The sequence below is a fragment of the Blautia sp. An81 genome, from assembly GCF_002161285.1.
Lineage (GTDB): Bacteria > Bacillota > Clostridia > Lachnospirales > Lachnospiraceae > Blautia > Blautia ornithocaccae.
In genome coordinates this window covers 1-56,809 of the sequence record NZ_NFHH01000002.1, presented here as the reverse complement: position 1 = coordinate 56,809, position 56,809 = coordinate 1, and the positions used below count along the sequence as shown (strand labels likewise).

At 44.6% G+C, this 56,809-nt stretch carries 62 protein-coding genes and 5 pseudogenes (1 of these 67 cut by a window edge); 8 read left to right on the top strand and 59 right to left on the bottom strand.

Annotated elements, in window-relative coordinates:
- From B5G33_RS02195 to B5G33_RS02105, 21 genes and pseudogenes are all read right to left on the bottom strand, one after another.
- Positions 1-27 carry the 5' portion of an ATP-binding protein gene (locus tag B5G33_RS02195; protein WP_087416596.1) on the bottom strand. It extends 1,500 nt beyond the left edge of the window, so the window shows 27 of its 1,527 coding nt (coding positions 1-27); its start codon is at positions 25-27; its stop codon lies off the left edge, out of view.
- The gene (locus tag B5G33_RS02190; RefSeq protein ID WP_087416595.1) at positions 24-1,367 is read right to left on the bottom strand and encodes a vWA domain-containing protein; all 1,344 of its coding nucleotides are present in this window, start codon (positions 1,365-1,367) and stop codon (positions 24-26) included. The genes B5G33_RS02195 and B5G33_RS02190 overlap by 4 nt, the downstream gene beginning before the upstream one ends.
- A gap of 23 nt (positions 1,368-1,390) precedes the next feature.
- The gene (locus B5G33_RS02185) at positions 1,391-1,819 is read right to left on the bottom strand and encodes a hypothetical protein (RefSeq protein ID WP_087273402.1); all 429 of its coding nucleotides are present in this window, start codon (positions 1,817-1,819) and stop codon (positions 1,391-1,393) included.
- Between the two features lie 102 nt (positions 1,820-1,921).
- Positions 1,922-2,305, bottom strand: coding sequence for a Na+/H+ antiporter NhaC family protein (locus B5G33_RS21830; protein ID WP_242971355.1), 384 nt, complete (start codon positions 2,303-2,305; stop codon positions 1,922-1,924).
- Positions 2,306-2,491: 186 nt separating this feature from the next.
- The gene (locus tag B5G33_RS02175; RefSeq protein ID WP_087273404.1) at positions 2,492-3,688 is read right to left on the bottom strand and encodes an ATP-binding protein; all 1,197 of its coding nucleotides are present in this window, start codon (positions 3,686-3,688) and stop codon (positions 2,492-2,494) included.
- Positions 3,689-3,732: 44 nt separating this feature from the next.
- Complete coding sequence (locus B5G33_RS21550; protein ID WP_204247320.1) at positions 3,733-3,906, bottom strand: hypothetical protein; 174 nt, start codon at positions 3,904-3,906, stop codon at positions 3,733-3,735.
- A 214-nt stretch (positions 3,907-4,120) separates the two neighbouring features.
- On the bottom strand, positions 4,121-4,918 hold the full coding sequence (locus B5G33_RS02170; protein WP_087416594.1) for a Fic family protein: 798 nt from the start codon (positions 4,916-4,918) through the stop codon (positions 4,121-4,123).
- Positions 4,919-5,025: 107 nt separating this feature from the next.
- A complete protein-coding gene (locus B5G33_RS02165) occupies positions 5,026-5,244 on the bottom strand; it encodes a hypothetical protein (RefSeq protein WP_087273408.1) in 219 nt (72 codons plus the stop codon).
- Positions 5,220-5,435 (bottom strand): flavodoxin, encoded by a 216-nt coding sequence (locus tag B5G33_RS02160; RefSeq protein WP_330396630.1) that lies wholly within the window; start codon positions 5,433-5,435, stop codon positions 5,220-5,222. Before B5G33_RS02160 ends, B5G33_RS02165 begins: the two co-directional genes overlap by 25 nt.
- Before the next feature lie 158 nt (positions 5,436-5,593).
- Entirely contained in the window at positions 5,594-7,882 is a 2,289-nt protein-coding gene (locus B5G33_RS02155) for an AAA family ATPase (RefSeq protein ID WP_087416593.1), read from the bottom strand.
- Positions 7,883-7,886: 4 nt separating this feature from the next.
- Positions 7,887-8,603, bottom strand: coding sequence for an ABC-three component system middle component 1 (locus tag B5G33_RS02150; RefSeq protein WP_087416592.1), 717 nt, complete (start codon positions 8,601-8,603; stop codon positions 7,887-7,889).
- Positions 8,596-9,867 (bottom strand): ABC-three component system protein, encoded by a 1,272-nt coding sequence (locus B5G33_RS02145; protein WP_087416591.1) that lies wholly within the window; start codon positions 9,865-9,867, stop codon positions 8,596-8,598. Before B5G33_RS02145 ends, B5G33_RS02150 begins: the two co-directional genes overlap by 8 nt.
- Before the next feature lie 182 nt (positions 9,868-10,049).
- Positions 10,050-10,310: a DUF6262 family protein gene (locus B5G33_RS02140; RefSeq protein WP_087416590.1), complete on the bottom strand. Its 261-nt coding sequence runs from the start codon at positions 10,308-10,310 to the stop codon at positions 10,050-10,052.
- Positions 10,310-10,477 carry a hypothetical protein gene (locus B5G33_RS21305; RefSeq protein WP_158229565.1) on the bottom strand — a complete coding sequence of 56 codons (168 nt, stop codon included), beginning with the start codon at positions 10,475-10,477 and terminating at the stop codon, positions 10,310-10,312. Before B5G33_RS21305 ends, B5G33_RS02140 begins: the two co-directional genes overlap by 1 nt.
- A 163-nt stretch (positions 10,478-10,640) precedes the next feature.
- Positions 10,641-10,850, bottom strand: coding sequence for a flavodoxin (locus tag B5G33_RS02135; protein WP_204247319.1), 210 nt, complete (start codon positions 10,848-10,850; stop codon positions 10,641-10,643).
- Positions 10,851-11,228: a hypothetical protein gene (locus tag B5G33_RS02130; RefSeq protein ID WP_087416589.1), complete on the bottom strand. Its 378-nt coding sequence runs from the start codon at positions 11,226-11,228 to the stop codon at positions 10,851-10,853.
- 164 nt (positions 11,229-11,392) lie between these two features.
- On the bottom strand, positions 11,393-12,295 hold the full coding sequence (locus B5G33_RS02125) for a permease (RefSeq protein WP_087416588.1): 903 nt from the start codon (positions 12,293-12,295) through the stop codon (positions 11,393-11,395).
- A gap of 86 nt (positions 12,296-12,381) precedes the next feature.
- Complete coding sequence (locus tag B5G33_RS02120) at positions 12,382-13,224, bottom strand: DUF362 domain-containing protein (RefSeq protein WP_334293380.1); 843 nt, start codon at positions 13,222-13,224, stop codon at positions 12,382-12,384.
- A 209-nt stretch (positions 13,225-13,433) separates the two neighbouring features.
- A pseudogene (locus B5G33_RS02115) lies at positions 13,434-14,252 on the bottom strand (aldo/keto reductase).
- 77 nt (positions 14,253-14,329) lie between these two features.
- Positions 14,330-15,334 carry an aldo/keto reductase gene (locus tag B5G33_RS02110; protein WP_087416586.1) on the bottom strand — a complete coding sequence of 335 codons (1,005 nt, stop codon included), beginning with the start codon at positions 15,332-15,334 and terminating at the stop codon, positions 14,330-14,332.
- A gap of 7 nt (positions 15,335-15,341) precedes the next feature.
- The gene (locus B5G33_RS02105) at positions 15,342-16,109 is read right to left on the bottom strand and encodes a flavodoxin (protein ID WP_242974439.1); all 768 of its coding nucleotides are present in this window, start codon (positions 16,107-16,109) and stop codon (positions 15,342-15,344) included.
- 330 nt (positions 16,110-16,439) lie between these two features.
- On the opposite strand from B5G33_RS02105, the gene B5G33_RS02100 reads away from it, so the two are divergent.
- Entirely contained in the window at positions 16,440-17,810 is a 1,371-nt protein-coding gene (locus B5G33_RS02100; protein WP_330396619.1) for a putative ABC transporter permease, read from the top strand.
- A gap of 5 nt (positions 17,811-17,815) precedes the next feature.
- Here B5G33_RS02100 and B5G33_RS02095 read toward each other — a convergent pair whose 3' ends face one another.
- From B5G33_RS02095 to B5G33_RS02055, 12 genes and pseudogenes are all read right to left on the bottom strand, one after another.
- Complete coding sequence (locus tag B5G33_RS02095) at positions 17,816-18,421, bottom strand: cytidylate kinase-like family protein (RefSeq protein ID WP_087416585.1); 606 nt, start codon at positions 18,419-18,421, stop codon at positions 17,816-17,818.
- A gap of 2 nt (positions 18,422-18,423) precedes the next feature.
- Positions 18,424-19,761 (bottom strand): MATE family efflux transporter, encoded by a 1,338-nt coding sequence (locus B5G33_RS02090; protein WP_087416584.1) that lies wholly within the window; start codon positions 19,759-19,761, stop codon positions 18,424-18,426.
- Between the two features lie 287 nt (positions 19,762-20,048).
- Positions 20,049-20,240, bottom strand: coding sequence for a hypothetical protein (locus B5G33_RS02085; protein WP_087273431.1), 192 nt, complete (start codon positions 20,238-20,240; stop codon positions 20,049-20,051).
- A 167-nt stretch (positions 20,241-20,407) separates the two neighbouring features.
- The gene (locus B5G33_RS02080; RefSeq protein ID WP_087416583.1) at positions 20,408-21,574 is read right to left on the bottom strand and encodes an iron-containing alcohol dehydrogenase; all 1,167 of its coding nucleotides are present in this window, start codon (positions 21,572-21,574) and stop codon (positions 20,408-20,410) included.
- Between the two features lie 184 nt (positions 21,575-21,758).
- A complete protein-coding gene (locus B5G33_RS02075) occupies positions 21,759-22,646 on the bottom strand; it encodes a LysR family transcriptional regulator (protein WP_087273438.1) in 888 nt (295 codons plus the stop codon).
- A 103-nt stretch (positions 22,647-22,749) separates the two neighbouring features.
- Positions 22,750-22,953, bottom strand: a pseudogene (locus B5G33_RS22535) (flavodoxin family protein); the annotation flags it as partial.
- 20 nt (positions 22,954-22,973) lie between these two features.
- Positions 22,974-23,954, bottom strand: a complete 981-nt coding sequence (locus B5G33_RS02070; RefSeq protein WP_242974437.1) for a prolyl oligopeptidase family serine peptidase — start codon at positions 23,952-23,954, stop codon at positions 22,974-22,976.
- 12 nt (positions 23,955-23,966) lie between these two features.
- Complete coding sequence (locus tag B5G33_RS02065; protein WP_087273440.1) at positions 23,967-25,328, bottom strand: MATE family efflux transporter; 1,362 nt, start codon at positions 25,326-25,328, stop codon at positions 23,967-23,969.
- Positions 25,325-26,227: an alpha/beta hydrolase gene (locus tag B5G33_RS02060; RefSeq protein WP_242974435.1), complete on the bottom strand. Its 903-nt coding sequence runs from the start codon at positions 26,225-26,227 to the stop codon at positions 25,325-25,327. Before B5G33_RS02060 ends, B5G33_RS02065 begins: the two co-directional genes overlap by 4 nt.
- 21 nt (positions 26,228-26,248) lie before the next feature.
- Positions 26,249-26,407, bottom strand: a complete 159-nt coding sequence (locus tag B5G33_RS21545; protein ID WP_204247334.1) for a hypothetical protein — start codon at positions 26,405-26,407, stop codon at positions 26,249-26,251.
- Positions 26,404-26,538, bottom strand: coding sequence for a hypothetical protein (locus B5G33_RS22185; protein WP_275532780.1), 135 nt, complete (start codon positions 26,536-26,538; stop codon positions 26,404-26,406). Before B5G33_RS22185 ends, B5G33_RS21545 begins: the two co-directional genes overlap by 4 nt.
- Before the next feature lie 14 nt (positions 26,539-26,552).
- Entirely contained in the window at positions 26,553-27,698 is a 1,146-nt protein-coding gene (locus B5G33_RS02055) for an iron-containing alcohol dehydrogenase (protein WP_087273442.1), read from the bottom strand.
- Positions 27,699-27,962: 264 nt separating this feature from the next.
- Between B5G33_RS02055 and B5G33_RS02050 the strand changes: the two genes are divergently transcribed.
- Entirely contained in the window at positions 27,963-28,403 is a 441-nt protein-coding gene (locus tag B5G33_RS02050; RefSeq protein ID WP_087273444.1) for a DUF4869 domain-containing protein, read from the top strand.
- A gap of 8 nt (positions 28,404-28,411) precedes the next feature.
- Complete coding sequence (locus B5G33_RS02045) at positions 28,412-29,107, top strand: hypothetical protein (protein ID WP_330396367.1); 696 nt, start codon at positions 28,412-28,414, stop codon at positions 29,105-29,107.
- A gap of 355 nt (positions 29,108-29,462) precedes the next feature.
- On the opposite strand, the gene B5G33_RS02040 is transcribed toward B5G33_RS02045, so the two are convergent.
- From B5G33_RS02040 to B5G33_RS02005, 9 genes and pseudogenes are all read right to left on the bottom strand, one after another.
- Complete coding sequence (locus B5G33_RS02040; protein WP_242971360.1) at positions 29,463-29,942, bottom strand: hypothetical protein; 480 nt, start codon at positions 29,940-29,942, stop codon at positions 29,463-29,465.
- A gap of 54 nt (positions 29,943-29,996) precedes the next feature.
- Positions 29,997-30,853: pseudogene (locus B5G33_RS02035) on the bottom strand (KilA-N domain-containing protein).
- Between the two features lie 16 nt (positions 30,854-30,869).
- Positions 30,870-31,127, bottom strand: coding sequence for a hypothetical protein (locus B5G33_RS02030; RefSeq protein WP_087273447.1), 258 nt, complete (start codon positions 31,125-31,127; stop codon positions 30,870-30,872).
- On the bottom strand, positions 31,128-31,250 hold the full coding sequence (locus B5G33_RS22700) for a hypothetical protein (protein WP_275532779.1): 123 nt from the start codon (positions 31,248-31,250) through the stop codon (positions 31,128-31,130).
- Between the two features lie 8 nt (positions 31,251-31,258).
- On the bottom strand, positions 31,259-33,112 hold the full coding sequence (locus tag B5G33_RS02025) for a recombinase family protein (protein WP_242974433.1): 1,854 nt from the start codon (positions 33,110-33,112) through the stop codon (positions 31,259-31,261).
- Complete coding sequence (locus B5G33_RS02020; protein WP_055040422.1) at positions 33,099-33,344, bottom strand: helix-turn-helix domain-containing protein; 246 nt, start codon at positions 33,342-33,344, stop codon at positions 33,099-33,101. The genes B5G33_RS02025 and B5G33_RS02020 overlap by 14 nt, the downstream gene beginning before the upstream one ends.
- Before the next feature lie 88 nt (positions 33,345-33,432).
- Entirely contained in the window at positions 33,433-33,630 is a 198-nt protein-coding gene (locus B5G33_RS02015) for a hypothetical protein (RefSeq protein ID WP_087416582.1), read from the bottom strand.
- Entirely contained in the window at positions 33,614-34,600 is a 987-nt protein-coding gene (gene mobV, locus B5G33_RS02010) for a MobV family relaxase (RefSeq protein ID WP_087416581.1), read from the bottom strand. Before mobV ends, B5G33_RS02015 begins: the two co-directional genes overlap by 17 nt.
- A 2-nt stretch (positions 34,601-34,602) precedes the next feature.
- Positions 34,603-34,821: a hypothetical protein gene (locus tag B5G33_RS02005; RefSeq protein WP_015534241.1), complete on the bottom strand. Its 219-nt coding sequence runs from the start codon at positions 34,819-34,821 to the stop codon at positions 34,603-34,605.
- Between the two features lie 118 nt (positions 34,822-34,939).
- Here B5G33_RS02005 and B5G33_RS02000 point away from each other — a divergent pair, with 118 nt between their 5' ends.
- The gene (locus B5G33_RS02000) at positions 34,940-35,305 is read left to right on the top strand and encodes a hypothetical protein (RefSeq protein ID WP_087416580.1); all 366 of its coding nucleotides are present in this window, start codon (positions 34,940-34,942) and stop codon (positions 35,303-35,305) included.
- Positions 35,306-35,414: 109 nt separating this feature from the next.
- On the opposite strand, the gene B5G33_RS01995 is transcribed toward B5G33_RS02000, so the two are convergent.
- Positions 35,415-36,788, bottom strand: coding sequence for a DNA primase family protein (locus B5G33_RS01995; protein ID WP_087416579.1), 1,374 nt, complete (start codon positions 36,786-36,788; stop codon positions 35,415-35,417).
- The gene (locus tag B5G33_RS01990; protein ID WP_015534242.1) at positions 36,763-37,383 is read right to left on the bottom strand and encodes a CHC2 zinc finger domain-containing protein; all 621 of its coding nucleotides are present in this window, start codon (positions 37,381-37,383) and stop codon (positions 36,763-36,765) included. The genes B5G33_RS01995 and B5G33_RS01990 overlap by 26 nt, the downstream gene beginning before the upstream one ends.
- A gap of 233 nt (positions 37,384-37,616) precedes the next feature.
- On the opposite strand from B5G33_RS01990, the gene B5G33_RS01985 reads away from it, so the two are divergent.
- The gene (locus B5G33_RS01985; RefSeq protein ID WP_015534243.1) at positions 37,617-38,456 is read left to right on the top strand and encodes a helix-turn-helix domain-containing protein; all 840 of its coding nucleotides are present in this window, start codon (positions 37,617-37,619) and stop codon (positions 38,454-38,456) included.
- Positions 38,437-39,099 (top strand): sigma-70 family RNA polymerase sigma factor, encoded by a 663-nt coding sequence (locus B5G33_RS01980; RefSeq protein WP_054324425.1) that lies wholly within the window; start codon positions 38,437-38,439, stop codon positions 39,097-39,099. Before B5G33_RS01985 ends, B5G33_RS01980 begins: the two co-directional genes overlap by 20 nt.
- A 575-nt stretch (positions 39,100-39,674) precedes the next feature.
- Here the strand turns inward: B5G33_RS01980 and B5G33_RS01975 are convergent.
- The 6 genes and pseudogenes from B5G33_RS01975 to B5G33_RS22695 form a co-directional block, all read right to left on the bottom strand.
- Entirely contained in the window at positions 39,675-40,784 is a 1,110-nt protein-coding gene (locus B5G33_RS01975) for a hypothetical protein (protein WP_087416578.1), read from the bottom strand.
- Positions 40,777-42,228 carry a hypothetical protein gene (locus tag B5G33_RS01970; protein ID WP_087416577.1) on the bottom strand — a complete coding sequence of 484 codons (1,452 nt, stop codon included), beginning with the start codon at positions 42,226-42,228 and terminating at the stop codon, positions 40,777-40,779. The genes B5G33_RS01975 and B5G33_RS01970 overlap by 8 nt, the downstream gene beginning before the upstream one ends.
- Before the next feature lie 167 nt (positions 42,229-42,395).
- Positions 42,396-42,608, bottom strand: a pseudogene (locus tag B5G33_RS01965) (23S rRNA (uracil-5-)-methyltransferase RumA); the annotation flags it as partial.
- 128 nt (positions 42,609-42,736) lie between these two features.
- Complete coding sequence (locus B5G33_RS01960; protein ID WP_242974427.1) at positions 42,737-43,318, bottom strand: DUF2284 domain-containing protein; 582 nt, start codon at positions 43,316-43,318, stop codon at positions 42,737-42,739.
- A gap of 183 nt (positions 43,319-43,501) precedes the next feature.
- A complete protein-coding gene (locus B5G33_RS21825) occupies positions 43,502-43,936 on the bottom strand; it encodes a hypothetical protein (RefSeq protein ID WP_242974425.1) in 435 nt (144 codons plus the stop codon).
- Between the two features lie 31 nt (positions 43,937-43,967).
- Positions 43,968-44,405, bottom strand: a pseudogene (locus B5G33_RS22695) (MFS transporter); the annotation flags it as partial.
- 50 nt (positions 44,406-44,455) lie between these two features.
- Between B5G33_RS22695 and B5G33_RS01950 the strand changes: the two are divergent.
- Complete coding sequence (locus tag B5G33_RS01950) at positions 44,456-44,893, top strand: helix-turn-helix transcriptional regulator (protein ID WP_140403163.1); 438 nt, start codon at positions 44,456-44,458, stop codon at positions 44,891-44,893.
- On the opposite strand, the gene B5G33_RS01945 is transcribed toward B5G33_RS01950, so the two are convergent.
- Together B5G33_RS01945 and B5G33_RS01940 are read right to left on the bottom strand one after the other, a co-directional pair.
- Complete coding sequence (locus B5G33_RS01945; protein ID WP_087416574.1) at positions 44,877-46,385, bottom strand: WD40/YVTN/BNR-like repeat-containing protein; 1,509 nt, start codon at positions 46,383-46,385, stop codon at positions 44,877-44,879. The genes B5G33_RS01950 and B5G33_RS01945 overlap by 17 nt on opposite strands.
- A gap of 43 nt (positions 46,386-46,428) precedes the next feature.
- Positions 46,429-47,787, bottom strand: a complete 1,359-nt coding sequence (locus B5G33_RS01940; RefSeq protein ID WP_087416573.1) for an MATE family efflux transporter — start codon at positions 47,785-47,787, stop codon at positions 46,429-46,431.
- A 153-nt stretch (positions 47,788-47,940) separates the two neighbouring features.
- On the opposite strand from B5G33_RS01940, the gene B5G33_RS01935 reads away from it, so the two are divergent.
- Positions 47,941-48,822, top strand: a complete 882-nt coding sequence (locus B5G33_RS01935; RefSeq protein ID WP_087416572.1) for a LysR family transcriptional regulator — start codon at positions 47,941-47,943, stop codon at positions 48,820-48,822.
- 36 nt (positions 48,823-48,858) lie between these two features.
- Here the strand turns inward: B5G33_RS01935 and B5G33_RS01930 are convergent, their stop codons facing one another.
- The 7 genes from B5G33_RS01930 to B5G33_RS01900 form a co-directional block, all read right to left on the bottom strand.
- Positions 48,859-49,572 carry a saccharopine dehydrogenase C-terminal domain-containing protein gene (locus B5G33_RS01930; protein WP_204247318.1) on the bottom strand — a complete coding sequence of 238 codons (714 nt, stop codon included), beginning with the start codon at positions 49,570-49,572 and terminating at the stop codon, positions 48,859-48,861.
- Positions 49,491-49,895, bottom strand: a complete 405-nt coding sequence (locus tag B5G33_RS21540; protein WP_204247317.1) for a hypothetical protein — start codon at positions 49,893-49,895, stop codon at positions 49,491-49,493. Before B5G33_RS21540 ends, B5G33_RS01930 begins: the two co-directional genes overlap by 82 nt.
- 219 nt (positions 49,896-50,114) lie before the next feature.
- On the bottom strand, positions 50,115-50,732 hold the full coding sequence (locus B5G33_RS01920; protein ID WP_158229564.1) for a MurR/RpiR family transcriptional regulator: 618 nt from the start codon (positions 50,730-50,732) through the stop codon (positions 50,115-50,117).
- A 218-nt stretch (positions 50,733-50,950) separates the two neighbouring features.
- Complete coding sequence (locus B5G33_RS01915; protein ID WP_087416569.1) at positions 50,951-52,435, bottom strand: AAA family ATPase; 1,485 nt, start codon at positions 52,433-52,435, stop codon at positions 50,951-50,953.
- 97 nt (positions 52,436-52,532) lie between these two features.
- Positions 52,533-54,530, bottom strand: coding sequence for an oleate hydratase (locus tag B5G33_RS01910; protein WP_087416568.1), 1,998 nt, complete (start codon positions 54,528-54,530; stop codon positions 52,533-52,535).
- Positions 54,531-54,669: 139 nt separating this feature from the next.
- On the bottom strand, positions 54,670-55,233 hold the full coding sequence (locus B5G33_RS01905; protein WP_087416567.1) for a TetR/AcrR family transcriptional regulator: 564 nt from the start codon (positions 55,231-55,233) through the stop codon (positions 54,670-54,672).
- Between the two features lie 49 nt (positions 55,234-55,282).
- Entirely contained in the window at positions 55,283-56,482 is a 1,200-nt protein-coding gene (locus B5G33_RS01900) for an ATP-binding protein (protein WP_087273471.1), read from the bottom strand.
- Between the last annotated feature and the right edge of the window lie 327 nt (positions 56,483-56,809).

The following is a 56,809-nucleotide window of genomic DNA, read 5'->3' as shown; positions in this document are numbered from 1 at the left end:
CTCTGTTTTTGCCTCTTTTATGTTCATAGTGCTCCCTCTTGTTTCCCTGTCTTTGCCGGAACGACCAGTTTATAAGCCCAGTCCGGCACCATATCCATTTTGGCCGTCTTCTCCAGAAATACAAATGCAGTTTCATAATCCGGCTTACTCTGAGGATAAATCCCGTCTCCATCTGTAAAATAGATAAGGGCCTTCAGATTCCGGATTTCCTTCTTTTCCTGCTGCTCACGGACATATTGGAACACCGGACGAAAATCTGTACCGCCTCTGCCCCGGATCTTGATATTTCTACTGTAGGCCCTCCACTCTCCCTCAGAATGGATGACCTTCACATCCTGAATATAGCTGTCGCATTGGATTAGATAGACCTTCATCTTCCGAAAAAAGTTCTCCTTTTCCTCCAGTATCCCATAGGTCTCCCCCAGAAATCCCTGGACCCTTTCCGCTGAACAGGAACTGGACGTGTCAATGGCAATAACTAATTCTTCCAGCCGGTTCACCTCTTTATATTCTAAGGGCTCGATTAAAGGAGTATTCCCATACCGCTCCATACCCAGATTATAAAAAATATAATCAAAACTCTCTGTATCCAGCTCTACCTCTTCCCTTGGCACTGCAAATCGTTTCAGGAACTTTCGGTAGTCATACTTTCTCCGAAACCGTACTTCCACTTCCTCCTCATCAGATCCACTGTGGGTTCCTGCTCTTTTCTTTTTCTGCTGCTTTTTCTGTCCGGTAAGAGAACGGATCTCCTCCCATTTTTTTCTGGTCCCTGCTCCTTTTTTCTCCTGCTTTTTCTTCTCCCAGCATCGATGATCATCAAAAGAAAAAGCCCTGTGAAGTTCCTTAGCAGTATAAGGAAATCTTCCTGCTTCCAGCATATGATATATTTTCTCTGCTGACAGAGACTGTCCTCTCATAATCCCAAAACATTGTTCCCGTATAGGATCTCTCCCTGGCGAAAGGTCAGGTATCTGTTCTCTCTCTATGATTTCTTCCACCCACATATCCCAGGCCAGATTCCATCTCTCTCTGTCCTTCCATTCCCCTGGCGGAAAGGTTTCTCCGTAAAAAGGATGGAGATACAGACAGTGTAGAAGCATATGCAGATATCCCCGCCGGATGCTCCGGGGATTTTCCCTGTATTTCCAGATTAGGAAGTCCGGCGAAAAATAAAGATACTCACCATCTGTACCTATAGTCCTGTCCTTTTCCCGTGGCCGGTATGGCAGACCGGCAAATGCCCCGTCCAGATAAGGAAAATAAGAATACAGCTCATTCCGGCAGTTCTGCAGTATCCGGATTCCCAGGTCCTCCCGGCGCTTCCGAGCCTCCTCCTGCTGTCTTTCCTCAAATATCCCGTCCATTCCTCTCACCTGCCTTCATACTGCTAAAGGGAAAAATCCCTGTCTTTAAAGCCGTTCTTTTCTTTTTTCAAATGTAAGAACCATACCAGTGCAGCGTTTTTCTGCTTCTGTCTGGCAATCCGGATAAAACTGTCCAGATTCTTTCCATCCAACCAGCCCAGAGACTCCAGTTCTTCCAGCTTTTCTACATCATCGCCGTCAATCAGGGCTTCTACTGCCGGGCGGATCCTGCTTTTCAGATATATACCATAGGCCTCTTTCTCCTGGTCTTCTGCCTCAGGCAGAAAAAATCCACGAAGGGCCGCTGCCAGCCGCACAGGCTCTTGTTTTGTAGTAGTAAATTTCCTATAAAGTCCAATTGCTTCCTCTTCCGGCTCCCTGGTCTGGGCCTGGTCCCGGAGAGCCTTGGGAACCATTTCCACATCCGTCTGGAATTTTTCATTATTTTTCACGATTTTATGGCTCCTTCAGTAGGTTTCTCTAATTTATTTCTCTGTTAAAGATTTTAACATCTAGAGGGGGGGATGGCAAGAAGCAGGCCCATCCTTTCTTTTTCATAACGCAGGAAATGCCACAATCCAAGTGTCTTCAAGGATTGTGGCATATTCAAAGGAACTGACTCCCAGCGTTCCCAGGATAAAGATAGAGATATTGCTCCATGGAATAATAGGCGAAAAGACGGTTCCCGTATCTTCCAGCATGCGGGACAAGTTCTTCCTGTGAAGATTATACTTATCAAACAATGGTCCCAGAATCGGTCCCACAATTGAAAAGGTAACCAGATACACACCAGTAAGAGATATGCTTCCGCTGTCAGTAAGCTTTTTTAAATGATATCTAAGAGTTTCTTCTGTCATCCCTGGGATATCAATATCCCCGGTAAAAATAGGTTCTCCTGGAATATAATTTTCTTTGTCAATCACATCTGATTTATTCATATTGTTTCCATCTACATCACTGTTTAACAGGACATATTGTCCTATTAATGTCCTATAATTGTCCTATAAAATATAGATTTAAGCAGGAAAAAGGCAGGATACCCAATACCCTGCCCATATTTCCAAAATATTCTGTTCTCAGCAGTTACAGACCCAGTCCATTCTCCCATTCCCCACTCCATCAAACTATTCCTGCAGCAGCCAGTCAGCTATATCGTGAATGTTAACTCCTTCATAGCTGTATTTCGGATGTCTGGTCCGGGCGATAATCATCTTAGGATAAGCATCTCGTATTTGAAGCAGCGGTGAACACTCCCTCTCAAATGTTTCCTGTCCGGAAATATCATCACTTACCTGAATATATATTTTTTCGCTTCCTCTCTGTGCCACAAAGTCGATTTCTTTCTGATACAGTTTTCCGACATAAACATCATATCCACGGCGAAGAAGTTCGATACAGACTATATTCTCATATATTCTACCATAATCCATGTTTCTGCTTCCGAGAACTGCGTACCTGATACCAGTATCACATAAATAGAATTTTTCTGAACTTTCCAGATATTTTTTCCCCCGAATATCATAACGCTTAATGTCATAAAAAACAAAGGCATTACACAAATATTTAATATATTTTCCAACCGTCACATGATTCGTCGTAATCGTATTAGCTGTCAGCAGTTTGCTGATCTTATTCGGAGATGTCAGGTTACTGATATTATCCATAAGGAACTCACTCAACCGCTGCAGAACAAACGTATCAGGCAAGGCATATTTCTGCACCAGATCTCTTGTAACAATCGTTTCGTAAACCTCTTTGATATAGTTCGTTCTGTCTTTCTCTGTTCTATACAGATAGGAACCTGCAAGACCGCCCTGCATTGAATAACTATCAAAAAGCTTGTCTTTATCGCTGATTTCATCATAATACTGGCAATATTCCTGAAAACTGAAAGGGAACACATGAATTTCAATAAAACGTCCTGTAAAAAGAGTTGCCAGATCAGCACTCAGCAAAAAAGCATTTGAGCCAGTTACGTAAATATCGTATTTTCCCTTAGAATACAGACTATTGATCGCAAGTTCAAATTTAGGACACATCTGGACTTCGTCAACAAAAAGATAATTTATTTTTCCTGCCTGATAATTTTCTTCCACATAGGAATGCAATGCATGGTATTCCTTAATTTCTTCATATGCCAGGTCCATAAAATCAATGAAAATAATGTTAATATTTTCAAATTGACTTTTCAAATATTCAATATACGCCTGCATCAGCTTCGACTTGCCCGAGCGTCGAATACCAGTAATAATTTTAATATCAGGCGTTCCATTCAGTTCAATAATTCTATCAAGGTATTTTCTCCTCGTAATTATTTTCATATTGTCACCACTTTCAAAAATTATATTTTTTTATTTTTTCGAAATCATACTGTTGTGCTTATTATATCGTCTGCATAGAGTATATGCAAGATATCGCTTTCAAAAAAACAATATATTTTATTTTTTGAAAATGACCCTGTGACTGTTTCTTTTTCCCATGCAAAAAGGCAGGATGCCATACACCCTGCCCACATTTCTGCATATTCTATTTCTAACAATTACAGTCCCAGTCCATTCACCCATTCCTGAACATCCGCTTCATCCGCTCCTGACCGGATACTAAACCGGAGGTCGTTTCTCCTAGCCCTTGATTTTACTGGGCTTAACAGGATACAAAAGTGTGGCATCTTCTTTCAGACACACATCCAGTATAATGTCCACGATTGGGTTACATTTTGTCCGGATGGCCTTCTGTTACAGATCCTATCGATTCTATCTGTTTTGAATATGTTTCATTTCCTTTTTCTGTTTCTCCCGATCTTTGGAAAGTTTCAAAGCCAGGCTGCGGACTCTGTCAAAAGATTCCAGTTCGCTTCTCAACAAAACATAGACCATTTCTGAAAGATCTTCTCTTTTATCATATCTTCTGAATGCTTCTCTGTACTTTCCAGTCGGCTGGATTGAGACAGGCAGCAACCCGTTATTGATCAGTTGCTGATTAATGATCATCCTCCCGGTTCTTCCGTTTCCATCTGCAAAAGGATGGATCCGTTCAAACCGGACATGATTGGCTGCAATTTTTTCAAAAACCTCTTTCACTGTCACTGCTTCTATATTTGTTTCCCTGATCCAACTTTTCATAAGCTCCGGAATATCCTGCGGATCCGGCGGATAGTATACAGCTTCCGCCAGATTTCCAATATAAACCGTGGTATCTCTATACTCTCCCTGCATATGTCTGATATATCCATTTGCCTTCTGGATCCACTCTTCATCAATAACTGTCTTCGCAAAGGGAAGCAGCATTTTCCGAATTGCATAGTACGCATTTTTTGCATCTGTATATTCTGAATAGGTATGGTTCGATCTTACTTCATCGTAATCGATCACTGCGATTGTTTCTTCCAGTGACAGTGTATTTCCCTCGATTGCATTTGTACTCCATGAAAACCTCTTGGCAAAATCTTCGGTAAACGGCTGACTGATCAGCGGATTTTCCATAAACTTAAAAATTTCCTCTTTTTCTGTTTCGATCTGTAAGATTCTATTTTCATTGTCAAATAATGGCATGGTATCTGCCTCCCATATATAATCAAATGAATGGTTTCTGCTTTCCTGGTATTATCATGCCCCAAAAAAACACCCTTTGCCCTGTGATTCTTTTGCCACATAGTATATCATAGAATCACAGCGATATCTATCAGAATATCAGCGTAGCTGTTGTTCCTCCCAATAAGTAAATTATCTTTTTTCCTATTTTTAAGAAATTCAAAATGCCATTTAAAAATCTCTTTTGGCCCCTTAAATGGCACTAAAAAAGGCAGGATACCCAATACCCTGCCCCTATTTCTACCTATTCTGTTCTCAATGTTTACAACCCCAGTCCATTCACCCATTCCTGCACATCTGCTTCGTCTGGTCTGGAGCCGAATCTCATACCTTCCTGCCAGTTTCCAGTTCCTGCCATGTCCGCCAGAAGCTGTCCGCTTTCGCCAAGTCCTGATGATGCGGAGGTTGCAAATGGAATCACAGTCTTTCCTGTAAAATCATTGTTCTCTACAAAGGAGTCTACCGGCCAGGCGGCGATGCCCCACCAGATCGGATAGCAAAATGGAGCCCCTTCCTAGAATCCCTTAAAAACTCGGGATTTAACTGGATGTAGACTTGTGTACTGTGTTCCGATTTTTATAGGAAAAGCCAGCGATAAAGTCTGATTCCGTTTATCTCTGGCCTTCCACTCTCTTTCTATTCTTCTGTCACTGCTCTCATATAAAGTGCCTGCATATTCTGTTCTAAAACACTCATTCCTGCACGTTTAAATTTATATCGAAGCAAAGCTGCTTTCGTTTCTTCATGTGTTGACAATACAATTTGCCCAATCCCTTGCTGTGTCAATAAATCTGCAAGGGAAATTGCACTTATATCGTCAATAGTTTGAAGTGGGTCATCTATAAGTAAAATGTCCAACCCCTCTGTATTGCCATATACATTTTTTATTGATAGCAGCAATGCAATCGAAAGACCATTTAGTTGTCCTGTACTCAAAATATTATAGACATCATTTCCACTTTTGCAACCTGCTTCAAATACTAGTTGATTAGTTTTAACAACTGCTCTAATTCCTAAACCTAAAGGATAATTCTGTATAATTCTTCCACTATATACCATCAATGGAATTTTAATTGCATTGATAAGTTGTGTTTGATATTCTTTGTTTGCATCCTCGTACTTGTTAAGCAATATTTTTACCGAGTCTACCATGATATCTGCTTTCTTCTTATATTTCTCATAATCACTTTTAAGTTTTTTCATTTGTGTCTCTTCAGAAGAAAGTCTCATAGAGAGATTGTCATTAAATAGCTTTGCAACAAATTGTTCCTTACTTCGTAACGTTTCTACCGTATGCTGTGGTTTCTTATTATGGTAGTAAGTATTGTGAATTGATTTATACAGTTCAACCTGCTTTTCTTGAAAAATAATTTTGTTAGGAACTTCTTTTTCCTTAAGTTCCTTCAGTAGCGTTTCATATCTTTGAGAAAATTCTTCAATATCGAAATTTTCATTTTCCTTAGAATTGAATTCCGATATATTTGCTTTGTCCATTAATTGCTGTAATTTCTCCACTGAGAGCCCTTTACAACCTAGTAAACTATCGTTTATGTTTATTAATATTTTGTTTTCCTCAAGAAACTCTTTTAAGACAGGAATAATTTTTTCTTCGAACAAATTTACTATTTGAATTTCAAGATCTTCAATTATTTTTATACCATCCGTATGAATATTTTTTATAAATTGTTCCGTTTCTGTAATAGCTGAATCAATATCCTCAAAAATAGTTCCGCACAGTGGGCATTTATTTTTACTGAACTTTTCAGCCTCCACAGCAGTATTGAATTCTTTAATAAGCCCCCTTCTAGCCCTTGTCATTTGTGCCAAAACTTTATCTGCATCGTTCAACTGACTTTGTTCTTTTTTCTGCTTTAATAAAAGTGTTTCTATTTGTTTTATTACTTCTGGATCGATTTTGATTTTTTGAAAAATTGTTTTATCCACTGACCATATGCTATTTGTATAGTTTGTTAACAATTCTTTACTTTTAATTAACTCGTTTATTAGATCCTCTTTTTTCTTAAGTAATTCTATTTCTTTTTGATAGAATAATGCCATAAACAATTTTTTGGGAGTTCTCTGTAATTCCCGTATAATAGAATTGGTTTTGTATCGAACAAATTCATCATAATTCTCTAGAAATTCTTCAATTTGCTTAAGTTGTTGAATAACTGTCTCATAAGTAACTCCTTGATCTAATCTTATAACATCAAATCCATATTCTACATCGTCAAATAATCGTATATCTTCGCCTGGCAATTCTGTATTTATGACAATATGATCTGCCTGCTCTTTTATCTCTTTTACTTTTTTCTCGATTTCTTGTATTTGTTTCTCTTTCTCTTCAGTCTCTTTTTGCACTTTACTAAAAATACATTCTTGAACTGATTTCAATGCCTGAATTTTATCTGATATTTCAGAATCATCCAAAAGAGACGATACCGAGTTCTTTCTATCCCTATACTTATTTTGTAAAAAGTCCAAAGATTCACTTTGAGAAATGTATGTACCTATTTCAAACATACTCGAACTCAAATGAAGTTTATTATACAGTTCATCCTGACTAATATCTTGAGCGTTAAGCTTAAGACTACTTTTGAATTCATTTTTACATAAAAGTTTTCTCTCTATATGCATTTCTTCGCCGATATCGGATAATAAAATAGCTGTAATAACTATATCTTTTCCCATATCATTGGCCAGTGTTCCCAAAGTTTCCGTTTTTCGATTTTGTAAACTTGGATTAAAATGCTTTATTCTCCCCGTCAGTAGAATTTCAATGGCATCAAATAATGTAGTCTTGCCATATCCGTTCTGACCATCCAAAATTACAATATTGCTATTCATAAAATCAAATTCCAAAGGCTTATTATCTGTTATATATTTAAAGTTTCTAATACAGATACTTTTAAATGTATACCCCATCCAATTATTCCTCCATTATTTTTTGATATATCATGTCAGATAACACTTCTGTATCAAAAGTTTCTTCTTCAATCGACTTTATGAATATATCATTTATCATTTCAACAGTATTCTTTTGTTTCCTTATCCCATCTATTTTTTGTCTTACCATTTTACTAAAATCATTCATGACAGCTTTCGGAAATACCGGATTAAAAAATGGAACTTTGCTCAATAGCCGAGTCAAGAATTGCATCTGATCCGACTCATCGTTCAAAGACTGCAATGCCTCTAATACTGTATCAAGCACCGGTTTTTTATCAATATTCAATGTCCCATACCATTCCGAAAAACATTTCTGTTCCTTTTCTGTGTAGTAGAATACATATTTTTTATAAAAGAATTCGTTTTCTTCAATTTGTATGATGTATGGATATAGGCTTTCATCTATCTGCTCTACCTTCCATAATAATATCATATATGAATTACTTGGCTTAGGCTTTCCTATAACTGTATATACATCACTATTTAATACCACATCTTCAATCTGTGCTAAATTATCCTGTTCATCATCTATTGCAAATTCAGCAAAATAATAATACTTGTTTTCTTCTCCCGAACTATCCACAAATAATTGCACTTGGTCATTATATAAATCAATTTTTGTGTTTTGATCCTTTTGCATCGGAATAACATTTCCTTCATTTAATAAGCGAATGATATCCATTATTATGTCAATCATGATTACCTCCATTTTTTTCGAATTTTTCCTTCAATTCCTGTGCCGAGATCAGTTCTATATCTTTGTAATATCCATTTACTTTATCAGGAGAACTCTCTTTCCAACCAGATGTAATTTGTGCCTGAGACAACGAGCCTGAATAACTTCCTGGAATAACAGTAATGCTATTTCCTGCTAGTATATCTATAATGTCTGTATTATTAATAATATTTTGAAAAATACGCTGCAACGCCTGTTCTTTTTTAGCTCCACGTGTTAAATCTAAAAATGTAGGTATGATCTGTTGGTTTGGTGCCTGCGAATGTTTTGATTGTAAGTATAATCCATAATTATCCCCTGTAACCTTTTCAGGAGTATCACTTTGGTATAACAATTCATAAATTTCACTTTGTATTTTTTCAATCGGCAAGTTTTCTACCAAAGCTAATTCATTGTCCCAATCTTCTCGTTTACTTGGATTAAGCAATTTACAAAACTGACTATAATCAATAATTTCCATTATCTTTTCATATCCACATTTAGCTGCACATACTTTGTTACAATTTTCTAGAGAAGTTGCACATTCCTCTTCACATAAATTATTCAAAGCCTTTTCAATATTCTCCATGACATATTCGTAAACTCTTTCTTTTAAATAGAATTCTTTACGAACTTCCTCTTTTTCGATGGCAGCTTCTACAAGTCCTATAATGTCAGAAAAACTTATTATATACTTTCTTTTCCCGAAAGCTTGTCTATGCATTTTTGCAATAATATCATCTAAAAATAAGCATAATTCTGCATATACGACTTCTATCGCTTTGTCAGTGTATTTTTTATTTTTCAAATATATTGCAATTTCTTTATTGATTTCATCTCTGACTTCACAAACCCCAACTACTTTGTTTGATCTTTTATATAATTCAATACTTGTATTATATGTGTTGGATGTATCTTCCCAATCTTCTATTTCTTTCGCAACTGTAAGATAACATTTTGCTGTTGGATTACTTGACTCAGCTCTATGCTGTAACAGCTTGTCCATAGCTTTACTATAACTATTCCATTTGTTTTTTGACAAATAGGCTTTGACCTGATGAAATGACTTATATTCTGAATCACAGATAATACAAAAATCCTCATCTTTTTCTAATTCGACAGAATATATTTTTTCGTCTTTATCTTGTTCTATTTGATTTATCAATTCCAAAACATATAATAGCATCATTTTTCCTTGATAATTGAATCCGCTCCATGTTGGTATTGCATCATTACCTCTACCCACAACATTAACTCCTTACATGATTTATATTATCATTATACGACAAATAAATAATAAGTCGAGTTAATTGAATAAAAATCATGGAATTATTCTCAGGTAAAAGCAATTTGCATTCTATTTCCATAACACCAACAGGTATGCGTCCCGCATACCCGGTCAGTGTTGATTGTTTTCAATTTTATGATTTACAAATTCTTTGCGAGGTTTACGTCTCTTTTGTTCAGTGCTTTCTGCAATCTCAAATTCTTCTTTTTCAGTTCTTCATTTTCTGCCTGCAGCTGTGCAATCTGATACTGCAAGGTCTCTATCTGCTTATCCATAGCGCTATCAAGGATTCCCCGTCTTTTGTCGATCACCCCGGTCTGTCGCTCCAGTGCCAGATCCATTTCCCTGCGGACTTCTGCGTTCTTATAAAAGAATCCTCTCGACAGTCCTGTCATCTTCATCAGCTTCGGTACGCTGATCCGCTCCTGTTCTGCTCGTCTCGTTCATATACACAATCCGGCTGCAAGGTCAGCGTATCCGATATCCAGGTACTAAGCATTTGGTGAATCACCATACACCGGGCAATCTGCTCGTCCATTCTGGTAATGCTAGAATTCAGCGTTTTCATCTCATCTCTGGTGTGATCTACAATCTACCTAACAAAAAACTGGCATATGGAGTGTCTTTTCTCCTTGCCAGTCATTATATATTCCCACTTACTGCATACACATTTTTTCCTATGCTTTGTGTATTGTGTGGCTATATTCGGTTGTATTGTTACTTGGTAGACGCTATACACAGCTAAAACCCTGCTCCATTTTAGGATAGCCGATAAAGATCGTGTCGTAATTATCCAGATTTTCAATGTGTGTGCTAAGTTCCGGGCGGGCATCTTCATCCTGCTCTTCGGCAGCATAGTCGATCAAGTCTCCTCCATCGGCAGGATAAACTTCCTCTGTCTGGATGGAGAACAGGTCTCCTCCTGTTTCCGCCTGGATCATCTATGCCAGGGCCTCCATTCTTCCCTTGGCCTCTCCATCTACTTCTGAATAACTGGCAGAAGCTTCTGCATCTACACCGCTGTTTTCCGCTGCGGTAAAATAAGCGATTAAAATGTTGCTTCCTCCTGCATTCTCTTCCGAACTGCCTGCCTCGTCTGTCTCCTGAGAGCTGCTCTCTGTACTCTCCTCTCCCTGCACAGTATCTGCCTGTGCAGTATCTTCTTGGGTGGTGCCTTCCTGGGCTGCATCCTCCTGTGCTGCTTCTGTCTGAGCTGCAGTTTCTTCCCGGGTATTTCCTCCGGAAGCGCCGCAGCCTGCCAGAGATGCTCCCAGCACTGCAGTAAGCAGAAATGCTGCGTATTTCTTCTTATATGCCATATCATATCCTCTCTTTCATAAAGTGTTTTTTCTGTATTTCACTTTGCAGCTTTATTATAAAAGAGTATTCTTCTTAAAAGAATACTCCATTAGTTTTCCAGTATTAACCTTATGGTTTCTGTGTGGACTCCCGCCCCAGACCCATCTCTTTCCTGTCTCTTGTCCTATAGCACGAGGTTTACAATAAATCCGCTTACCATAGAAAAAAGCATCACATAAATCAGATATAGAAAAAAATGCCGGAAGCCCAGCACGATTTTTAAAGCACCCAGATTGGTAATCTTGGTGGCAGGGCCGGTGATCATAAAGGAGGCTGCCGCGCCCATGCTCATGCCCGAAGCCAGCCACTGCTGCAGAAGGGGTATAGTCCCTCCCCCGCAGGCATAAAGGGGCACGCCGATAGTAGCTGCCAAAAGAAGGCCGAATCCCTCATTCTCTCCAAAAAGACTGGCAAAAGCATCTGCCGGTACATATCTCTGAAACAATGCAGAAAGAAGAACGCCTATGAGGAAATATGGGCCCGTAGCTCTCACATTTCTCCCCAGATTTTTAAAAAAACGGAGGAAAAGATCAGGGTCCGTGTCACGGCCTGGGCCTGGCGCAAACCCGTCGAAGCGGAAAAATTCTTTCTTTCCCCAAAGAAAATGTACCAGTAGCCCTGCCAGAATCCCGCAGAAAATGCAGGTAACCAGCCGGACCGCCAGAGCCTGGCCTCCCAGGGCTGTACTGTAAAGCATTAACTGAGGGTTCAGCAAAATGCTGCTCATCATAAAGGCCGCCAGCCAGTCGTCCCGCATTCCCTGCCGGGAAAAAGAGGCAGCAATGGGAATGGTCCCATACATGCACAGGGGAGATAAGGTTCCCAGCAGGCTTGCAGGGATCACTCCCCAGATTCCCATTTTTTTATCTTTCAGTCCTCCAAAGAGACTATGGATGGCATTTTTTGCAAATACAGAGACAAGAGAGCCAATGACCATGCCTGCCACCCAGTAGACAAAAATCTGCCGCAGCTGCACCATAAAATAATAGCTGATATAGATAAATTCTCTTTCTATAACTTCCAACATGCCCTTTCTCTCCTGTTCTGTTTCATTCTTGTCTAAAGATTCCGGCCAGTTCCCTTATCCGGTTTTCAGCAGTCACCTTGAAAAGCCTAATCAATAGATACCAGATCATAGCTCCGGTTTCCCAGGCCGATTTCTTCTCCATGCTGAAGCACATGCTCCGCATTCCGGGATTCCATCCTCTCTACCAGAGAAGCTCCGTCTTCTGCTTCATAGATCAGATCCACGCTGGCCTGATCAATGGCTACCGGATCCGTGGAAGCCAAGATACCGATATCGTGCATGTCCGGCTCTGCAGGACTTGAGTCGCAGTCACAGTCTACGGACAAGCGGTTCAGCACATTGATATACAGAATATTTCCGTTCAGGCTGTCCTGCACAGACTTTCCAGCCTCCGCCATGCACTCCAGGAAGGGATCCTGGGCTCCGCCCCAGGGGCTGGTATGGCTGGCGCCGTCCGTGTGGATCAGGCACTTTCCTTCCTGAGAAGCCATTCCAATGGAAATATTTTTAATAGCGCCGCCGAATCCGGCAATGGCATGGCCCTTAAAATGGGACAGCACAAGGAATCCGTCATACTCCGGGAAATGGGCCCCTACCAGATTTTCGGTCATCCGGTTACCGCCCTCCAACGGAATACTCACAGAGCCGTCTTCATCCATGATCACGAAATCTGCAATATCCGTAAATCCATGGTCTTCTGCTACCTGATAGTGCATCTGCGTCTCTGTACGGGAGCCTTGATAGGCTGTATTGCACTCTACAATAGTGCCATTCACATACTGGACCAAATCTTTGATCAGATCCGGATCCAGATAGTTGCTTCCCGGTTCGCCTGTAGACAGCTTCACTGCCGTATTTTCTCCTGTCAGCTCCACTCCCAGGGCCTGGTAAGCATTCATCAGTCCCTCAGGAGAAATTTCTGTAGTCATATAAACAGTAGATACATTTTCCTCCTCTGAAGGCTGATCTCCCGCCAGATGAGACTGATGTTCCTCTGTATTTTCCACTTCTCCCATAGTGGTGCTCAGCATAGGCCACATCCTGTACAGATAGTAGCCTATAATGCAGGCCAGGATCACAATTACCAGCACCACCGCCGCTGCAATTTTCTTTTTCATTCAGACTCCTTTCCTAAGTTTTATACATTTCTCACAAGGCTTGCCAGGTTCTCTACTACTTCCGGATCCCGATGGTTAAAGAAACAGCTTGTGCCTGTATCCAGTCCGGCAATCTTCTCCATATCCTCCTGATCCAGCTGAAAATCGAATACGTTAAAGTTCTGCTCCATACGTTCTTTTTTCACACTCTTAGGAATACATACGATTCCTCTCTGAAGCAGCCAGCGGAGAACTATCTAGGCAATACTCTTTCCGTATTTATCTCCGATCTTCTGAAGGGTCTCATTCTGAAACAGATTGTTTTTTCCCTCTGCAAAAGGCGCCCAGCCTTCCATGACCACACCTTTGGACTCCATGTATTCCTGAGGCTCTTTCTGCTGGAAGAAAACGTTTGCTTCCACCTGGTTTACTGCAGGAGCCACTTCGTTAAAGGCAATCAGGTCCGCCAGACGGTCAGGATAGAAGCTGCACACACCGATGGCCCGTACTTTTCCCTCTTTATACAATTCTTCCATGGCTCTCCAGGCGCCATAATAGTCATTCAAAGGCTGATGGATCAGGTACAGATCCAGATAGTCCAGTCCCAGTTTATCCAGAGATTTCTGGAAAGCAGCCTTGGCTCCTTCATAGCTGGTGTCAGAAATCCACAGTTTTGTGGTGATAAACAGTTCTTCCCTGGGAACTCCGCATTTCTTAATGGCCTGGCCTACAGCCTCTTCATTTCCATAGGAAGCCGCTGTATCGATGAGCCGGTAACCTACAGAAATAGCGTCCAGGACGGCCTGTTCACACTGGGCCGGATTCTTGATCTGAAAAACTCCGAATCCAAGCTTTGGCATTTTTACTCCATTATTTAAAGTTACATATTCCATAAAGCATCTTCCTTTCTACTTTTAATTTGCTTTCTTTTGTTGCCCTATTTTTTTTCTTTTACTCTGGAACCGCCGAATACTTCTGACATAGGAACCGTATCCAGCATTTTATCCAGTTCCCTGACTTCCTGGTCTGTGAGTTCAACCTCTGAAGCCTGGGCATTTTCCAGCAGTCTTCCGTATTTTCTGGTTCCGGGGATGGGTACGATCCAGGGCTTCTTTGCCAGCATCCAGGCCAGAGAGATCTGAGCCGGGGTGGCGTCTTTCTTATCTGCTATCTCTTCCAGGTACCGGAGCATCTCCTGGTTCTTATCTATGGCCTCTGGTGAAAACTGAGGCATTACACTGCGGTAGTCGGTTCCTTTTGCAAACTTGGAATCCTTATTGTACTTCGCAGAAAGAAATCCGTTTGCCAGCGGGGAAAAGGCCACAAATCCAATCTGAAGCTCCTCCAGTACAGGGAACAGCGCCTCATAATCCCGATACATCATAGAGTAGCGGTTCTGTACTGCAGTTACCGGGCAGACTTTGCAGGCCCTCCGCAAAGTGTCCTCATCTGCTTCGGAAATACCCCAATGGGTAATCTTTCCGGCTTCTATCAGTTCCTTCATAGCTCCTGCCGTTTCCTCAATAGGCACATTTTTGTCAATCCTGTGGATATAGTAAAGATCCAAATGGTCTGTATTCAGTCGTTTCAGAGAGCCCTCTGCAGATTTCTTAATGGTCTCCGGCCTTCCATCGGGTATCAGAGGCTTATTCACTGCAGAAGAAGTCTCGTCAAACCGGATTCCGCATTTAGAAGCCAGGACAATCTGGTCTCTGTAAGGCCTCAGCGCCGTTCCCAGAAGTTCCTCATTATCGTGGGGATTCTCAGGGGTTCCATAGACCTCCGCTGTGTCAAAAAAGGTATAGCCCATCTCTACCGCCTGGGCCAGCAGTTCTGTCATCTCTTTTTTATCCGCTGCAGGGCCGTAGGCATGGCTCATGCCCATACAGCCCAGTCCCACTGCAGAAACCTCTAAATCTTTTCCTAAAATACGCTTTTTCATTTTATCTTCACCTCTCTAATCCTTGGGCCCAGGAGCTGATCTCTTCCTGAGCTTCTGCTACATCATTTCTGGAAATACTCAGTCCCTCATCGCTGACTTCTGCATCTGGCTGAAGCTCTGCAATGGTATCCACTGTGTCAGAAAAACCGCTGCCTCCATGGGCAGTAAAAGGAATAATGGTCTTTCCGGAAAAGTCATATTCCTCCAGGAAAGTGTACAGCGCCATAGGCATGTCCCCCCACCAGTTAGGATACCCCAGAAGGATAGTGTCATACTGATCCGGATTCTCTATCTGTGTGGACAGTTCCGGTCTGGCTTCTTCATCCTGTTCTTCGGCTGCCTGATCTACCAGTGGTTCATGGTCCAGAGGATATTCTTCCACAGTCTCGATCCGGAACAGATCTCCGCCAATGGTCTGCTGGATTACATCTGCCATATACTCCAGATTTCCCATGACCTGGCCCTCTCTTACCACAACGCTGGCTCCTGCATTGGCGTCGATTCCTTTTGTATCCACATCCTCAGGCACAGAAAAATAGGCGATGAGGATATTGGAGCTTTCAGACTGGCCTTCCTGAGCCGTTTCCGTATCGGAAGAAGCTGTATCTCCGGTATCTTCTGCTGGAGTCTCCTGGGCATTGCCGTCTTCTGCCGCCTCCTCCTCCTGGGCATTGCTGCTGTCTGCTGCCTGCCCGGAAGAATCATTCTGGCTGCACCCTGCCCCTGTCAGGGCAAAAATCGTTGTTATCATTAATGCTGCGATTCTTTTTCTCATACCCCACTGTCCTTTCTTGCTAAAATTCCATGTCCGCTGATACAGACACTGCTGTCCACGAAATCCAGCAGACTGTTTTTACATTTTTATTATAAGAAAAACGAGCCTTCCTCAGAAGACTCGTTTAGTTTACCAGTAGGAACCTTTAGGTACATACTGCTATATTTTGTTTGTAATTATATGTCACAGACAGAAGGCTATGCCTTAAAATACATAGCCCCCTGGTACAAGTTCCTCCTATCTTTAGAAAATAGTAAGTATCTTCTCTTCTTTATATCTGCTATACTATATCCAGAAATTCTCCGTTTTCTCGCCTTTTATTCCGGGAAAATGAAGTCCGGATTGAATTCCGGAAAAACTATAGAAAGGGGATGCCCTGCATATACAAGGGTATTGAATGTTATGGACTATACGATCACAGAGCTTTTATGGCTGCTTCTGATCTATTCTTTTCTGGGATGGATCATTGAGACAGTAGTAGGTACAGTAAAAAACCGAAGATTTATAAACAGAGGATTCTCAACAGGTCCTTTCTGTCTTGTCTATGGAATCGCCGCAGTTCTTATGACCCTGACTACCGGAGATCTGCTGGATAATACATTCTTTCTTCTTATAGGCTGCGGTATTCTGGCTACCATGGTGGAATGGCTCACCGGAAAACTGCTGGAACGGCTGAACAGTCATAAGTGGTGGGATTATTCAGGTAAGAAATGGAATTATGACGGTTATATCTGCCTGCAGTACAGTATTCTGTGGGCGGTACTGGGGCTTCTCAGCATGCGGTATGGAAACCGGTTTCTCCTTTTGGCATACCGGCTGATCCCGGATTTTTTCGCACAGCTGCTGGTTTGGATATGTAGTATCGCTGTCTTTCTGGACATTCTCCTCTCTCTGGCCGCAGTCTTTCATATTAAAAACGAGATTCCAGGAGCAGCCCGTGTAAGGCGGAAGATTTCTGTTTTTACAAACAGGTTCGGAGCTTCTATTGTGGGCCACGTAGAACACCGTATGGCAAAAGCTTACCCCGTAATCATGGAAAGAGCCGAGGAAATCCGCATGGAAGGAAAATTCGCTGAAGGGTGTGGTTTCTACAAACTCTTCTGGCTGTTTTTCATTGCCTGTATCCTGGGGGACTTTGTGGAAACCATTTTCTGCCGGATCACTGCCGGGGTCTGGATGAGCAGGAGCAGTCTGGTCTGGGGACCTTTCAGCATTGTATGGGGATTTGCCATTGTATTTGCCACCGTACTCCTGTATAAAGACAAAGAGAAGCCGGACCGGTATCTCTTTTTCGTAGGCACCTTTCTTGGAGGAGCCTATGAATATGTGTGCAGCGTACTCTCCGAGATTGTCTTCGGAAAGGTATTCTGGGACTACAGCGATATCCCCTTTAACCTGGACGGAAGGGTCAACCTTCTGTATTGCTTTTTCTGGGGCATTGCCGCAGTTATCTGGATCAAATGGCTGTATCCGCCACTGTCTGCCTGCATAGAAAAAATCCCCAAGTTATGGGGATATATCCTTACATGGGTCCTGGCTGCATTCATGGCAGTCAATATGCTGGTCTCCGTCGTCGCTCTGATCCGTTATGACCAGAGGGACGGGGGACCTGCTGCCGAAAGCGGATGGGAAAAGGTCATAGACCAGCACTTTGACGATGAACGGATGGAAAAAATCTATCCTAATGCAAAATCCATATAGCTGTTTTAGTTTTCAAAAAGTTTTGCAAGTGCAGGCACCATCTCTTTGATGACCATATGGGAAGTATTGATGCACATATCAAAATTCAGGTTATCGCCCCACTTATGGCCGGTATAGAATTCGTAGTATTTCGCCCGTTTTTTATCGATGCCAAGAATATGCTGCTTTAATTCCTTATCGGTCATTTTCTCCTCCTGGGAGGCTTTTTCCCGGCACCTTATCATCTTGCTTTCCATATCTGCGTAGACAAAGATCCGGAAAGGCTTCTGATCCCGCAGGATATAATCTCCGCAGCGTCCTACGATAACACAATCTGATTTCATGGCCATTTCCTGGATGATCCTGGACTGCTCCTGGTAGATGGTCATGGTCAGGTCGAAAACAGGGCTGGCTGTGGGGTAAAAACTCCGCCCGATATGAATGGGAAAAGAGAAGTGGGGCTGATGTTCCACCACAGACTGGACATAATGCTCCGACATCTCTGTTCTTCTGGCGATCTCACTGATGATTTCCTGATCATAGTAAGCAAATCCCAGCTTTTCTGACAGTCTCCTGCCAAGCTCACGTCCGCCGCTTCCGAACTCACGGCCAATGGTAATGATTTTGTTCATAGTCATCCCTTCCTTTCTGTGCTCAGTTGTTTTGTATATTTTACCATTTCACTGACAACAAAAACAGCCACAACTAATTCTGTGATCGGCATTGCAAACCAGATGGTATTTCCGCCCAATACTGCCGGCAGAAGGTAGATCAGGATTCCGCTGATCACCAGTCCTCTTGCTACAGAAGCGATAAACGCGATCTTCGGCTTCATCAGGGCCTGGAAGTAATAGGTAGAAAACACATTTAACGGCAGTAACAGGAAAGAAATCCCGTAGCACCGGATAATGGCGGGCGCAATGGCAAGCACCTCTTCGGTAGGCGCCATGAACAGACGAATAAAAGCGTTCGGGATCAGCATGCTCAGAGCTGTCCACAGGATGCTGAAAAAATCAACAGTTCCCAAAGCATATTTCAATGTCTCACGTATCCGGTCTCCCAGTCCGGCTCCATAATTGGTGGAAATAATCGGCTGAGAAGCCTGTCCCACGCTGTAGGCACAGCACTGAACAAAGGTGCTGATATTAACGATCACTCCGTAGACTGCCAGGGCGTTTGTTCCCAGATAGATCATAATCTGTCTGTTGAACAGAATGGTCAGGATGCCCATGGCCACATCGATGAAAAAGGTAGAAAATCCAGTGACCGTAATTTCTTTCAGTTTTCTAAAAAGTCCTTCCGGTTTTACCAGCCGAAGGGTATTTTTCTTCATAAAGAAATGAGACAGCATAGCCAGGAAGCTAATGGCAGAACCGATAGCAGTAGCCAGTCCTGCTCCATACGCCCCCATATCGCAGACAAATACAAAGAAATAGTCTCCAAAGATATTGAAGATACCCCCAGCCAGAACTCCCCCTGTGGCCAGGGACGGATTCTTGTCATTTCTCAAATAAGCTGCCAGCATCTGGTTAAACAGGAAAAAGGGAATGGCAAATTTAATAGGCTCCACGTACTCCCTTGCCAGGGTCAGAGTATTATCCTGCGCTCCAAAGAAAACCAGAAGCTGTTTATCAAAAAAGATGATCAGCAGCCAGACGATTGCGGCCAGTATAACAGAGCCGATTACCGAAGCGGTAAAATACTGATTGGACTTCCGGATATCGCCGTCTGCCTTTCCTCTGATAGTGCTGAAAAGAACAGAGCCCCCGATTCCCATCAGAAGTCCCAGGCTGTAGATGATATTCCACACCGGTGCAACTACCGCCAAAGCTGCGGAGCCTTCCGGCCCGTGGTACTGTCCCACCATAGCCATATCAACTATGGAATAGATGGACGTGATCAGTGCGCTTCCAAAGGCTGCAGACAAGTACTTAAAATACAGGGTTTTAATCTTGCCGTTTAAAAAATCCATTTTCTTTTCCTCCAATCGTTTCTAGTGCAGAAGAACCCGAAAGGCCCTGCTAGTCTGTTTCCCTGCCTCAAAGGGCCACAAGGTCTTTCAAAAACCGCTGAAAAAAGCCGGATAAGGAATAAGCATCTCAGCTTATCTCTTATCCGGCCTGCCATTTCTGCTGAACGACTTGCCCTCCGAGGAACAGATATCTCAACCAGCCTCTTATCCAGCCGGCCTTTTTTACAGCCGACCCTCCGAGTAACTGCCTGTAGTCTAGCATACCTGATGGTAATTGTCAATTCTGGTCATCCCCAGTCTATTTCTTCATGAGATACCGTTCCATTCTCAGCTCTGTCCTTACGTCCTTCACGTATTGCTTCTATTTCCTCTGGTTCAGGCTCCACTTCCGGGATAAATTTAACAATTACATGATATAGGATATCTATTTCATTTTCAGGAACAAGTTCTATAAGATTTTTTAATGTTTCTCTACTCATGCCTTACCTCCTATAACCTTTTATACGCCTGTCCTCTCGGAATGATATTATCAATGTAAATTGTATCGTTTTATTATACTCTATCAATCCGCAGATATCTATACAATATTTTCAAATAGCCCTTCAAAAGCTTCTCCCTGTGTCATCGAAGATGTCCATTCAGCATATTAAAAGCACTCCTGGAAAATCTCCAGTATCTCCCCGGAAGTCATCTTCCGGTAGCTTCCCGGTGAAAAATGGCAGGATTCCGCAATCTCTCCCAGTTGTTTCCTGTCCTTCATCCCCAGCTCCCGCAGGGTGGCGGGAAGTCCGATTTCCCGGATAAAATCTGCCAGAGCGTCAATTCCTGCTTCTGCCAGGGCTTCCTCACTTTTTCCCTCTCCGGAAATCTCCCATACATTTCTGGCGAACCTTACGAATTTTTTCAAACCATCTCTGTAAATATGGCGGTAGTACACAGGATGCAGCACTGCCATTCCCTCCCCGTGATTACAGTCTGTATAGGCCGCCAGCTGATGTTCCATCAGATGACATCCAAAGTCTCCTTTCTTTCCCAGCTTGATCAGCCGGTTTTCCGACAAAGTGGAGTTCCAGAAAAGATTGCTACGGGCGGTGTAATCCTCCTGGTCCTTCACGGCAGTCCGCAGATTCCGCACCACGTTCCGCATCAGCGCCTCTGCAACATCATCAGACACATTGTCTCTGTCTGGACCGCTGAAATAAGTTTCCATAATGTGAGAAAGGCTGTCAAAGGCCCCGGATACCATCTGTTCCTTGGGCACACTGAATGTATATGCAGGGTCCATAAGGGCAAACTCCGGGTTGCATTTAGGATAATCATAGCCGATTTTTACCTTTTCCTCCTCATTGGTGATCACAGCGGCGCCATTGCACTCACTTCCTGTCCCTGCAGTGGTGGGTATCACCCCTACCGGTATTGGTTCAAAATCAACGATTCCCTTCCTGTCCCAGAAGTTTTCCCAGGCGTCTCCCTTATATCTGGCTGCCAGAGCCACTGCCTTACAGCAGTCCATCACAGAACCGCCGCCGATTCCCAATATCATCTGCACTTGATGGGCTCTTGCCAGTTTTACGCCTTCCATTACTTTTTTATAGGTAGGATTCGGCATGATCCCCGGAAATTCCACCACGGTCTTACCTTCTCTCATAAGGATTCCCAGAACCTCATCATATATCCCGTTTCTTTTTACAGAGCCCTGTCCGTAGCCCATCATTATGGTGTCATAATCCTTTACCAGACAGGTCAGAAATTCCTTTACGCATCCCCGTCCAAAAAAGACCTTGGTCTTATTTTCATATATAAAATTATTCATTACCTGTGTCCCCTCCTGTTAGTTTTTATCAATCTGCGCCTGCATTTACCTGAGAGTTTTCTCCTGGGCCTGTCCCGTTTCTGTTTATTTTACAGCTTTTATTATAAGAAAAAAGAGACTTCCGCAGAAGTCTCCATTAGTTTCCCAGTACATACCTTTCACTTTATACTAGCTATATCTGTGTTTACAAAGTCTTTTGTATCCCTTTCAGAAATCTCTTTACCAGGGCAGAAGGCTCCTGAGAATAGAGGATTCCGTAGGGAATCGTATATTTCCACTCTACCGGTATCACCTTCAGCAATGGGTGGACCTCCTTCCAGTTTTCTACTGCCATAAGGATGTCATTACTGTTCTCGCACTGGTTAAAAATATCCACACTGTATACGTCAAAATCTATTACATTAATCTGAGGATGGTTTTTCCAGATGTCATCCCGGAGCTCATCTACATAGTTGCTCCAGCCCCGGTGCATCATCAGGAAATTTTCTCCATACAGGTCCTGGAAAGTGAGCATCTCCTTTTCGGCCAGTCTGTGGTTCACAGAAACCGCACAGCAGATCCGCTGTCTGGAGAGCTCCAGTCCGGAACACTGGCGAAGCTTCAGCATAGTCTCATCAAAGATGCCTCCTACTACGTCAATATTCTCTCCCAGATTTTTCAGAATCTCCCTGGCATTTTCCAGACTGTTCATATAAGGGATCATCTGCAGCTTGATATCCGGATAATCTTTCTGTACCTTGGCCCAGATCTGCATAAGAGGCCCGGCAGGGGTCATGGGAGAGGTCCCGATCCGGATAATATTATCCTTCTCCTCCATAGCCTTTCTGGCCCGCTCCACAGATTCCTTACAATACTGGATGATATATTTGGAATCTCTGTAAAGAGATTTTCCCGCCTCTGTAAGGGCAAGGCCCCGATGGGTCCTGTTAAACAGCTTCAGGCCCAGATCTTTTTCCAGAAGATTGATCTGTTTGGTAACAGCGGGGGGCGTGATATAGAGAGCTTCTGCCGCCTTATTAAAGCTCCCCATGTCCGCCACAACAATAAACGTCTCAAGCTGCAGGTTGTACATAAGTCTTTCCCCTTCCTTTATTTATAGAATATTTTCAGCGTCCTGATACTTTTTAACTTTACTATTGTAAAAAATATAATGCGGCAAAGGTTCGCTGTCAATACTCTTTATTTTTCTTTACCGGATATAATTGGTGCTGATCCGGAGTCTGCCCATGGACCATGTTCCAGTATCGGGAAAAAACTACCGGCATCTAGGCATACAGCAGATATTTATTCATCTGGTCTATGGTGGCGGTAGTTCCTGCTCTTCTGGCAGATACCACCACTGCCCCTGGCTTCAGTTCAAAAATCTTCCTTCCTCCATATCTGTAGAATTTTATCTTTTTCAATTTTCTCTCTGCTTGCTGAAAAGCCACCCCATGATCTCCTCATCCTGGGCGAAAAGATTGCCGCCCCCATGCTGGACGGTCACACCCTGGCTTTCGAAATAATCTGCATCTTTGATGTCCAGCACCAGAAGCTGATTGATTTCCTCATCAGATAGACCTTCCTGCCGGTAAAGCTCATACAGATTGTCATAGGCCTCCTGGGTGGGCTGAGAGCCATAGTATTCATCACTTTCTCCGATAACAAAATACACCGGAGTCCGACTTTCTATAACCGGTTCATAATCCCCATCCCACTGAGAGCTGCACTGAAGATAAGCTGCAAAAAGCTCCGGCCTCTTTCCCATAACCTGGGACATGGTTTCTCCTCCTCCTGAATAGCCTTCTCCATAAACTCTGTCCAGGTCAATGTTATAGTTCGCCAGAAAGTATTCCACTAGGGCAATAGTCTGATCCGCCGAGGTCTCTCCCCAGTCTGAAAGTTGAGGGGCCACAATGATCATATCCGGGTCATAGGCCTGGGCTTCAAATCCAAAGTTCTCGCTGTAGAGGTTTTCCCCCACTCCCTGGAAATACAATCCTTCATAACCTGGCAGAGTGAAAAACACTGCGCAGGGTTCCTCTCCATCGTAGCTGTCAGGAACATAAAGGTTAAAATGGATATCTCCCTGGGTTTCTGAATGGAGCACATTATCCAGAGTAAATCCCCGGTATTCCTCTGTGCCTTCTGTCACATAATCGCCCTTTTCCTCTGTTCCGGAAGCGCTCTCCTGGGAATCCTCTGTTCTGGAAGTTTCTTCTGAATCACCTGCCAGAGCAGAAGTTGTTTCAGAACCAGTCTCTGTATTATTTTCTGTATCTCTGTTTTCCATAGTTCCGCATCCGCCCATAAAAAGCAGAATGCCAGCCATGAAAAAAGCCATTATCTTTTCTTTCAAATCTCTGTTCACCTCTTTTACTGTATTCTCTGTTTTCCACATTTTCCCCTGGAATCATTCCTGCTTTTCCACATTTTTCAGCCCTTTCAGTGTGTGCATGTACATGCCGAAGGATACTGGCAGCATGATCACTTCCACTACCAGCTGGGTCCAGATCATGCCATAAAGTCCAACAGTTATATTCATGAGAATCAACAGAGGAATATTCAGAAGCCCCTGACGGCTGAAGGTAAGGATAGCCGATTGAGGGCCTTTCCCCATAGCCTGAAGGGTATAGCTGATAAGAAAGTTCACTGCTGTAAGGGGCACTGCCAGACAGGCAATCCTGAGAAACCTGGCGCCCAATGCGCTGGTCTGCGGCTCTGGAATAAAAAGATGGAGAATCTGAGGGGCAAATACTGCAAAGCAGGCCACAAAACAAGCTGACAGAATCAGCGCTGTTTTCCAGGAAAAGAAGGATACTGACCGCATCCGCTTGTAATTTCTGGCTGCATAGTTATAACCTACCAGGGGCATAAATCCCTGACACAGTCCCATAGAGACATTCAACGGAAACTGATCGATCCGCTTTACAATGCCATAGGCCGCCACAGGAATATCCCCATATCCGGAGGACAATTTTACAATAACCATATTTGAAGCATTTCCAAGAGCCGTAGCCAGGGCCGAAGCCAGTCCTACAGAGAAAATCCGCCCTACAAACCGGAAAGTAAAGTGTCTGGGGTGAAGAGACACTGCTGTTTTCTCTCTCAAACGAATATACATAAGTACAAAAAATACCACTGAGGCAAGATTAGAAAATGCCGTTGCTATGGCAGCTCCCGTTACCTCCAGATGAAAGCCAAAGATCAGCACAGGGTCCAGCACTACATTCAGGATACCCCCAAACATCATACCGATACTGGCAGGTCTGGCATGTCCCTCACTCCTCAGCAGATGCCCCAGAGTCAAACTCAGCATAGTAGGCACTCCCCCCAGAACCACTACCCAGTTCAGATAACTTTCTGCATATCCATAGGTATCCGGACTTGCACCCAGAAAATTTAAAAGAGGCTCTCGAAAGAGGAATGTCAGAAGGGAAAATGCCAGAGTAACAGTCCCTCCTCCCCATATGCTGAAAGCAGATACATTTTTAATATCCCTGTGGTTATTTCTCCCCAGCATTCTGGAAATAAGGCTTCCGCTTCCCAATCCGAAAAGGTTTCCCAGAGCAGTCAGCAGGTTAAACCATGGCGAGACCAGGGATACTGCTGCCACCATATAGGGGTTCCCGATCTGTCCTACAAAAAAGGTATCGGCCAGATTATAGATCATTGTCACCACCTGGCTGATCACCGTAGGAATGGCCAGAGTGGCTACTGCTTTAGGGACCGGCATGGTCTCAAAGAGTTCTTTTTCCGAGACTTCTTTTTTCATCTTCTCCTGTGTGCCTTCTTTCTTTTTCTGTTTCTCTCCCAGAATCTCACTGCATCGTCCAGCCAGCCCTCAGCTTTGGTTCCAACGCCCAGGCCAAAGCCATGGCGCAGGCCGGGATATAGATGAAATTCTGTATCTGTGCCCAGGGTTTCCAGGCATTCCAGACGGTTCTTCATGACCCGCCAGTCCGCAATGCCGTCCCTGTCTCCTACACAGGCATAAGTTGGAGGATCCAGCCTGCTGTACTGGCTGTGTCCTGTATACTGCATGATCACTGCAGCCGCTCTGGGCAGCTCTCCTTCTCCGAAAGCTCCCGGTCCGTAGGCCCCCAGCCAGGCGGCCATTCTGGCTCCTGCCGAGCCTCCCCAGAGAGAGTATCCCTCTGTATCCACCTCCAGCTCCGCCTTATGCTCAAAGATAAAGCGGATGGCTCTGGCCAGGTCCTCACAGGCAGTATCTGCTGTCCTTGTGCGGTAGATCAGGGCGAATCCGTTATATCCCCGGCGGCTCAGTTCCAAAGCGTGGGGAAAGCTTTCATGGATTGCCCCTACATAGTAGAAGCCCCCTCCTGCACAGACCAAGACAAAGGGAGCATTGGGCTTTCCACGGAAGAAAAACAGTCCGGTATCCCGTTTATCCGGGTCCCGCTTTTTCTCCGCCTCTGTATAAATATCGTAAAAAATCCGGCGTCCCGCCTTCGCTTCCTTCTGCATGTGCCGTATTACATCCAGGGTGGTGTCTGTATTTACATAATTATGGTAGATCAACATAGAGCCTGCCTGGGAAAGGGGCATAGACGGTGAAGGTCTCCCGAAAGCTGTGGGAAAGATCAGTCTGCCATATCCCTTAAAAAGAGGATCCTCTATTACGTCTGCCACCTTTGTATCCTTATTTATCACGTTCTCCTCTCCCTTCTTCTATCAGTAGTCGGACTGGCTGCTTACCTCCATCCATTCCCGGATTTCCTTCAGCCTGTTTTCCATCTGGGTTTCTGCTGCTTTTTCTCCACGTTTCAGCACTGCCTGGGCGATTCCCTTTCCCAGTCCGCTGGAACATCCTGTGATCAGCCAGATGCTCATTTCTTTCCCTCCTGTCTTAATTCTTTCAAAGCTTTTTCCCTATACAGAAAATGTGCAGCTGCCCCGGCAATATCTCCCGGACAGACTGCACATTCCCCAAAGGGTCTGTCTTTACAGACAGTGCCGCTCATTTTCTGTTCTATATTTACATACACTCCATCAGCAGGTCGTAAATCTCATCTCTGCTCAGTTCTCTTGGATTGCATTTGATCACGTTGCAAGTATCTGCCACACTTCTCAAAATCTCCGGTGTAATCTCTACCTTTGATTTTAATTCTCCCATTTTTGTCGGCAGTCCACATTCTTTGATAAAATCAGCCAAAGCTTCCACACCGGCCTGGGCGGTATCCACACCAAAGACTTCTTTTCCGAATCTCTGGAATTTTTCTTCAGCATCTTTCACAATATGGCGGTAATAAGCAGGGTGGATAACTGCCAATCCCTGACCATGATTGCAGTCTGTATAAGCGCCTAACTGATGTTCCATCTGGTGAGCCTGGAAGTCTGTGACTCTTCCCACCTTCAGGATTCCATTTTCTGCCATAGCAGAATCCCACATAAGGTTGCCTCTTGCCTGGACGTCATTGATATTCTTTAAAAGCCGTCTCATATTGGTGACTGTATTTCGCATAATGGAAAGGGCCACGTCGTCTGATACATTGTCCTGGTCGGAATTTCCGAAATAGGTCTCCATAGCATGGCTCAGGGTATCAAAAGCTCCTGAAATCACCTGCATTTTTGGCACAGACATAGTATATTCCGGGTCCAGAATGGCGAATCTGGGGGCTGCGGCTGCCATTCCGGCCTTTATTACCTTTTCTTCGTTGGTGATCACGGCGCCGCCGTTCATCTCTGCGCCTGTACCGGAAGCTGTGACAATGGCTCCCATAGGCAGTACCTCTGTAGGGAATTTATGCTCTGTCATCTCCATCTCCCACAGGTCTTCCTCTGTCTTCGCCTGGGCTGCTACAATCTTGCAGCAGTCGATAACGGATCCGCCTCCTACTGCCAGGATGAAATCAATATTTTCCTTCTTTGCCAGACTGGCTCCTTCCTGTACCTTGGCGTAAGTAGGGTTCGACATAATTCCGGAAAAATCCGTAACTTTTTTACCTGCGTCTTCCAGAATCTTCTTTACCTGATCATAAATTCCGTTTTTCTTAACAGAACCGCCGCCATAAGCCAGCATAACATTCTGTCCATATCCGGAAACTGCCTGGGTCAGATGTTCCTTCACTGCACCTGCTCCAAAATAAACCTTGGTTGCATATTCATATACAAACTTCTGCATTACAAATCTCTCCTTTCTTGAATAATTGTAGAATAATTTGCCTCTATACAGAATAGCCAATAAGTTTTTGAGTATATACCGAAGGGTTTTGTCGGTTTTACGTGAAAAAATTTTTTCCTTCGCTCCCTGCTTTATGGTATACTAGCCCCATAGATGCTAGTATCGTGGGCAGTCGCCAAATGAGCATAAATACTCGCTTGGCTCCCTGCTTCATGGTATACTTAAATTATTTAGATGGGATTTTTATGGACAGGGAGGTTTCTTATGCTGAATATTTACCTCGGAAAAATGGAGGAAGCGATTTACTATCCCCCGATATACTTTGACAACCGATACGAGGACGAATGGATTACAGAGGAACTGTCCGTTCAAATGATTAAGGACGTAGATAAGTCTGTGGTAATAAGCTCTCGACTGATTGACAGCCCTGTTCTGGGACCAATCTCCACCAGAGAACTGTCAGGGGGTGTAAAGACACTGATTTTAATGGCCTTTGACGATTCCGGTAAAATCTTTAACGCATCTGCCTGTGGTGATAACTGTGCAAAATGGATTTTAAAAATCGGGGATTTAAAAGATTTGACTATTAATCTCCGGCACATTATGAATTTCGGGGACGAAAATTTCCAGGCTCGAATCCTTAACACAGGAGAAATCGTCCACAATATGGAAGAATTTGTCAATATTGCTGGAGAGTATGTATAGGTGAGGGTATGAAAGGAAAGCATAAAATAATCGTACAGAACAATCGCTTACATTACGAATTTGAAATTAAAAGAAATATCACTGTTATTCAGGGGGATAGCGCTACTGGGAAGACAACCCTGATCAATATGCTCCGGCAGGCGGAAAATCTGGGAATTTCAAGCGGAATAGATGTGGTTTGTGACGTACCATGCCGAGTGCTGGAAGGGCCAAACTGGGAACTGATTTTAAAGGCCTCCTCAGGAACTATTTTTTTCACTGATGAAGAAAACACTTTTATTAACACAGAAGAATTTGCTTCCGCTATACGTAATTCTGATAATTATTTTGTATTGATAACCAGAGAAAATCTCTACAATCTTCCATATAGCGTTGAAGAAATCTATGGCATGCATTCTTCCGGAAAATATCAAAATACAAAGAAAGTCTATCAGGAAATCTATCGGATTTATTCAAATAACTCAGATTTTCCGATAAAGCCGCAAAAGATTATTACTGAAGACTCTAATTCCGGCTACGAATTCTTCAAGTTTGTCAGCTTAGAAAAAAAGATTTCTTGTGAAAGCTCCAATGGAAAATCTAATATTTTTTCAATGTTGAAAAATGTAGACAATGAAGAAGTATGCGTTATCGCAGATGGTGCCGCCATTGGTCCAGAAATGAATCGCTTATATGTCCAAACAACAAAAAAGAAAAATATATAGACAGCAGAAGCTATTTTAGCTGGGAAAGATACTTCACTGACCTTCTCATTACTGAAACCGGAGATTCTTATTTAAAATATCAGAAAGCTAAATTGAACCTCGCATATCTCCATGAAAGGAATAAAGATATTATTCTTAAAAGTATAAAGGGAATATCCTTTTAATACTGATTTAATCCCTAATATACAAGAAAGAGACAATCCCATAAAATTCGGGCTTTTTCAAAACCTGGATTCTCTGTGAGACTGTCTCTTTCTTTAGTTCTTTCCACCATTCGGTGACCTTCCTGACTTCATTTTGGAACGTTTATCGTCTCAACGGTATTACCAGATTCCCACAAAAACATATACAAATCCTACTTTATTTTAAATTCCTCTTTTAATTTCAATTCGTCTACCAACTTATTATTTGCATTCATAAATTCTTCTCTATTTGCTTCATAATCAGTTAAACGCATTTGAAACCATAACTCAGGACTTACAGAAATTTCCGTGACATCATGCTTAATTTGCGTTGCTAATAAAACATATGATGACATCATTCTATACTTATCTAAGGAAGCAGTTTTCCCATTTGCAGCATAATTTTCTTTTTGCATTAAGGATACTATCTTTATGGATTTTTCCGTTCCATAAGAATATATCGTATTCATAATCTCTTTAAAGTGTTTAAAATTTTGTTCCATTGTTATCTTCTTTTGAGTTTCATTTTTTATTTTTCCTGACTCTATCATTTCGTCCATTAGAGCCAGTACTTCATATGGCATTGTAGACATTTTTTCTAAAGCTACGCTATCTCGTTGCCGCTTTAATTCGTTTTTGAAATTTTTCTTCATAGAAGCATTTGTTACAATAAACCCATATATTTCATGCTACTCCTCTATGCTTTCCTATCTCTTTTTGATTTCCATGCCTAATTTTGGCAAGTTATTTAAGTTTACCGTTTCCAATGTCTGTAACTGCCGTACCGCCAACTGCCGAAGCAATTCCATCCTCTCTTTCTGATTCTTACCCTGATTTATTAAAACCGCATTATAACTTTCCAGATTCGCAAGTACCAGTAACTGATTCAATGTTGCTACGTCCCGCATATTCCCTTTAACAGTCGGATTTTCATCTTTCCATTGCTTAGCCGTCTTTCCAAACCAAACAACATTCAGCATATCTGCTTCATTTGCATAGGTATACGCTACCTGTGCAGGTGTTAATTCTGGCGGTATCAAATTATCCTTAATTGCGTCAGTATGTATCCTGTAATTCAACTTAGAAATCTCTCTGTTCAAATTCCAATTCAGAGATAGCCGACTATTCTCATCAGTCTTTAATCTCCTGTAATCTTTCATGATATATAGCTGGAACTCTGGAGAAATCCATGTTGCAAAAGACATGGCAATATCGCTATGGGCATATGTTCCGCCATAACGTCCTGCTTTTGAGACAATACCGATAGCATTCATCTGCGTAATCCATTTTGTCGGTGTCATAACAAAACGATTTAATCCAGCCTCATTTTTAACCGCCTCGAATTGCACACGGTTAAAATCTGGATTATGCAGTTCTTCCCAAACGCCTAAAAACTCAATTGTATTTCTATTTCGCATCCAGTTTTGAATCACAAATCGCGGGTCGTCTCATTTCGATATTTTGCAATATCCGTTAATGAAATAAATTCATTTTCAAAATTTGTAGTATAGATTCCTATGTCAATACCTTTTGCATGGATAGTCTCCTTAACAATTTTCGCCATAAGTATCCTCCTCTCCTCACATTTCCCGATATGCTTCAATATAATCCCTAATACAACCGGGATATACATCCAAATACTTTCTACATACCCTTTTGTACAATCCCAGGATTTTTTCATCACACGCAAAGTCCAGTAAATAATCTAACAAATGTGACAATTCATCTTCTGACACAGTTCTGCTGCACACATCTTCAACTAATGGCAAATAAACCTCATGGGCTTTCTGATGTAATTGGACTATCTGCTCTGCAATCTGGTAAATATTTTCATCCATTTAGATTACCTCAAAATACTTAAGCGCCTCCATTATCGCTTCTGCCTTTTCTTTCGGCGGATGTTTCCTCGGCTGCTTCAATTCCTCTGCCGCATTAGGCGCATCATACATTGTTAATCCCAATGCCCTTTTCACTTCTGCAATATAGCGGTATGTACCTTAAATCCATACTTCTGCTCCACATATTCCTGTATCATTTTATATGTAATTTTCGGTTTCGGCTGATATTTCTTCGCCCGTTCTGCAATCGCATCCAATGATATCTTATCGTTGCCTTCTCCAAATTCTACCTTTACGCTAATAGCACTGTCCGGGGATTTGTGGGACAAAAGTACAACCGTCTCGACCATTGTTTCATTTTCCAAGGGCAATTCTTTCACTTCTGTTCCATTCACCGGGACAGGGAAGTTGAAGATAATCTTCCTAATCCAGTTGCCATCCGGCTGCTTTTCCGGGAATAACTCAATCCGCTCAATAAACGCCCGCATGAACTCCTTCCGCTCCACTTCGGAGGCTGCTTCATAGACCTGATCGAATGCCAGCAACAGACGGTAGATATTATCACCCGAAATTTTCTCCTGCCGGATGCTCCGTATCTGGCTTTGCACATCGTCAATCTGAACTTCGACCTCATCTATTTTACCATATTGCTCGTCATAGCGGCGCTGCAAATCAGAAATTTTTCGGTCATAATACGGGTCATTCACATCCAAATTGTCCATCTGCCGTTCCAGGCGGGCTTTTGTGCCTAACGTCTGCCGAAGCTGCGCTTGCAACGCTTCCAGCTGTTTCTCTAAGTCGTTCGTATCGACAGCGGAGCCAATTTTCGCCTTGATTGCATCCGCAAACCGTGGGTCGCTGACCATAGCGGAGATAATTGACGCTACCATGCGGTTCATCTCTGTCTGTTCAATGTTCAGCCGGAAAGTGCACTCGTGGCCTGTTGGCGTTACCGTATTCTTGCAGTAATAGTAATAGCGGGTCTTTTTGTCCTTGCTGTGGGCTTTTGCAATATTCCCATATAGGCTTTTACCACAGCAGGGGCATTTCAGAATGCCGGACAGAATATGCGCATGGGTAGGATCGTTGACCTTCTCGCGCCGATAAGCATTGACTTTCCGCTTCTCCTGCGCGAGGTTCCAATCTTCTTCTGAAATGATAGCCTCGTGTTTTCCTTCGTACACAGGGAACTCCGATTGTTCAACCACGTGCATCTCATTCCGGGTGCCCAGCTTCTTTTCTGTCCGGCGTCTGCCATAGGCGATTTTTCCCATATATACCGGATTGTCAATGATACTCTTCACAAAGCTGGCAGAAAAACCGGGAATGGTGCCGTTCTGCCTTAACTTCTTCACAAAGCCCTGCCGGTTCAGATATTTTGCCACGCCGCTGACGCCATCGTTGGTGTGAATATAGCGGTCAAAGATAGTTCGGATCACGTCCACTTCATCCTCAGCAATCAGCAGTTCGCCTTTTTCAAGACGGTATCCATAAGGGGCAAAGCCGCCGTTCCATTTTCCTTCACGGGCTTTCTGCTCCCGTCCAGCCATCGTCTGTGTCCGGATATTCTCACGCTCTATCTCTGCCACCGCAGAAAGGACAGAAATCATCAGTTTGCCGGAATCTTTGGAACTGTCAATGCCATCTTCCACACAAATCAGATTGACACCGAAATCCTGCATCAGCTGCAAAGAATTCAGCACATCAGCGGCATTCCTGCCGAACCGGGACAGCTTGAATACCAGCACATATTCCACGCCGTCTTTGCAGTCCTGAATGTCTTGCAGCATCCGCTGGAATTCATGTCTGCCCTGAATATTCTTGCCGGAAAAGCCTTCATCAGAATATTCACCGGCCACTACCATATCTTCGTATTCAGCGTATTTCCGCAGTTTGTCTCGCTGAGCATCCAGACTGTATCCGTCCACCTGCATGGAAGTAGATACCCGTGTGTAGAGATAGCATTTTGTTTTAGTTTTTTTCATGCAGGCCGCCCCTTTCTTCCATCTCTGAACATTCATCCGTAACTTTCTTCTTCGCCAGACCTTCATTCTGAATGTAGTACTCCAACAAACGGAGCACATATTCCGGCGCATGGCGGTTATCCAGTTCCCATTCTGTCACAGTCCGATAGGGAATCTGAAAATATTTACAAAATTCCTTGCGATTCATGCCAGTGCTTTCCCGCAATTCTTTTATTTTGGTTTTGCAGTCCATTTCATTTACCCCATAAAGCAAAAATACACGTTGCGTATTTATTATAGCATGCGCCAAGCAAATACGCAACGTGTAAATTTAATTTATATCAAGCGGCTTTGTCAAATTCCTGATACACAGGAACGGGTTGCTTTCCTGATACCGCAGACTGTGTACAGCTATCCTTCGCAGTCTCCTGCATCTGCCTCAACAGCTGCGGCCCGTACTTCTGCAACAGCCGCGCCATTACATCAACACAGCGGTCAAACGCCGCATTATATTTCGGATCATCATAAACTTTGCTCAATAGGCCGCTCCTTTCCTCTATGGCTGCTCTGCGCATAGATGTTCAAAACTTCTGCCGGTATCTGTTCCAAAATCGCCACAGCACTGTCATAGTCGCGCCCTAGCTTGAGGTCTTCGATCTGCTTTAATGTGCTGACCTTCTGCGCCGATGCAAGAGATTCTTCCAGTTCGGCATTTTTCGTTTTCAGCTTTTTGTTTTCGGATGCTGTTTTCGTGAAGACTACGCCATATTTCCGCAGCAGCGTGTCCATCTTCTCTACGCTGGGAATATAGGTATCCAGAATCTTGCAGATTTCCTCCGCCCGGCTTTTGGCGTTAAAGGGATTGATTCCGGTGAGCAGATCTTCCAGTTTGCTTTTCTGTTTGGTCAGTCTGGTCATCTCCTTAAATACGCGGGGCGGGATGTGGTCGCGCCCGGTCAGGCTGGCGCTTTCGCCTCGTTCCAAATCCGGGAACTTCTTGACCATGTGTTTCCAAAATTCATCCTGCCACCAGGTCAGCTTCTTTTTGTTGCCCATAATGTCTTTGGCGCTGAGCCTGCCATCCTCCGTCAAAGGTACAAAACAAAGGTGCATGTGGGGCGTTTTCTCGTCCATATGCACCACGGCGGATATAATTGTCTCTTTGGACTGATGCTGTTCCAGAAAGAGCAGAGCTTCCTCGAAAAACACCCGAATTTCCGCCCGTTTCTTTCCCTTAAAGAACTCCGGGCTGGCTGTGAACAGCGTCTCGATCATACGAATACTGTCTTTCCGGGTACGGCATCCGGCAGCGGCAATTTGCCTCTCTGACTCCGCCCGGTACTTGCTGGGCGGTTTGACCAGATGGAAGTTGTACTTGCTTCGGCTGGTATCCACATCGGGATTACTGGCGTACTTTTCCTTTGTGCGCTCGTTATGGGCCTCGATATTGCCGATTTCAGGACCCTTGTATTTTGCAAATCGCATAATCGCGTACTGTGCTTTTTCCATGCTCAATCCCTCCGTTTCTGCCAGACAATGTCATATCCCAGCACGTCAGCCAGTTCTACGGCCTCCCGATACCGCAGTGATTCCCGCTGCAATTTTCCGGAAAGATTGGATACGCTGTCGCTCCACCCATACTCATCGTGCAGCTGGTCAACGACTTCCTGCATGGTGTAACCGGCGCGGATGATCTGCGCCTTGATTTCGTTTCGGATACTTGACTTCATAAAATATATTCCTCCATTTTCGCAAGTGAAGCCCTTTGTCACTTGATAGATAAAACATGATTTTCGGTTGCGTCATAAAAAGAACCGGCTACGCTGGGGAGCGCACCGGCTTTGGTCAATGGTGAAATTTGTGCAAATGCTGTTTTGCGATAGAAATGATTCCCTGCGTATCGTTGGTCAACGGCGGAATATTCGACTTCACAGAAATGCGGGACTTTTCACTGTTCGGGCTGTATTGTCACAAAATGCTGCAATCTGTACGTCGTTCCGTGAGCCGCCATCCGGCGAACTGTATACGGATAAAAGAGAAACATTTCGCTGTTTTGAGATTGCTCTAAAATATGCCTGCAAAATCACCGCTTTTGCTGACCGCTTCAGGTGTGGTCAAAATGACCACACCTACTTCACAGCACAAAAGCGCGAAGAATTTCACGGTTCTGGTGGTGGACAAAATATCCATAACCACTTTTACACATCAAAATAGGTGTACCCAAAATGGGCACGACCACTTTATCCAAATGAAGCTCCTCTACAATATATGAGGTAACAGGGTCAATCGCTGCGTACATACGTACCGGCGACCAGATCGGAAATCAATCCCGCCAGTCTTCCGGTACGTACGTACACTGTGAAGCGTCCGTAAACTCGTTTATATGCGGCCTTGCCACTGCCTCGATCCCCATAAAGCCCCATACCCGGCGTCCTGCCGAATTGGTAATCGTGTTGCAGTGTTCCAGATTGTACTTACCGCAGGCTGCCACCAGCGCATCGCTGAAGCTGCGGCGTTTGAGTGCAGTCAGGCTATTTTCCTCGCACCACATCCGGTAAATGTCGTAGCAATCCTTTGAACTGATGGACGCATCCGCTTTCAGCCGGATATAGCCCTCGGATTCCAGAAAATCAAACACGTTATTGTTGTCCCGCTTGACGGCCTCCCGGTTCTCTTTGGTGCGCTGGCTCTCGGTGAACTTGAAGTTGTTCGCTACCAACCGCTGCAATCCCGCAAAAGCCCACAGCAGAATGCCCTCCACCTCGGCCTTCATCTTCTCTGCCAGGTCGGGATCATCCACACGGTCGGCAGGTTTCTCTTTGGCGGTCAGCACCAACTGCCGCCGATAAAAGCCATCACTGCGGTCAAAGAGAGCCTGCAAGTCGCCATTGCTGAATGCCAGCAGCCGGGCGCACATCCATCCCTGATAGCTCTGCTTGCCTTTACGCTCCAAATCCATTTTACCCTGTGCGGTGACGATGGATTTGACATAGTTGGTCTGCCGCAGGGCCTCCATCCGCATATCATCATCGACACACAGCAGAATGTGTTCCAGATCAGCGCGGGCAAAACGGTTCTCGGAAATTTTGCCGATGCTGCCGTCCTTCATGTTGCTGCCGAACAGGGCGGACAGCACCGCGCCGATCTGGCTCTTACCCTCGCCGCCATTGCCCTTAATGACCATCATGCGCTGTCCCTTGTTGCTGGGGATCAGGCAGTAGCCGATATATTCCTGCAAAGTGGGAATGTCCTCCGGGTAAAGAAGCCCATCCAGAAAAGCCAGCCAGCGGGTCGGCGTGGGCGCATCGGGATTATAGGCCACCGGCAGGCGGCAACGCACGATGTCCGGTTTTCCCTCCGTAAAGGAGCCATCCAGAAACAACGTGCCGTTTGCCAGATGAATGCGGTCAGCCTCCGGCGGGAAATCCTCTACCAGCGCCGCCAGCTTCATCAGCTCCACGATATTGCTGATTTTGCGGGGGATATTGCTGACCGCACAGCATTTCAGTTCCTCAAAAATTTCTCCACGCAGTGGCAGCTCATCGGTCACGCGGCCATCAGGCGTGAAAAAAGCCCCGTTTGTGTAGATGATTTTGTGTCTGTCGAGAAAATCATCACAAAACAGGGCTTCATTGATACTCTTGCCGTCAAACCAGATGGGCTGGTTGGCCTCACGCGATTGCTCGTTCTTCGCCACGGTGCTGCACCTCCTTTTCCAGACGTCTGAGCCGCTGCTCCAGCGCGGTGATAGTGCCGTCCTTCAGCAGCATATCCACCGCTTTCACACGCTGCTTCAGTTCCGCAAACATGAGAACGTCCAACAAATCATTTACATACTCGATCATATGACAGGCTTCCACAAAGCGGTCATCCAGTTCATCCTCCGGCGATTGCGGGGCATATTCGACCTTCCAGCGTTCCAGCAGATGCAGATAATCGCAGAGCACCCGCTGGCAGTGTATCTCATCGTTGCGGAAAGCCTGCGCCAGCGGATAGGGCTTTTTCAAAGCCATCGCTGCCGGGGGCTTGTCCGGGTCGATGCCAAAGTCATAGGCCAGCTTCTTTGCGGCCTCGTAGCTGCTCAGGCCGAACAGCCGCGCCACAAAATCGATCACATCCCCGGTAGCCCCGCAGCCAAAGCAATAGAAATAATCCCTGTTCAGCTTCATGCTGGGATGCCGGTCATCGTGGAAGGGGCAGCAGATCATATCGCCCCGGTTGACCTTACAGCCGTAGTATTCGGCGGCCTGCTTCACGGTGACAGCGGATTTTACAGTTTCAAATAAATTCATAGGCTTTGTCCTCCATTATTTATTGACGGTATCTGCCCGTCTGCCTGAATATACGGGGAAAAAGCCTATAAACCGAAAAATCCGCTAAAAGTGCAAGAAATGAAAAAACGCCGCCCTGAAATCTTGCAAAAATGCAAGACCTCAGAGCGGCGAAGCCAGCGGAAAGCATTTGCCCGCGCTGGTTTTATCAGGTATAATGGATAAAGAGAGTTTTCAGAAGAGAGGTGCGTCACATGGAGGGAGCCTATCTGCCCGGCAATATCCGGCAGCGGATGCAGGAGCTTATGAAGGAACATAAAATTACCCAGGCACAGCTGGCGACCCGCATCGGCAGCACCGAGAGCGCCATCAGCCGGTTTGTCAGCGGTAAGACTGATAAGATCAGCACAGAACATTTGCTCCGCATTGCGAAAGTGTTTGAAGTCTCCACAGATTTCCTGCTGGGGGAAGTCAACACGCCCGACCGGACAAATTTTGATATTGAAGAACTGGGCCTGTCGGTGCAGGCGGCGCGGAATCTGTACACCGGAAAAGCCAATGCAGAGATCGTCAACCGCCTTTTGGAAAGCCCTCGCTTTGCAGAAGTCACCTATATGATTGAGCAATATTTTGACGATACGCTGGCCGCCGGTTTCGCCGGACAGAACCAGATGCTTACTACTCTCAGCGCCATGCTGCGCCGAAACAATAAAACAGACGCTGCGGTGCAGGCGGCCAGAACTGTCAACCGGCAGAAAGTTCCCGTATATCAGGCAGACCTGACGATGATACAGAACACATTTATGGCGGCGCTGCGGGAAGTGAAGAAAGAGATCGGCAACGATTTCACAGCAGCGCAGTCCTTGACCAAGGGCATCACTCAGCAGATGTTTACCGAACTCACCAAAGGGGCGGATGTTCATACTCCGACCATCACGCCCGAAATGATTTCCGCCGCCGTCACCCAGAGCGCAGCGGGGATGGACGGTGTGCAAAAGGAAGCATTAGACAAGTTCGGTCAGGCGCTGACGGAATTTCTCCAATCCACCTTAGACCACGCGCAGGAGAAGCAAAATGCCGACCCGGAGCAATGAGCAGCTGTGCAGACTGGCACAGAAAGGGGATACGGCTGCCCGTGACATTCTGCTGGAAAAGAATCTGGGATTCATCCGAAAAATTGCGCTGGAGCAATACCGAAACATGGGGCTGGATGAAAATGATATTGGAATTGATTTGGATGATTTGATGCAGGAGGGAAGTATCGGCCTGCTGAACGCGATCCCTTTGTTTGATGCCGGACGGGGCATGAAATTTCTGACCTATGCAGCACCGGCGCTCCGCAACGCCATGACGGACTGCATCCGCGCCGCCCTCGGTTTATTTGAGCAACGGATGGCGGATAAGAAAGACGGCCCCGGCTTCCAGAGAGTATATCTGGATGACGTTCTCTCAGAGGATGAACGGATGCTGCGGATCGAAGCCATAGCCGACCCTCACACCCAAACGCCGGAGCAAATCTATATCCAAAAAGAGCAGCTGATAGAATTGTATGCGGCGCTGGACAAGCTGACAGCCAGAGAGCAGACCTATCTGCTGTACCGCTATGGCTTTACCGATGGAATCGAGCACCCGCTGATCGGCGCGGCGCTCCATTTCCATCTCAGCGAGAGCCGGACAAAGAAGGTGGAGGGCGAGGCGATGGACAGCCTGCGCGGAAAGCTGCCGTGGTGGTTCTGATACGATGGGAAGCAGCGGCTGACGGGGGCTTTGATATACCTTTGTTCCGCAAATGACACGGCTGACAGACAGTGCTTGCCCGCACCGCCTGCCAGCCTTTTTCTGTCGCTTATGCTGCCCCGCAAGGGGCAACCTTTCCCGCCAGAACGCCGCAACTGTGGCCACACTTTTCAGGATGTGCTACAATTCCGGCTGCCATCTGCTCCACAAAGGTATAACACACTAGACTTTCCGGGGAAAGTCGTGTGCCACGAAACCGCCGGTTTCTTTGGATTCTTCCGGTCAAAGGGGAACTCTATCCCCTCTGAACACCTCAGACAAAGGAGAACGCCGTTCCCCTTTGGAATCCCCTTGCCACCAGGGATGCTACTCGCCTCTATTGTAAACCCCGATCTAAAGAAGCCACGCCTCTCGGCACCTCACATTCGTATAGCGATTACCCACTCCATCTAGGTTTGTCAGGTTGTCTTCCCCGAACATGAAGTAAGCTCACCGGTTTGAAAAGCTAGCATTTATCAACAGAAACGCCTCACCACTGGATTTTGATTCCGGCGGCGAGACGCTTTTTCGCTTTTTTAATATGTACTATATTTGTACCGGTGATTCAACGCTCTTTCAATCATAGAAATATCATCAGCGTCCAATTCCTTCTTGGTCATCTGCACGGAAGCTAAAAATTCTTTGTTTTTCTTCAAAGACTTAGCCAGCAATTTTTTATCCTTATCATCGAGCTTAACTTTATATAATAAGTTGGCCATAGAAATAACCATCGTTTTGTGAGTCTTGAAATAGCGTTTATACAAATCGCTTTCAACTGCGCACAGCTTGTCAAAGTCCTGCTCTGTATACTTCGGCTGAAGTCCCAAAATAGGATTAACCAACAGCATGGTGGAGGCTTCCATCAAATTAACATACGCCCCCAACTCATATTGTTGTTCTTCCGTCATCTGTGCATAGTCTGTTCCGAATGTTTCAATCTTTGCGATGGCCTCATTCAATTTTCCAGACTCATCTATAATTCTTGTAATTCGCTCACTTAACTCAACGATAGCCAACTCATACGATTTGATATCACGATTGCTAATAAGCGTATATACATTTTCCAGCCTTTCCTTATCGCTCTTTGTCTTAAAAAACATTAAACCGCTTGCCATAACGGAAATACCGGCAATCGTCCAACCAACCGGTCCCGCAAGAGCTAAGAATGCACTTCCTGCGGCCATTCCACCGCCACCAGCAGCCAAAGCACCTCCACCTAACCAAGCCAGTGCAGCGTTTGTCGCTGCTGCACCACTTAAAGCAGATATTGCTGTGCCGGTAGAAGCCACACCAAATGTGGTCGCAATACCCATAGCAGCTGTAGGACCGAGTGCTACAACTGCAACACCCGCACCAACACCTGCTGCTCCTTGACCAGCAGCCTTTACCTCTGCCTTTTGATATTCCAGCTCGATTTTCTCAGCCTGTTGTTTCCAGTTCACTCTGATGGCTTTCAGTTTCTCATACTTTAGCATATTTTCTTCAGGCACATTACGAATACGGTCAAACAAAGACTGTATCGTAGTCAGTGATGTGTACAGTGCACTGGTATGTCCACCAAGCTCGTTGATTCTTTGATTTGTTTTCTTCGCAGCAGCTTCAGCTTTTTGCTGCGCCATTTGAAGCTTTGATAACTTCTTAGCCATTTCTTTTTCCTCCAAAGTAATTGTCGATATCCGACTTGGTTTTCAAAATTTTATTTGATGGAACGTTACGTAATTCAGCTAATTTTGCAGATTTTCCAAAAGCTTCTACATACGCATCGCTTTTTTCAAAATCACTGACAAACATCAGCAGGTGACTGTCATTGTACTGGCGAGCCAGTATTTTCAGACCTTCTATGTAATTGGTAACTATAACGATTTCCCTTGATGCAAAATCCGATTCCTTCTTAGCGTGATTGTATGTGATTGCTCTCCTTGTCTCACCATAGAGGGATATAGCAAATCGACCTACACCTACAACGTTGAGTCGCAGGACGAACTCTACAGCATTGAATGCTCCTCCACCAGCCACAAACGATCTACCTACTGCATCGCCGACATCTACCAAGCAGAATGTACCGTGCGCAACAGTCAGCATTCGCTTAACTGTAGCATTTGAAAACGGCTCACATGTCTTCCACATAAGTGCAAAAGAGCGCTCTGGCTTTGGCGTAATAGAAAAATATCTAAACAAACGACGAATGGCATAGATAAGTCTAACAAATAGCTCATTCAAAAATACAGGTATTGCCTGTGCTGTCTGAAAACGGGTATCATAACCTTTGTCAAAGATATTCAATGCCAGTTCATTCATAGCCTTGTCCGTTTCAGTCACTCTAAGGCCCAATTTAGACTTTATGGCAATAATATCATTAGTCCATGTCCATAACGGAGACGGAAGGCCTGTACCACGATTTCCTTTAGCCGCACTGGACGATGAGCCAGATACATCGGAAATAAGGTGGCCTATCCAATTTGCAAAACCACAAAACAATTTACTTGGAATATTGCTGCCCTGTAGCTCCCATTTTTCATCAGCTTGCTGTAAGGAAATAAGTTGACCGTCTGTAATAAAATGGGATGTATTGCTGAACTGATCGAGAATAGAGAAGAACAGCCCTAATAAGCTTGGATTGTGCGCCAGCGATTTGAAATGATGGTTTTTAGCAGTCAAATCAAAAACGGCCCTTCCAGCATCGCCGAGTCCGGTCTGGTCATAAGGAACTTTAAATTCTTTTTCCAAAAATCTTAATGCAGAATCAAGACTTTCAAAGTTCTTTTTCTCTGGATGACATAGTTTTGCGAAGTCCATTGTTCTGGCCGCAAACCATTTATCCGTAATATCGCCAAGCGGAGATTCACCGGGCTTACCCACTAAAAAGATGTCAATAAAACCACACAACGCACCGGAACTTGCCGCCAGAATGTAATCCAGTTTATCACAATCCGACTTAAGGCCTTTGATAGAATCTACGGTTTCATTTAAAACCACAAGTTCTGCTTCTGCTTTTGTCATTGCATCAGCTATCGATGTAGAAAACTCAAATCCAGCATTTCCAACACTAAGGTCAAGCAAAATATCCTTTTTTATGATTGCATTTCCCATCTTTTCCTCCCTCATAAAATGGTCATTAATTGACCACATCACCTAACCTATATTACAGCACTTTAATTTTACTTTTTTACAACATTTTGTTCACAAATTCACGAAACAGTGAATTGCACAGCTACGAAAAAAGACAAAGCTAAACTACCCGCTTCTTAATGCAATGGTTATATCATTTGAAAATGCTTCAACGCCTCCATAATCGCCGCTTCCTTCTCCGGCGGACACTGCGGCACTTTTGCATCTTCCTTCTTTGACAGGTTATAGTTCTGTCCCACATCCAACCCGCACTTGCGCTTTATCTGTGAGATATACAGGGAAGATACCTTCAGACCCGTATGTTCCAGCACATACGCCTTAATCTGCTCATAGGTCGCGCCCTTCTGGAACCCTGACATATCCATGTCCTCCAACGAGAACTCCACCCGTACTTTCTTCGAGTCGATTTCTCCCTTGGAAAGCAAGACAACCGTCTCAACGGTGGTATTATTGGAGATCTTTTTATTTACTATTTTACTTCTAAATTCTCAAGCTCTTTCAAATCCTTTTCATTACATACTAAAGCGCCAAAATAGGTTACTGTATTTGCCCCGTTATTATATTTAACTTGGGCCAGCTTTGCAATTTCGTTCACAAAAATCCCATTTCCTTCTAGTGAGCCATGCACACGGTCAGGAAAGCGGCAAGGGGCATCAGGATATGTACATTCCTTACATAAATCACAGCCTTCATTTGACAAGATCAGATAGTGCTCCAGATAAGGTTTTATGGCCTTATCAAAGGCTCTGCATGCCTTCTTAAATTGTTTAGCGCCCTCCATCATTCCTTCAAAATCAAATGAATCCTCTAAGTCATATTTTACTGAAAAAATCAGCATTTTCTCGTATTGCCGTATCCTTTTTTTGCATTCATCCACAGTTCCCACTGCAGGAGGGCATGCCCATGTTTTACCATGTTCCCGGCAGGTATTTACCTCACACATGGCCCGTACTTCTTGCGAAAAATTAATGTCCATAGTATCTACAACACCGTACTGAAAAAAACCGGCTGCATTCAATTGTTCTTCTAAAAACTCATTTTTAAATCCCACCTGCTCTCTAATTATATTATAGTCTAGCAAAGCAGATTATGGGTGTCAATGCGCCGGCATCGTAATTTTATAAGATACTTTGGTAAGTTTATAAGATTGTAAACAGTGTAAATTAATGCAATTTCCGAGGATTTCAAAGTCCAATTTTTACTGCTGTTTATCTAGATGCTTCGTACCTTTTTCCTACAATACCCCTATCCTTCTGCCGCCCACTCCGGGCTTTTTCTTACTTCCAATCCCAGACTTCCCATTAGCGCCGGCGTACAAGGGACCAAACGCCGGCGCTATCATGATCCCATACAAAATCAACAGATAGAATGGAAAAAGGGCCGCATTTATATACTGAGCAATCATTCCGAACAGTGCTGGAAGGAGCATAGTTCCTATATAGGACGCTGCCATCTGTACTCCCATCACTGCCTGAGAATTTTCCCTGCCAAAATCTTCCGGCGTCGTCTGAAGCATATTGGGGAAAACTGCTCCGTTTCCCAGGCCGATGCAAAACAGTCCGATTCCCGGATAGCTGCTTACTCCAGGCAGGAGAAGCAATACAATAGCTGCCAGGGTCACTCCCTGTCCAGTCCAGAGCAGCGGCAGAAGCGGACATATCTCTGGCATTTACAAGAAATGTAGCACCCCAGACTCCGCAGGTATATTCTATTCCACAGGAGCCTATGAATACCCGGCAGGATTTTCTCACTTTTGCCGACCTGATCAGACTTAGAAAAGCAATATTTCGGCTCTGTACTTCCCTGGGGCCTCCCGGCAGGTGATTTACCTTTTTCCAAAGGGGAAGGGTCACAATAGTCAGCAGCCCTATACATGCCTGAAAGCAGAATACCATTCGGTATCCATTTCTCCAGGACGTAGCGGAAAGAGCAAAAGACATGAGAAAAGGACTCAATGATATTCCAACTCCATAAAAGCAGTGGAGAAAGTTCATGTGAGTACCTTTATAATGCAGTGCCACATAATTGTTCAATGCCGTATCTATGGCTCCTGCTCCCAGTCCCAGAGGAACTGCACTGAGGCACAGGAAAAAGATATTTCCGGAAAAGGAAAATCCTAAAAGGGATGCCGCAGTCATGGAAGTGCTCACCGCTGTTATTTTCCCCGTGCCAAAACGGCTGATCAGCCTTGCCCAGGACACATACATCCATTCTCTTTTCTCCTTCTCTGCTGTATGGTTCCCAGGACAGTGTGTTTTGGGAAAAATATAAGCCGGACACACCTCCGGAACATGTCCACAGCAGACAGGAGCTCAGCCGTGTTCTGGATATGCTCTCTTATATTCAGATGCATTACACAGAAGAAATCCATCTGGAGCAGATTGCGGCCAGCGCCTCACTAAGTCCCAGAAGCTGCCTGCGATGTTTCAAGAACATCATTGGCACCTCTCCCATGCAGTATATTATTGACCTGAGGATTCGAAAGGCCCGGCAGCTCCTGATCCAGACCGACCTGTCCATCCTGGAAATATCCGCCTCCTACGGCTTCCAGGGTCAAAGCTACTTCATCAAGACCTTTCGTCAAAAAACTGGAACTACTCTTCTAAAATTCAGGAAGCAGCTGTAGAGACTCCTCCATAAGACCAGGTCTCTCCCTGGTCTGTTGACTGAAACAGGATTCCTTCCTGTTCTCCGGCCCCTGTTACCGCCAGGATGGTTAGACTCCCGTCCTGTTCCTCAGGCATGGACAGATAGTCATAATCGTTGACCGTAAATCCAGCTTCTCTCCCACTTTCCGGAAGCTCCGTAACTGAATCCATGGGAAGCTGCACCTGGGTAAAGGTGGCGCCTCCGTCCCTGGTCATATATAGCCTGGAATAAGACTGGGAGGCTCCCGTAAGGCCTGCAAATCCAAAGTTCTCATCAAAGAATACCAGGCCTTCCGTCACGCCGATTTCTCCTCCAAAGGGATCTTCATTGCATATTTCCCAGGAAGTTCCGCCGTCCTCTGTCTTTTCCATCTTGTAAAATCTGCTGCCAGCCGCCGCATCTGCCACAACCAGCCGCCAGCCCAGTTTCTCATCTAAAAAGAAATACATGGTGCCGTCTGTATTATCTACACTCCATGTCCCCGCCTCTTTGGCAGTCTCTGTCTGCTGCTGTTCCTGTTCTTCATTCAGTGCTTCCGGACTGATATATTCCGGTTCCATTATATACCGGACAGGTGTTACATACTCCACATCAGGTATATGAAGAGAAACTTCGAATCCCAGGATTTCTCCTTCCTCATACATCTGTCCAAAGGAGCTGGTCCCTGTTTCTGTACCATCGCCGTCTGCATCTCCCGGCAGATATTCCAGTCCTGAGGCTGAGTTAAAGGAGCGTCTTCCCATATACAGGATTTCATACTCTTCTCCTATGTCTGCCTGGGCCCAGGTCTTTACTGCCTCTTCGCAGGGAGCCTTCTGGAGAATGGTCAGCATAGGCTCCAGCCTCTTGTCCTCCTCATAATCCGTTGTGGCATTTCCATTAATACGGACTGTTATGTTAGGACCGCTGCTCTCGTCATAGTCAATAAGGTATGTATTGGTCTTTCCATTCTCATCCTGCCCATATAAAAACGTATAAATCGTCTTAATTTTTCCAGTCTCATCAAAAGTCATCTGATACTGATTCACAATGTAAAGCTCTTCCGGCATATCCAAAGCTTCGTCCAGATCCGCAAGAACCCCTTCCACACCGTTCTCAAAAAAATTGTCATGCTCCAGGGTCACTTCTTTCTGGTTCAGCCGCTGGTCTATCTTCCAGGACAGCGCTCCATTATAAGGAATTCCCGTATAGATGATCTGGCCGATCAGATAGGCCGTGGCAATAGATACAACAATTCCCTCTGCCCACAGAATCTTTCTTTTCATGGGCGTGTTATCGTCCTCTTTTTTCCTGTATTTCCTGGAAATCAGCCATAAAACAAAGCTCATCAAAAACACAGTCCCGCTTGGCAGAAGCACCATGAAATGAGCTCTGATCCCGCCAAACTGACATAAGTGCCATATCTGATACAGAATAAATATGTAGCATAGCAGACTTATCTTTCCACAAATCTGATAAATAACTTTCATATTCCCTCCTAGCCTGTACCTTAATATTGCACTTATAAGCTTTTTAAGTCAAGTTTTGTTTTCTTTCGTTTTTCCTCAGGAAATATCTCACCATGTAGATACAGTAGCACAGAGCAAATATCCAGGCCAGAGGATTTGCCAGGCAGACCGCTGTAAAACCGGCTCCATGAACGGCCAGCCAGCCTCCCAGACTCCTTCCTGCCAGCTCCCAGACTCCTGAGATAATGGCGTGAAAGCTGTAGCCCATTCCCTGAAGAGTATTTCGGAAAACCATCAAAGAGCCGTGGAATATAAACAGGCAGCTCACAATAAACAAATACCGCCCGGCCTCTGCACTGATTTCCGGCTGGGCTTCTCCCAGGACAATCTGTACCAGCAGCCCATTCATCCCCAGCAAAACTGCCCAGATTACGGCACAGTAGACCAGTTGTATCACCATACCCTGTTTGATTCCCTGCCGTATCCTTTTCAGCTTTCCGGCTCCAAAATTCTGTCCGGCATAGGTGGCAATGGCCATTCCCACACTCTCCATAGGCAGGGTAAACATCTGACGGATTTTCTCTCCTGCTGTCTGGGCCGCCACTGCTCCGCTTCCCAGGGTGTTAATGGAATTCTGCAGGATTACCGCCCCTATGGCAGACACAGAATACTCAAAACCCATAGGAAGGCCCACCACGCAGAGGCGTTTTATATGAGGAAGAGAAGGTTTCATCTGGCTCTTTTTCCCCTGTATCATATCCATGCGCCGGAACATCCACCACACATTTAAGGCTCCGCTGACAAACTGACTGAACACCGTAGCTGCCGCAGCTCCCGACACACCCATATGAAAAAATGCAATGAGAACATAGTCCAGGATTACATTCAGCACACTGGAAAACAGCAGAAAATAAAAAGGGTGTCTGGAGTCTCCCATTGCCCGCATTACGCTGGCAGAATAATTATAGAGAACACTTGCAGATATTCCTGCAAACAAAATTACAATATAGGCCCTGGCCATAAAAAAAATCTCTTCCGGCGTGTTCATGATCGCCAAAAGAGTATCTGTCAGCAAAACAGAACCAAGAGACAAAAACAGACTGATAAGCAGGCAGATCCAAGTCCCATTCCACAAATACCGGCACATTTCATCTCGTTCCTTAGCTCCGTAGCTCTGAGCCACAGGTATGCCGAAGCCTACACATGCCCCCTGAACAAAGCCTAATATGAGAAAGTGGAGAGAGGATGTAGCTCCTACCGCCGCCAAAGCATCTGAGCCCAGGCACCGTCCTACAATTACAGTATCTGCAAAACTGTAAAGCTGCTGAAAAATCGTACCGAACACCAGAGGTATCGAAAATATTAAAATCTGTCTTAATGGATGACCTGTGGTCAGATCCATGGTCTTTTCTTTGCTTTCCATAACACTCTTCTTCCTTCTTTTCCTTATTCTAAAAGGATTATAGCATTGACTTTTTCAGCAGTAAAATATATGATTTTAATTAATTCATAGTTTAAAACTATATATCATTTCAAATCAAAGGTCTTGAATGGACATTCAGGAAAGGAGAACATCATGACCCTTGACCAGTTGAAATATTTTGAAACCGCTGCCAATACGCTCCACATAGGAAAGGCGGCGCAACTGTTAAATATCTCTCAGCCCAGCCTGAGCATTTCCATAAAAAAGCTGGAGGCCGAGCTGGAAGTTCCTCTGTTCCAATCGGAGGGCAGAGGCATCGCCCTTACCTCCTACGGGAGAGAGCTGCTTCCCTATGCCCGGAGCATCCTCCAGCAGACCGAAGCCGTCAAAAAACATCTGAAAAAAGAGGCAGACAAGCTGAATATGGAAATCCATTTCGCCTATACTGCCTCTATCGCATATCTTTGTATCCCCCGCCTTTTTCGTGACTTTATGGCTGCCACAAAGGGCAAATATCTGATCTACTCTGATGAAATGCCCAGTGATAAAATCGCCGAAGGTATCAAAGAAGGGCGCTTTGATCTGGGCATCTGTTCCCGGATAGAACCTGATCCGGATATTGTCCAGATTCCTATAATCTATCAGCCTTTTGTCCTGATCCTTCCGTCCTCCGCTCCCTATGCAGGTCTGGACTTTGCCACCCCAGAGGATATCCAGGAGATTCCCTTTGTCTCCTATCTTACCGATTATCCCATGTACCGCCAGGTCTCTGGCCTGTTTCAGAAGTATGGCCTGACTCCTCAGATTACTCATTTTGCCTACAGCGAAGACTCTATCGCCCAGCTTGTCTCCCAGGAACTGGGAATCTCTATTGTAGCGGAAACAGAATCCCTGGCTTCCTATGAAAATATCCGTATCCTCCGTCCTTCCTGGCTTACAGATGGGCGTTATCTCTATCTTACTTACCATCGCCTCCGTCATCAGGGAGACGGGGCCCGGGCTATGACAGAGTTTATTAAAAATTCCTTTTCGTAACCGTACTTTCAGGAAGCTGTTATTCTCTTTTTGTTTTTACAGATTGTTCCAGCTCTCGTGCATATAGATCCCTCTTCTCTCCAGCTCTTTAAAGATCAGTTCCGGCTCAAAAGCATCTTCCGGGATCAGGATGCCGGTTCCTTTTACATTGCCTTTTGCAAGCTGTTCTGCTGCTATAGCAAGAGGAATTCCCACATTTCTGGTATATGCCCGGAGACCTTCCCAGCCTTCCACGCTGCCGTCAGAAGCCGGATGGGTGTGGTAAATAATTCCCTGTTTTTTCCCCCCGTCTTTGTAGCCCACAACTTCTACGTGAAGGGCATATCCGTATAATTCTGTGGTCTTTCCTTCTTCGCTGTCCACCAGATAATTGCCGATAATACTCATCAGGCCCTTCTCTGTATCCCCTACTTTTACCACCGGATTTTTCAGGATACCGTAGTCATAAAGGCCTCTTACCAGGGTCATGTTCTGCTTTGGCCAGGTACCTCTCACCTCGATGAGACGTACTCCTTTATCCTTTAATGCCTGAGCTAAAGTAACAGTTTCTGAATGGGGAATGATATACTGGGTAGTCTTTCCATATGGCTGGGGCAGGTCGATCTCCCTTGGACGGGCAAAAGGAGGCACCTGAATAAATTTTCCGTCTTCAAATACCACACGGCTTTTCAGGTTCGGGTCATATTCATAAGTAGTAGTCTCTGTAATGGACTTTGAAAAAGCAAATGGACGGAAGGCGCCGTGAGACACATAAACTTCTTCTCCGCTATCAGCTTTGCTGTAATGATTCCCGTAGATTCCCGGACTACGTTTACCGTAATGTCCGGATATGTTTCATTAAACTTTGCCAGATAATCTGACACCTGCTCGTCTTCCAGTGCTGTATACACTGTGATCTCACCGGAATCCGCCTTCTGGGCACTTCCGCCTTCAGAGGTTTCTGTGCCGGCCTCCTGGGAACCTGCAGTCTCTGCTGTAGTCTCGCCGCTCTGGCTGCTTCCTCCCCCAGAACAGCCTGCAAAAGCAGCTGCCGTCAAAGCTCCGATCAGGGCAATACAGATTTTTTTCTTCATAACACACTCTCCTTTTCATCTTTTACTTTTCATGTTTCATTCTTCAGATTTCTGATCCGGCAGTTTCCTTTCCAGAATTTTCTCCGGAAGTTCCCGCCTTGTTCCTTGCACCTTGGATTATAGGTGTCTGCTGTAAAAACAAAAATCACAGGGAAGTTAAGATTCCTCAAAGAATCCTCTTCTCTGTGATTTTCGCCTTGTAGTTTTTCTACCCGTCTTTTAAAACCGGCTGTCTCTTTCATAGACCAGATCCTGTATGTTTTTCCAGCTGTTATTCAGCTTCTCTGCATAATAGTCGTAATTCTTCAGGAAAACCCCCAGATACAGCATATCCACCAGGGAGATCTGGGCGCTTCTGGAAAAAATGGCATTGCCGTACATATACTGGGTATTTTCTGTGCATAAAATAATATCTGCATACTTGTTGATCAGGGCCTGCTGATAATTGGTGATAGCTATGGTCATGGCCCCCGATTCTTTTGCGCAGCGCAGAGCATCCACTGTATGCCGGGACTGGCCGGTATGGGAAATCCCTATGGCCACGTCCCGCTCTGTCAGGTTCTTGGCGTTGACCTTCTGCATATAGCCGTCTTTGTTAAAATATACCTGCTTTCCGATATAAGTCATTTTTGTAGCAAAATCCTCAGCTGTGCAGGAGGAATTTTCTACTGCATACACGGAAATGTTCTCTGCCTTTTCCAGGGCATTTACCGCCCGGACAAATTCATAGGAAGACAAAGCCTTTAAGACCTCCTCCAGGTGGCGGATATTGGTCATGATCACTTTTGCCGGGATATCCACGATCCGGACTTCAAAAATAAAACTCTTATATTCCATTTCCAATCTCTTCCTTCGTAGCTTCTCTACATTTCCCTGGTTTCCCTTTTGATTTTTTCCATACAGATATTTTTCATTTTTACAAAAAAAGATATGGAAAAATATCTTTTCTCCATTCCCCCGGAATGTTGAAAGACATTTTACCATATCTTTATTTAAATCCTATAAATACTGGGTAAAATCTACATAAAATGCAGAAAAACTACGAAGAAGGACTTTTATCCCAGAAGCTTTCTCACCATCTCCCCGTCAAAAGCCACTGACTTCATATGGTCTACTTCTATCTGGTACAGGGCATTGGCCGCAATGTGCTCCGCCGCCTGCTCCAGGTCACGGATGCCGCTGGTGTTCTTATGCAGCTCGATCACTGCCTCCAGTCCCTCCGGGGTCAGGGTACACTCCTTCTCCTCCATGCCGATCCGCTTCAGTACCTTTGGAAGAGCATATTTTGAGAAGATCACCTTTTTCTCCTCTGCCGTATAATCCGGGATCTCAATCACTGCAAACCTGGACATAAGAGGGGCGCTGATCTGATCCTTATCATTAGCTGTGGCAATAGGATAAACTCCTGATGTGGGGATCATACACTCCATATAGTTGTCTGTAAATCCCAGGTTATCCAAAAGGGTCAGGAGTACATCCGCCGGATTGCCGTTTCCTTTTCCGGAAGCCGCCTTATCAAGCTCATTGATAATAAAGACCAGATTGGACTCTCCGGCCATGGAAAAAGCCTCCATGATGATCCCCGGCTTTGCATTGGCGTAGATCCTTGAACTCCCGGTAAGCTGTTCCGGGTCATTGATGGAACTCATATCCAGGGTAGTCCAGGGCAGCTTCAGGATACGGGCCACTGCATAAGCGATCTGAGATTTTCCCGTTCCTGCGGGACCGATGAGCAGAAGGCCATAGGCAGGCAGAGTATGGGTGCGGTTGATCTGAATAATGGTCTCAATAATCCTCTGCTTCACAGATTCCATGCCGTACAGCTCTTCATCCAGAATCCGCCGGGCCTCCGCCGGGTCAATAGCCTCGAAATAATTACCTTTCCACTGGATATTCATCATAATGGAAAGGGCTCTCTGGGCGTGGCGCCGCTCCTCTGGCGACACCTCATTGGACTTGGCAACAGCCAGATTTCTTCTGGCCCAAAGACGGATATTATCCGGCAGAGTCCTTCCTGCACAGTTCATAAAATCCGTAATACTCTGAATACTGGTCAGTTTCATGCTGTCCCCTGTTTCTTCTTCGTCTTCATCCGGGATTTCCTGAGATGGAGCGTCACTGGCCAGCAGCCGTTCAATCATAAACTGCAGAAATCCATCCTCTGCTGAAAGCTTCACCCCTCCGCCAAAGGCAATCTCTCGAATCTTGTATACTGCATACTTATCCCCTTTTACAGCTCCGGAAAGCCGCACATTAATGTGGTTTTCTCCCAGCCATTTCAGAAGACTGACAAAACGGGCATCTATTTCCAGGATATCCTCGCTGACAGTCCCCTCCTCTCCTTTAAACTCAAAGGCTGTCCGCCGGATGGGATTAGTAAAGATACCGTTGGAATGATGGACAAGCTTCCCCGACTTGTTGTCCAGGACCAGGATAGGATGCCCCGGAGAACTTTCCGGGCAGTTGGTATAAAAGACTTTATAGGTACATTCAGGAACCTTTTGGTCCTCCGGTGAGTTATTAAAATCAAAAACTGGCATAGTGTACTCCTTTTACAATGAAATATCCATATTTCGTTCAGTGTACCATAAAATCTATCATGAAACAATCCGGCAGCGTCCGTTTGCATCCCCCTTTTTAAATCATACCGTCCCTCAGAACATCATAATCCCGCAGGACCTTTTCGATTACTGTCCCTTTAATAAAATGCAGCACCGGCTTCTTCAATCCGTTAAGAGGTCCGGGAAGCCGGATCTCCAGAGGGGATTTTCCGTCCATCAGGCATATGCTGCTTTTCAGAAGTTCCCGTATATCATAGACACTTCCCCAAACCTCCGGTACGCCTCTGTCAATACCCAGAAGCCCGTAGACAGCCTCCATAGCTGTGCGGACAGAATATTCTGTGGTAAATACTGTATCTCTCGGCGTATCTGCAAACTGTCCGAGAAAAGCAAAGTTTGTACAGCCTTCCGGAATCACCTCTGGCCGGTCTCCCTTAGTCCTTGGCATAAAAAAGGCTGTGATATAGGGCATCATCGTAGGAACACATACCGCACTGTTTTCTGCCAGATCCGGGATCTGGTCGGCAGGAACTCCTAAGTGATAAAGCCATTCCTGGGTGATTTCTTTTCCTGTGCAGGCTTTCATCGGTTTTTTCACATAGTTCCCCGGAACATCGGTAAAAAGTCCATAGACCCAGACGCAGACTTTCCCCGGATCCTGATCTTTAAACTGCCCCTGCCGGTTAATCGTCCAGCTCAGCAGCCAGTTGGAATCCACACAGCTTACAATTCCTCCGGTCACCACTTTTCCTGTCTGGGGATCTCTCTTGCAGATATTCGTGATATATGGAAGGATCCGGTCATCCAGGGTGGTAATCGTCGCAGATTCCCAGTTGGTCTTCCCAATATCTGAGCAGAACTTCTCAGGCCGTCCAAATGCCGGATCCTGTCTGGCAATATTTTTCCACAGGTTCCAGCAGCCGCTGGTACGTACCTGCGCATCGCCGTTAGGCGCATGCTCCTGGTCCCCATAAATCGTACCTTCCGTACAGCTTCCATTGGTTACAAAAACAAGATCCTTTTCTGTAAGAAGAATTCCCTTTTCCACTCCTTTGACCCTGCATTCAATAGCCGTGGCCCTTTTCTTCCCCTCTTTGATCTCGAAAACCACATTGGTCACTTCTGTATGAAACTGGAAATCCACACCAGCCTGCTCCAGGTATCTCTGCATAGGCAGAATCAGAGATTCATACTGGTTGTAACGTGTAAATTTCAGAGCACTGAAGTCCGGCAGCCCTGCAATATGGTGGATAAATCTCTGAAAATACAGCTTCATTTCCAGGGCGCTGTGCCAGTTCTCAAAGGCAAACATAGTCCTCCAGTACAGCCAGAAAGTTGAGTCAAATACTTCCTCGTCAAATACGTCCTCAATAGTCTTATCATACAGGTCCTCATCTTTTGTCAGAAACAGCTTCATGATCTCCATACAGCCCTTCTGGCTTAAGTTAAATCTTCCATCTGTATGTGCATCTTTTCCCCGGTCTTTAGTTGCACGGCACAGAGAATAATTGGGATCGTGTTTATTCAGCCGGTAGAATTCATCCAGCACAGAAAGTTCCGGATCTTCCAGGGAAGGAATGCTGCGAAAAAGATCCCAGAGGCATTCAAAATGATCTTCCATTTCTCGTCCGCCCCGCATGATATAACCCCTGGAAGGGTCGAAAATCCCATCGCAGGCTCCTCCTGCAATGTCCATGGCTTCCAGAATATGGATCTGTTCTCCCGGCATCTGTCCGTCCCGGACCAGGAAGCAGGCCGCTGCCAGAGCCGCCAGTCCGCTGCCTACAATATAGGCATTCTTTTCCTCCACGCCTTCCGGCTTCTCCGGCCTGGCAAAAGCTTCATAATTTCCGCTGCTGTAATAGATTCCTTTCCGGTTTTTCTCATGTTTTCCAAGTTCTGTATTCCTGTATCCTGCTCCTGGTTCAGTGCCGGCTCTGTCCTTTTCTTTTCTCTCCTTCTTTTTCCCTGCTTCCGGTCCTTCAGATCCTTTTACCTTTCGTACCAGATAAGCTGCTCCTGCGCCTGCCGCTGCTGCGGAGACAATCCCGATTGCTGCAGATTTTTTTGCCATAGATTATACCGCCTTTCTAAATTCAGATATCCGCTGATGCAGATTTTGCTGTGTTTTCATATGTTTTTCTATGGACTTATCCTACGTCAATCCACCATACATTTCCATTTACAGAATAAAGGAAATGTTCAGTTTTTTATCATTTCCGGTATTTTGTAAAATTATCAATGGAATGAGCGATGGTTCCATGAAGGATAATACAGACCGCATCCGCAGTCTCCCTGTAATCTTCTTTCATTCCCTTCTGGATCCAGTCCAGCATGATCCCCACAAAACTATATTTATAAAAATCTGCGATAAACCGCTTTTCTTCTTCCGTCACAGACTTTTCCTGCGCCTGTTCTTCCACAACGCCCAAAATCAGATCTGATGTCAGCCCGAAAAGGAATTTCTCGATCTTTTCTCTGTCCAGGGCACGGAAGGCATTCAATACAAAAGGCCGGTTCTCATATACAGCTTCAAAGATCTGCAGCAGCCCCTGCTGCCAGGTCCTATAGGTTTTCTTTCCCTCCAATGCTTTAGCAGCATCCTCCACACAGGCCCACTCTACCAAGTCATAAATGTCTTTAAAATGGTAATAGAATGCCATGCGGCTGATCCCGCAGTCCTCTGTAAGATCCCGGATCGTAATCTTATCCAGGGGTTTTGTGAGCATCATTTTTTTCAGTGAGGATTCTAAGGCGTATTTTGTGATATTTGACATTTTTAAAACTCCTGCTTTCTTCATCTTCAGTCCTATTGGAAACTATATTTTACCATATCTCTGACAAGAGAAAATCATGGAGATGAACAATCCGAATACCATTTTCTATCCCCACATCCATGCTATTGGTGGTTACCACATACTTGGGATAATGGTCCTGGATTTCCATCAGATTTCCCACCTCGCGGTCTGAATTTTCAGGAAGCTGTACACAGACCTGAACGTAAATTTTTTCATTCCGACGTACTCCAATAAAATCAATTTCTTTTGTTCCGTTCTTTCCAATATAAACATCATAGCCCCGACGTTTCATCTCCAAGAACACGATATTTTCCAGGACACCGTCAAGCATCTTCCGGTTATATCCTAAAAGACAGTATTTTAAAGTTACATCAGCAAGATAATATTTCTCTTGGGTCTTTAAAATGCTTTTTCCCTGAATGTCATAACGATGGCAGGGATAAATGATAAATGCCTGTTCAAGCCATCGGATGTAATTATAAATGGATTCCACCGACACAGTACGGTGCTCACTTTTCAGAAACTTTGCAATAGAATTGGCAGAAAAAGTCTTTCCCATATTTTCAATGAGGTACTTTACAATGCGGTCAAAAAGATCCTGTCGATTAATCCGATGACGCTTCACAATGTCTCTGGAAATAACCGTATGGTAGATACCATTTACAATCTGATAGGCATTCTGTTCATCATATCTTCCAAGAGCAATAATCGGAAATCCACCAAAACGAATATACTCTTCCAGTAATTCCTTAGAGGAGCGGGAATCCTCCTTCTTAAACGTCAGATATTCTTTAAAAGACAGGGTATAAACAGGGATGGACACAAATCGCCCTGTTAGATAAGTTGACAATTCACTGGACATTAATTTAGAGTTAGAACCAGTCACATAAATGTCTACATCCTGCCCTTCCATAAGGCTGTTCACACACCGCTCCCAGCCTTTGATCTCCTGTATCTCATCCAATAGAAGATAGCAGCGGCCCTTCCCCTGAATTCTGCTAATCAATTCTTCATATACGGCCTTCGCAGAAATGTCTTCAGGAATATCCATCTCCGTATATCGTTTCTGTATAATACGTTCATCTGGAATGCCCCGGCTGCGAAGTTCTTCCGCAAGCATTTCAAATATTGTTGATTTACCGCATCTTCTGACGCCAGCAAGAATTTTTACTAAAGGCTGGTCCATAAAAGGTTTTATCGCCTGAATATAGTCTGGTCGAATAATCATATTTGTCCCTCCTTCCACCAAAGATTGAAACAACTTAAGGGAATAACGAAAACAATTCTATATATAATATTCTTATTATACCCAAAAAATATTATTAAAACAATATTTTTTTCTTGTCTAACCTTAAAAACTTAATTGTTTTTATTATTTTTTCGGAACAGACTACTTATACTCAAAACGACTAATCAAATTGACCTCCCCAAGAAGTGCTATTAGCGTCGGGTTAAAATAACCATCTAGTGTCAGGCTAAAATAGCCAATCCTAGTCAAATTAAAAAAGCCATTACATACAGGTCTTCATCCTCTTATACTGATGATAAGCCAATG

What these genes read in the sequence shown, in the direction of transcription:
- B5G33_RS01985 (WP_015534243.1), top strand. Translation starts at nt 37,617, where the DNA reads ATGGAGGGAGCCTATCTGCCCGGCAATATCCGGCAGCGGATGCAGGAG.
- B5G33_RS02190 (WP_087416595.1), bottom strand. Translation starts at nt 1,367, where the DNA reads ATGGACGGGATATTTGAGGAAAGACAGCAGGAGGAGGCTCGGAAGCGC.
- B5G33_RS02100 (WP_330396619.1), top strand. Translation starts at nt 16,440, where the DNA reads ATGAAGTCCGGATTGAATTCCGGAAAAACTATAGAAAGGGGATGCCCT.
- B5G33_RS02030 (WP_087273447.1), bottom strand. Translation starts at nt 31,127, where the DNA reads ATGGATGAAAATATTTACCAGATTGCAGAGCAGATAGTCCAATTACAT.
- B5G33_RS02070 (WP_242974437.1), bottom strand. Translation starts at nt 23,954, where the DNA reads ATGTGGAAAACAGAGAATACAGTAAAAGAGGTGAACAGAGATTTGAAA.
- B5G33_RS01910 (WP_087416568.1), bottom strand. Translation starts at nt 54,530, where the DNA reads ATGGCAAAAAAATCTGCAGCAATCGGGATTGTCTCCGCAGCAGCGGCA.
- B5G33_RS01945 (WP_087416574.1), bottom strand. Translation starts at nt 46,385, where the DNA reads ATGAAAGTTATTTATCAGATTTGTGGAAAGATAAGTCTGCTATGCTAC.
- B5G33_RS02050 (WP_087273444.1), top strand. Translation starts at nt 27,963, where the DNA reads ATGCTGAATATTTACCTCGGAAAAATGGAGGAAGCGATTTACTATCCC.
- B5G33_RS02005 (WP_015534241.1), bottom strand. Translation starts at nt 34,821, where the DNA reads ATGAAGTCAAGTATCCGAAACGAAATCAAGGCGCAGATCATCCGCGCC.
- B5G33_RS21545 (WP_204247334.1), bottom strand. Translation starts at nt 26,407, where the DNA reads ATGAGCATCTGGCTGATCACAGGATGTTCCAGCGGACTGGGAAAGGGA.
- B5G33_RS21830 (WP_242971355.1), bottom strand. Translation starts at nt 2,305, where the DNA reads ATGAATAAATCAGATGTGATTGACAAAGAAAATTATATTCCAGGAGAA.
- B5G33_RS02170 (WP_087416594.1), bottom strand. Translation starts at nt 4,918, where the DNA reads ATGCCATTATTTGACAATGAAAATAGAATCTTACAGATCGAAACAGAA.
- B5G33_RS02095 (WP_087416585.1), bottom strand. Translation starts at nt 18,421, where the DNA reads ATGAACAAAATCATTACCATTGGCCGTGAGTTCGGAAGCGGCGGACGT.
- B5G33_RS22185 (WP_275532780.1), bottom strand. Translation starts at nt 26,538, where the DNA reads ATGAGCGGCACTGTCTGTAAAGACAGACCCTTTGGGGAATGTGCAGTC.
- B5G33_RS02045 (WP_330396367.1), top strand. Translation starts at nt 28,412, where the DNA reads ATGAAAGGAAAGCATAAAATAATCGTACAGAACAATCGCTTACATTAC.
- B5G33_RS02020 (WP_055040422.1), bottom strand. Translation starts at nt 33,344, where the DNA reads ATGGACTGCAAAACCAAAATAAAAGAATTGCGGGAAAGCACTGGCATG.
- B5G33_RS01900 (WP_087273471.1), bottom strand. Translation starts at nt 56,482, where the DNA reads ATGATTATTCGACCAGACTATATTCAGGCGATAAAACCTTTTATGGAC.
- B5G33_RS02130 (WP_087416589.1), bottom strand. Translation starts at nt 11,228, where the DNA reads ATGGCATATAAGAAGAAATACGCAGCATTTCTGCTTACTGCAGTGCTG.
- B5G33_RS02080 (WP_087416583.1), bottom strand. Translation starts at nt 21,574, where the DNA reads ATGAATAATTTTATATATGAAAATAAGACCAAGGTCTTTTTTGGACGG.
- B5G33_RS02175 (WP_087273404.1), bottom strand. Translation starts at nt 3,688, where the DNA reads ATGAAAATAATTACGAGGAGAAAATACCTTGATAGAATTATTGAACTG.
- B5G33_RS02065 (WP_087273440.1), bottom strand. Translation starts at nt 25,328, where the DNA reads ATGAAAAAAGAAGTCTCGGAAAAAGAACTCTTTGAGACCATGCCGGTC.
- B5G33_RS02085 (WP_087273431.1), bottom strand. Translation starts at nt 20,240, where the DNA reads ATGAGTAGAGAAACATTAAAAAATCTTATAGAACTTGTTCCTGAAAAT.
- B5G33_RS01980 (WP_054324425.1), top strand. Translation starts at nt 38,437, where the DNA reads ATGCCGACCCGGAGCAATGAGCAGCTGTGCAGACTGGCACAGAAAGGG.
- B5G33_RS01940 (WP_087416573.1), bottom strand. Translation starts at nt 47,787, where the DNA reads ATGGAAAGCAAAGAAAAGACCATGGATCTGACCACAGGTCATCCATTA.
- B5G33_RS21540 (WP_204247317.1), bottom strand. Translation starts at nt 49,895, where the DNA reads ATGAAGAAAAAAATCTGTATTGCCCTGATCGGAGCTTTGACGGCAGCT.
- B5G33_RS02150 (WP_087416592.1), bottom strand. Translation starts at nt 8,603, where the DNA reads ATGATTGACATAATAATGGATATCATTCGCTTATTAAATGAAGGAAAT.
- B5G33_RS02120 (WP_334293380.1), bottom strand. Translation starts at nt 13,224, where the DNA reads ATGACTACAGAAATTTCTCCTGAGGGACTGATGAATGCTTACCAGGCC.
- B5G33_RS02040 (WP_242971360.1), bottom strand. Translation starts at nt 29,942, where the DNA reads ATGAAGAAAAATTTCAAAAACGAATTAAAGCGGCAACGAGATAGCGTA.
- mobV (WP_087416581.1), bottom strand. Translation starts at nt 34,600, where the DNA reads ATGGAAAAAGCACAGTACGCGATTATGCGATTTGCAAAATACAAGGGT.
- B5G33_RS01970 (WP_087416577.1), bottom strand. Translation starts at nt 42,228, where the DNA reads ATGGGAAATGCAATCATAAAAAAGGATATTTTGCTTGACCTTAGTGTT.
- B5G33_RS02000 (WP_087416580.1), top strand. Translation starts at nt 34,940, where the DNA reads ATGGTGAAATTTGTGCAAATGCTGTTTTGCGATAGAAATGATTCCCTG.
- B5G33_RS01905 (WP_087416567.1), bottom strand. Translation starts at nt 55,233, where the DNA reads ATGTCAAATATCACAAAATACGCCTTAGAATCCTCACTGAAAAAAATG.
- B5G33_RS01975 (WP_087416578.1), bottom strand. Translation starts at nt 40,784, where the DNA reads ATGGCTAAGAAGTTATCAAAGCTTCAAATGGCGCAGCAAAAAGCTGAA.
- B5G33_RS02090 (WP_087416584.1), bottom strand. Translation starts at nt 19,761, where the DNA reads ATGGATTTTTTAAACGGCAAGATTAAAACCCTGTATTTTAAGTACTTG.
- B5G33_RS02105 (WP_242974439.1), bottom strand. Translation starts at nt 16,109, where the DNA reads ATGAGAAAAAGAATCGCAGCATTAATGATAACAACGATTTTTGCCCTG.
- B5G33_RS21305 (WP_158229565.1), bottom strand. Translation starts at nt 10,477, where the DNA reads ATGAAAACGCTGAATTCTAGCATTACCAGAATGGACGAGCAGATTGCC.
- B5G33_RS02125 (WP_087416588.1), bottom strand. Translation starts at nt 12,295, where the DNA reads ATGTTGGAAGTTATAGAAAGAGAATTTATCTATATCAGCTATTATTTT.
- B5G33_RS02110 (WP_087416586.1), bottom strand. Translation starts at nt 15,334, where the DNA reads ATGAAAAAGCGTATTTTAGGAAAAGATTTAGAGGTTTCTGCAGTGGGA.
- B5G33_RS02055 (WP_087273442.1), bottom strand. Translation starts at nt 27,698, where the DNA reads ATGCAGAAGTTTGTATATGAATATGCAACCAAGGTTTATTTTGGAGCA.
- B5G33_RS02135 (WP_204247319.1), bottom strand. Translation starts at nt 10,850, where the DNA reads ATGATCCAGGCGGAAACAGGAGGAGACCTGTTCTCCATCCAGACAGAG.
- B5G33_RS02025 (WP_242974433.1), bottom strand. Translation starts at nt 33,112, where the DNA reads ATGAAAAAAACTAAAACAAAATGCTATCTCTACACACGGGTATCTACT.
- B5G33_RS01920 (WP_158229564.1), bottom strand. Translation starts at nt 50,732, where the DNA reads ATGGAATATAAGAGTTTTATTTTTGAAGTCCGGATCGTGGATATCCCG.
- B5G33_RS21825 (WP_242974425.1), bottom strand. Translation starts at nt 43,936, where the DNA reads ATGCCAGAGATATGTCCGCTTCTGCCGCTGCTCTGGACTGGACAGGGA.
- B5G33_RS01915 (WP_087416569.1), bottom strand. Translation starts at nt 52,435, where the DNA reads ATGCCAGTTTTTGATTTTAATAACTCACCGGAGGACCAAAAGGTTCCT.
- B5G33_RS01990 (WP_015534242.1), bottom strand. Translation starts at nt 37,383, where the DNA reads ATGAATTTATTTGAAACTGTAAAATCCGCTGTCACCGTGAAGCAGGCC.
- B5G33_RS02165 (WP_087273408.1), bottom strand. Translation starts at nt 5,244, where the DNA reads ATGGGTGAATGGACTGGGGTTGTAAACATTGAGAACAGAATAGGTAGA.
- B5G33_RS02155 (WP_087416593.1), bottom strand. Translation starts at nt 7,882, where the DNA reads ATGGGGTATACATTTAAAAGTATCTGTATTAGAAACTTTAAATATATA.
- B5G33_RS02075 (WP_087273438.1), bottom strand. Translation starts at nt 22,646, where the DNA reads ATGTACAACCTGCAGCTTGAGACGTTTATTGTTGTGGCGGACATGGGG.
- B5G33_RS02140 (WP_087416590.1), bottom strand. Translation starts at nt 10,310, where the DNA reads ATGAAGATGACAGGACTGTCGAGAGGATTCTTTTATAAGAACGCAGAA.
- B5G33_RS01935 (WP_087416572.1), top strand. Translation starts at nt 47,941, where the DNA reads ATGACCCTTGACCAGTTGAAATATTTTGAAACCGCTGCCAATACGCTC.